The following is a 45029-nucleotide window of genomic DNA, read 5'->3' on the forward strand; positions in this document are numbered from 1 at the left end:
GCGAAGTCTGCCTCGACACCACCAACAGCCGCGCCAACAACACCAACGTCCGCCTCTGGACCTGCCTCAACCACCCCAACCAGAAGTGGGTCGTCCAGAACGGCCACATCAAGGTCGAGGACACCATCGGCACCGGACGCGAAGTCTGCCTCGACACCACCAACAGCCGCGCCAACAACACCAACGTCCGCCTCTGGACCTGCCTCAACCACCCCAACCAGAAGTGGGTCGTCCAAGGCGGCCAGATCAAGGTCGAGGACACCCTGACCTGACCCTGCGCCCCCGCCGACGGCGGGCGGCACGGAGGAGCAGCCGACCGGGCCCCGGCGCGGGTCCGGCGGCAAGGCTCCGACCCGGGTGCTTCGCCATGACGACGACCTGCGGCGGGCGACCGGCTCACCGGTCCGGGGAGGACCCGGTCAGCCCGCCGCGGCGGCGCACGCGGGCGCCCCGCTCACCGGTCCGGGGAGGACCCGGTCAGCCCGTCGCGGAAGGCGATGGCCGCCGCCTCCGTGCGGGCGGTCGCGCCCAGTTTCGCCAGGATGTGGGAGACGTGCACACCCGCCGTACTCGGCGAAATGTGCAGGCGGGCGGCGATCTGCCGGTTGCTCAGCCCCTCGGCGATCAGGGTGAGCACGTCGCGTTCGCGCTCGGTGAGCCCGTCCGGGGCCGGCCTGGGCCGTCCGAGCAGGGCGATCTCGCGGGCGAGCGGCGCGGCCCCCAGGTCCTCGGCCAGCCGCCCGGCCTCCCTGAGAAGGGCCGTTCCGCCGGGCCGGTCGCCCGCCGCCAGCGCGGCCCGCGCGCCGTGGAACAGGCTCAGCGCCAGCTCGTACGGCTGCCGCAGTTCCTGCCAGGCGGCCGCCGCGCCGTCCCAGCCGTCGTCCTCGACCAGCGCGCGCAACATCACCTGCCAGCCTCGGTCGAGCGGCCCCTCCACGCCGAGCCGATCATCGACGGCGACGAGTTCGGCCTGCCGGGCCGCGACCGCGCCAGCAGGGCGGACGCCTCGTCCCACCGCCCGGCCAGGATCAGGCCGTGCACGGCGTGGCGGGCGAGTTCGGCGCCGCGGCTGCGGCCCAGCCCGTACCGGCGGGCGTGGCGGATGCCGTCGCCGGCCGCCTCGACGGCGCGGTGCTGGTCGCCGGCCTTGGTGTGCAGCGTGGCCTCGTACATGGGGACGGTCATGAGCAGGTCGGGGCTGTCCAGCCGCTCGGCCAGCGTACGGGCCTCGGCCAGCACCCCGAGCAGCCGCCCCCGCTGGACGCCACCGGGTGCGGCGGCCAGCAGGTCCAGGGCGCGTTCCCAGTCGGAGACGCCGGTCGCGTTCAGCCGGTGCGACAGCCTGCCCCGAAGCTCCAGGAGGTGGGCGGCCCGCTCGGGTTCGCGCCGTTCGTCCACGGCGGCCAGCCCCGCGGTGGCGTGGTCGATGCCGCGGGCGTACTCGCCGCTGAGCATGGCGGCCTCGGCCGCGTCGGTCAGGACGCCGACCCGGTCGACGCCCAGCCGGGCCCGCGGGTCCCACAGTTCGAGGACCTGGTCGAGCATGCGGAGCTGTTCCTGGTAGGCGTAGGACCTGCGCGCCTGCCCCGCGGCCAGGTAGGCGGCGGACAGCGCCAGCCCGCGGTCACCGGCGGCGTAGGCGTGCGCGGCCAGCTCGGCGTGGGCGTTGCCGTCGCGCAGGGCCTCGGCGTAACGCGCGTGCAGGCGTGCCCGCTCGCCGGGCAGCAGATCCTCGTAGACGGCGTGCCGGATCAGCGCATGGCGGAAGTCGTAGCCGTCCCCTGCCGTGACGATCAGGCTGCGGTCCACGAGCTCGCGCAGCAGGGCGTCCAGCTCGGTCCCGTCCTGCCCGGCGACCTCCGCCAGCAGGCGGCCCACGTCCTGCCGGTCCAGGCGGTCCAGCCGCAACGCGGTGGCGCGCGGGCGGCGGGCGAGCTCGGACAGCAACGGCCCGTCGGCGGTCTCGTGCGGCCGGTAGGTGATCAGCAGGAGCACGCCGGGCCGGGTCAGGTTCCTGGCCAGGAAGCCGAGCAGCTCGCGGGTGGCGGCGTCGGCCCAGTGCAGGTCCTCGACCGCGAGGACGACCGGTCGGGACGGAGCTGCGCTTCGCCGTCCACGCCGAGCCCGGCGGCGAGGTCACCGGCTACGTCCTCTACCGCTCCAGGCAGGCGCTGGTGCAGGTCATCGAGGTCGCGGCTGACGGCACGCCGCTACTCGACCCCGCTGGACCTCGTCCTGGAGGTCCAGGACCCGTTCTGCCCGTGGAACGCCGGACGCCACCACCTGCGGGCCGACGGCGACTCCGTCACCTGCGAACGCACCGAGGCCCGGCCCGACCTGCGGCTGACCTCCGCCGAACTGGGCGCGGCCTACCTGGGCGGCACCACCCTGTCGTCCCTGGCCGCCGCCGACCGGGTCGAGGAACTGCGCCCCGGCGCGGTCACCGCCGCCTCGCTCGCCTTCCGCGGCGAGCGCGCGCCCTTCCACCCCTCGGGCTGGGCCTTCCCCGCCTTCTGAAGGGGCCGCCAGGTGGGTGCGGCGGCTTCCGAGGCCGCGCGGCGGTGAGGGGGAGCGGCCAGAATCGAGGCATGCCCGATGCCACGCTTCTCCCGGCCGTCGTCTCCGCACTCGGTGGCGTGATCGGCGCCCTCAGCGCCCTGGGCGGCGTCACCCTGACCAACCGCGCCGCCGCCCGCAAGGAGGAGCGGGAGGCCCGCCGCCGCCGCGAGGAGCAGCGGGAACAGCAGCGCGACGAAGCCTGCGCCAACCTGCTGGGCGGCGCCCGGAAGCTCAGGCTGCAGATCGAGGTCGCCGCCCACCGCCCCTGGGAGGACATGAACCAGCGGCTGGCCGCCATCGAGACCCAGGCGGCCCTGCTCGGCGACCTCGCCGCCCGCGTCGCCGTGCTCTCCCCCGGCCCGGCCGCCACCGCCGCCCGCAGGCTCGCCGACGCCACCTACGAACAGGCCAGCCGCGCCGCCCAGGCGACGAAGCTGACCTACGACGTCGAGGGCCAGTTCCTGAAGGGGGAGATGGTCGGGCCGCTGGCCTTCGAGGAGCTGGACGCGAGCTGGGAGGCCTTCAACCGGGCGACGTCGGACCGGGAACCAGCGGATCAGAAGGCGCTGGACCCGCCGCCCAGGAGCTGAAGCGCCGCCTGGTGCTGGTGGGGCGCCAGCGCCGGCGCGGTGGCGGCCAGCGAGAGCCGGGCGAGGTCGGCGGCGCCGGTGCGGTTGCCGCCCAGCTCGCGGACCCGGGCGGCGTACAGGAGGGCGGGCCCGTTGCCCGAGCCGGCGGACAGCGCGGCCTGCACGTCCTCCTCGGCCTCGCCGGGCCGCCCCATGGTGCTGAGTGCGAGCGCGCGGGCGGCGCGGCCCTCCGGGCGCAGATGGCGCCCGACCTGGTTCAGGTCGCGCAGCGCCGCCTCGGGCTGGCCGAGGTCGGCGAGCATCTCCCCGCGCGTGCGCAGGGCCTCGGGGGCCCGGGAGTCGGCGTTGAGGACGTCCGTGAGCACCGTCACCCCGGCGCGTGCCTGGCCGACCAGCCACAGGACGCGGCCCAGCTCGGTCTGCAGGGTGGAGTCGGCCGGCGTGCGGTCGACGGCCGACCGCATGGTCTCCACGGCCTCGGCGTCCTTGCCCTTGGCCAGCAGCGAACGCCCGATGGCCGCCAGCAGCCGGGCCACGGCCGAGTTCTCCTGCACGGCCTCGAACAGCGCGGCCGCCGTGCGGTAGTGGTCGACGGCCTGGGCGGGATGGCGGCGCAGGTGCGCGACGTCGCCGAGCCGCGACTCGGCCACGGCCCGGATCGACAGGTCGTCCTCCTCGGCGGTGGCCAGGGCGGCGTTGGCCAGGCGTTCGGCGGCGGTGAGATCGAGCCTGGACAGCGCGGACTCGGCCGACTCCAGATATCGCTCTGGGGTGATCTCGCCGGTCTGGAGCTCGGGCACGTCCACCCGCATCAGGGGGGCGGCCAGCAGCTCGTGCCGCAGCCGGTACGCCGTGCCGCCTTTGAGCACGTGTTCGTCCTCCAGGGCCCGGAGCACCGCGGCGGAGAGCTCCTCGCGCGTGATCCCGCCGGTGCGCCCGGGTGCGAAGGCGCGCTGCAACGCCGAGGTCAGCCGCAGGGCCGACACGTTGTGGTCCCTGGCGACCTCCCTGATCGCCCGCCCGCACAACAGCGTGAGCGACCGCTCGACGCCCGGCCGGGTGCGCACGTCCTGGACGGTGATGCCCGGCGTGTCGGCGGGCAACGACGCCCACAGGTCCGAACACGCCGCCTGGAGCAGCACCGGATCGACCCCGCCCGGCCCTCCCGTGCGGGACACGATCTCCTCGGCCGCGCCTTCGGCGAACCACCGCCCGCTGCCCCGGATCGGGCCCTCCACGGCCTCCAGCGCCTGCCGCTCCGTCAGCGGCCCCAGCCGGTACGGCTCCAGAGGCCCCAGCGCGCTCTCCAGATCACCGAGACGCTCCTCGCGGATGGACACCAGCATCCGCAGATCCGGCATCTCCTCGATGACCTCGCGCATCTGGGCGAGGAAGTCGTCGCGGTGGGCGCTCAGCTGCGGCGGCCCCTCGAACACCTGCTCGACCCGGTCGACGACCACGGACCGCACGGCGTTCCCGCGCAGGAACTCGTAGATCGACAGGCCCACGAGCCGATGCGGCGGCACGGCCGGGGACCACGTGGACAGCAGCGCCAGCGCGTACGGGTTGTGCTCGGGTACGGCGCCGAGCGGGAGCGGAGGTGCGCTCAGCGGGCTCCCGACGGGCACGGCGGCGGACACGATCCTCGCGTTGATCAGCGAGGTCTTCCCCACCCCCGACGCCCCGGCGAGGACGGTGACGCGATGCCGCGCCCAATGCCGGGAGAGCTCGGCCGCCACCTCGTCCCGCCCGAAGAATTGACTGGCCTCATCCGTACGAAAGGGACGACCGCCAACATATGGATGCCTATCGACATCATGGGACATCATGCTGATGGTCATCCCGATGGCCTCATTCGAATCCGGCGGGCGGCGCCCGGTTCGGCGTACGAGGCGATTTTAGGGTGGCCGAGAGAGTGGAAATGGCGCGACCCACCGCGCGGGACGCGGACGGTGTCCTGCATGGCGGTCGCCTCCCAAACGCAGTCGGCGAACAAAACGGGTCATATGGATTGATTGAACCCAGGGAGGAATCCACTCTGGGCGATCGCCCTCTTGACCGCCTCCGCGAAGACGGACGGGTCGTCGTCCGAGAGGGCCGCGATGTCTCGTAGTGACGCCTCAGAGAGGTCGAACGAGCCCTCGCCGCCTTCCTCTGGACTCTTGTGCACACCTTCCTCCTGTGTCCCCGCCGGGCGGACGGCCGCAAAGCTCACCCGCTACAGCATCGCCCATTGGGCGATCCTTGCCTAGATAGACGTAACCTTCCGGGCGAAAGATAAATATATCAGAAGGTTATACCGAGATGTCCTTTTTGCCGACACTGGTGTGGCGGTGCGCTCCACAAGCGGGTTATTGCTACGATCGGAAGCGTGACGGGTTCGCGGGCTGCGGCCATGCCCAAAATTTGGGGCGACAAGATACCACCGCGCAATAAGAATTTCACGGGCCGAGAAGCCCTTCTTGAACAACTTCACGCTGGAATCGCCTCAGATGTCACAGCGGTCGTGCCGCACGCCCTGCACGGCATGGGCGGCGTCGGCAAGACCCAGGTGGCGGTGGAGTACGCCTGGCGCTACGCGGCCGACTACGACATCGTCTGGTGGATCGCCGCCGACCAGGCCCTTCTGGTGCCCGCCGCCCTGGCCGCCCTCGCCCCGCGGCTGGATCTCCCGCCGGTCAAGGCCGTCGGCATCGAGGACACCGCGGCCGCCGTTCTCGACGCGTTGCGCCGGGGCGAGCCCTCCGACCGCTGGCTGCTCATCTTCGACAACGCCGACCAGCCCGAAGACATCAACAGGCTGATCCCGCGCGGTCCGGGCCATGTGCTGATCACCTCGCGCAACCAGGAATGGCGCAGCGTCGTGGACACCGTCCCGGTCGACGTCTTCACCAAGGGCGAGAGCGTCCAGTTCCTCCACAAGCGGGTGTCGAACAAGTTGCAGGAGGCCGACGCCCGGCGCCTCGCCGAGGAGCTGGGGCACCTGCCGCTCGCCCTTGAGCAGGCCGGCGCGCTGCAGGCCGAGGCGGGAATGTCGGTGGAGGAGTACCTCCAGCAGCTCGCCCGGCACATGCCCGACACCCTCCAGGACCCCAAGCCGCTCGACTACCCGCGCTCGATGACGGCCGCCTGGAGACTGTCGGTCTCCCAGCTGGAGCAGCAGATGGCCGAGGCGGTCGACCTCCTGCGCTGCTGCGCCTTCTTCGGCCCCGACCCCATTCCGGTCGACGTCTTCCGCTGGGGCGCCGAAGGAGCCGGCCCGGGTCTGCAGGATCTCCTCGACAAGCCGCTGATGCGCAGCAAGGCGATCCGGGTCATCGGCCGCTACGCCCTCGCCGGGCTCGACCCGGAGAACCGCACGCTCCAGGTGCACCGGCTGATCCAGGCGCTGCTGCGCGCCGACCTGAACGACGAGGAGCAGGACCGCTTCAGGAAGGTGGTCCACCGGCTGCTGGCCAGCGCCCGGCCCGGAGACCCGGAGAACGAGGCCAACTGGCCGCGTTACAGCGAACTGGTGCGCCACATCGTGCCCTCGGAGGTGGCCTTCACCCGCGACCCCGAAGTGCGTGACTTCGCCCTGAACATGGTCCGCTACCTCTACCGGTCCGGGCAGCACCAGCTGGGCCTGTCCTTCGCCGGCGACTTCCTGCGGCAGTGGACCATCGACTCCGGCCCCGACGACCGCCATGTGATCGCCGCCCAGGCCCAGATGGGAAGCGTGCAGCGCGAGCTCGGCGACTACCCGGGGGCCTACGAGACCGACAGCGCGGCGTGGGAACGCGCGAAGCAGGTCCTCGGCGACGAGCACGAGATGTCGTTGTTCATCGCCCAGGGCCTCGGGGCCGACCTGCGCGCCCGGGGCGACTTCGCCGACGCGACCCGGCACGAGGAACAGGTCCTCCAGGCGCACGTCTCCGCCCTGGGCCGCACCCACCTCGAAGTGCTCAACGCCACCAACAACCTGGCGCTCGACTACGCCCTGATCAGCAACTACACCCGGGCCCGCTCGATGCACGAGGACGTCTACAACGCCTCCAGCAAGCGCACCGACGTGAGCAAGGTCTCGCACCTGATCTTCTGGGGCAACCTCGTCCGGGTGGTCCGGCTCTGCGGCGACTACGAGGAGGCCTGCGACCTCGCCGAGGAGGCGCACGCCTTCGGCGTCAAGGAGCTCGACGTCGAGCACTGGGTGACGCTGCGCACGGCCAAGGACTGGTCGATCGCGCTGCGGCGCTCAGGCCGCTACGACGAGGCCAGCGCCCTGGCTCAGGACGTGCTCGAACGCAGCACCCGGCTGTTCGGCCCGAGCCATCCCGACACCCTGGCCGCCGCCATGAACAACGCCAACGCCATGCGCACCACCGGCCGGATCAACGCGGCGTTCGACCTGGCCGCGCAGACCATGGAGCGCTACCCGGGGGCCTATCGTCCCGAGCACCCCTACAACCACGGCTGCGCCGGCAACCTCGCCCTCATGCACCGCGTGCGCGGCGACGCCGCCAGCGCCCGCAAGCTCAACGAGCAGTGCCTGGAGGCGCTCGACGCCAGGCTCACCCGCGACCACCACTACTCCCTCACCGTCGCCATCAACCTGGCCAGCGACCTGACCGCGCTCGGCGAGCTGACCCTCGCACAGCGACTCGGCGACGACACCCACAAACGAACCAGGCAACTCCTCGGGGAGAGCCACCCGCTGACCCTGGGCTGCGCCGCCAACCTCTCCGTGATCCTGCGGCGGACCGGGTCCGAGGAGGAGGCCGACGCCCTCCTGTCCAGCACGCTCGTCCACTACGACCGCGTGCTCGGCCCCAACCACCCCGACGCGGTGGTGGCCAGGGAACAACGGCAGCTCGACTTCGACTTCGACCCGCCGCCGATCTAGACCCGCGGCTCGCCGTTCGCCAGCCGCCACCGGGTGAGGTGCCGCTCGGCCTGGTGGCGGGCGTTGGCCATGGCGGGTGCGGGCACGGGCTCGCCGAGCCAGGAGAGCAGCACCCGGCCCATGCCGGTGACGAAGCGCCGGCCTGCCGGGGTGAGCAGGCCGCTGTCCATCAGCGTGTCCACCGCCTTGCTGGTGCCGTCGCGCCAGCGCGCGAACTCGGCGTCGGCGTACAGGGCTATCTGCTGGTGCCGGCGTTGCCGCCGCCAGAACCCGCTGACGCCCAGGAACGCGTACGCGCCCTGGAGCAGCGCGGCCACGGGCCGTGGATCGTCGCGCCAGGGGGCGTAGAAGCGGCTGCGGTCGTCCGGCTCGGTCAGGCGGACGACCTCCTGCAGCGCGCCGAGCTTGGCGTGCTGGACCTCGTGGGCGAGCGCGGCGGCGAGCGTCAGCCCGTCCGGTGGGGCCGACACGCCGACGGCGCCGAAGGTCTCCGACGCCGTCCCGCTCACCTGCCCTCCTCGTTCGGGTTCGCGCAGCGGAGTGACCACACGGTAGGCGAGCCGGATCTCGTCCGCCGTGGCGGGATGGTGGGCGGTGAGGATCTGCCACGCCTCGCGCAGCGCGGCCCGCCACCAGGGGAGCTCCTCGTCCGGCAACCGGCCCGCCACGTCGGCGGCCATCCGGTGCGGGTCGAGGTCGTCGACCATCAGTTCGAGCGTGTGGCCGTTCGCGGAAGCGGTCAGCCGGCGCAGCCCCCGCCAGCCCGGGGCGTCGCCGGAGGGCATGATCACGACATCTCCGACCCGCGCCCCCTCGGGCGTGGAACGCACCGTCACCCGGTCCTCCGCCACGGACGCCACGCCCAGCGACGGGAGCACCAGGGAACCGTCATGGGTGCTCACCTCGACGGACAGCGGGGCCCGCGCCCTGACCGCCGCGGCCGCCGCCAGCGCCGCCAGGCCGTCCGGACGGGCCCGCGCCGGGTCCCGTTCCAGCTCCATCACGGTCGTCCGCAACCAGGCTCCCACGGACGGATAGCACAACACCGCCTCGACGGCCGCGGGCGCCTTGTCCTGGACGGCGGCCAGCAGCTCGTAGGCGTCCGCGGCGTCGCGTGCGCCCGGATGGCCGGCGGTCCGGGCGCCGAGCACGACTCCGCGCAGCAGCAACAGGTGTTTACTGCGTTCGATGGCGGCCAATTGGCGCATGGCCTCGGCCCCGCCTCCGCCGGACGCCATCAACGTGAACAGCTCGTCGGATATGCGATGCCTCCTGAAGCTCATCTGAACCTTTCCAGATCGGCTGCCACGGCTTTCCTGACGTGCCCGATGAGTTTCAACAAGTCAGGGCAGTAGACGGACGGATTCGCAAAACCCCGGCCCCGGTCGTAACGATGCGCGTAATAACCGCCGCCGCAAACGCTGCGCACCCGGCAGGAACGGCATTCCGGCGCCAGCGCCCGCTCCCCGATCTGCCGGGCGGCGGCGTCGGGCAGGAGCAGCGCCTCGTCGAAGGTGTTCCTGGAGACGTGCAGCCCGGTCGGGGGCGAGTCCGGGCGCAGGGATTTGACGGTGTCGGACAGCTCGATCGCGCCGTCGGTGTCTATCACCACGACGGTCACCGGCATCAGCCCGATGGACTCGTTGACCGACCGCCCGCCGAGCAGGAGCTGGATGATCTCGCTGAACAGGCGGATCTCGGTGTCCTTCCGGGGGGCGGCGTACCAGCGGTCGAAGACGGCGACGAGCCAGTCGGCGTACGGCGTGCGCGCGGATCCGCGGACCCGCCCCGGCGGCGGGGACGACCAGTCGCCCAGGGGCAGCAGGAAATCCATCTTCGGCGGCTCATGGCCGAGCAGCGCCTCGTAGGTGGTGACCGGGTCGTTCGCGAGGTCGACGGTGCACAGCAGGCCGCTGAACAGGTGCGGGAACGAGCCGCGCAGCAGGGCCAGCGACCGGGCGACGGCGTCGTGGCTGCCCTTGCCGTTGGCGTACCGGCGGTGACGGTCGTGGGCGGCCCGGTCGCCGTCCAGGCTGACCGCCACCTTGATGTCCAGCTCGTCGAACGCGCGAAGGGATCGGGCGTCTAGCCGGACGCCGTTCGTCTGCACGCGGGCGTTCACCCGGGCCGTCCCGCCGACGGCCTCGCGCACGCCGGCGACGACGGCGCACAGGCGGTCGGGGCCGGCCAGGAGCGGTTCGCCTCCGTGCAGGATCAGCTCGACCGAGCGCAGCCCGTGGGTCTCGGCGTGCTCGGCGATCCGGTGGGCCGTCCAGGCCGCCGTCGAGGTGGACATGCGCATCGGCTGGTCACGCCAGCTCTGGTCGGCCATCTCGTACACGTAGCAGTAGTCGCACGCCAGGTCGCACCTGCTGTTGACCTTGACCACGAACTCGCCGAACGGGGTGGGCGTCCATCCGCCGGCGACGAGCGCGGGCACGTCCAGCGTCGCGGGCCACTCGGGTCGGCCGTCGCGCGGCATCGATCCGGAGTCCACTGCCACGCCTCGATCAACTCCCGAAGTGAGCATCCGGCCGCCGTCGCGCATTTGACCGACGTGCATAACCACTATGAGCGGGTAAAGCTGCGCAGTCAAACGATGTCACGGTCCATCCGGCACCCCGGAATACGGTGGCGAATTTGGAAAAGGAGGCGCGGGAGCGCGATTTGGCGCAGCGAAAGTCGCCGCGAAAGGCCCGGCCCGGCGGCGGGCCCAAGGCGGCGCTCGGCACAGGAATCGATCTCACCTCGCTAGGTGACTTCAGCACATACTGTACCGACTTACTTACCGTACGTGTGCATCTCTTGCTATACCGGACACCGTGGGCCCGGATGACACCTTCGACAGCGTCCGCGCGATCGCCGACGCGATCCTGTACGAGGGGTACCTGCTGTACCCCTACCGCCGCTCCTCCGGCAAGAACCGGGTCCGGTGGCAGTTCGGCGTGCTGCTGCCGCCCGCCTGGGCGCGGGCCCGGGGGCTCACCGGCGCGGGCGTGGCGGGCTCGGCCGAGTCGTGGTGCCAGCAGACGGAATGCCTGCTCGAAGCGGCCGGTGAGGCCGCGGTCGAGCTGCGCGTCCGGTTCCTGCACCAGCAGCGGCGGCAGGTGCAGCGCCGGGACGCCGACGGCGTCTGGCGGCCGGTCGACTCCCTGGGGGACGGCCCCGGGCTGGAGCTGAGCTTCGACGAGGCCGTGCCGCGCGAGTTCGAGCTGCGTACCGGCACGGCGGAGCTGCTCGCGGGCGAGAGGCGGATCACCGTCGGCGTGCCGGCGGGCGAGGAGATCCGGCCGCTGGACGGCGGCCGGGTCCACGTCAGCCGGTCGGCGATCCGGGCGACGGTCGTCGTCTCGCTCACGCCGTGCGCGACGGCGTCCCCGCTCCTGCGCCTGCGCTGCCGCGTCGAGAACGACGACCCGGCCACCCCGGCCGACGCCTCCCGCGAGGACGCGCTGCGCGCCTCGCTCCTGGGCTGCCACACCCTGCTCGCCACGCGCGGCGGCTCGTTCGTCTCGCTGCTCGACCCGCCGGAGTGGGCCGCGGCGGCGGCCCGCGGCTGCGTCAACGCGGGCACGTTCCCCGTGCTGGCCGGTGAGCCGGGCGGGCGGGACGTGGTGCTGTCCTCCCCGATCATCCTGTACGACCACCCGCGCGTGGCCCCCGAGAGCCCCGGCGACCTGCACGACGCCACGGAGATCGACGAGATCCTGTCACTGCGCACCCTCACGCTGACCGACGCCGAGAAGAGGGAGGCCCGAGCCACCGACGCGCGGGCCGCGGAGATCATCGACCGGGTCGACTCCATGCCGCCCGCCGCGCTGTCGCGGCTGCACGGCGCGGTCCGCTCCCGCCGTCCCGCGGCGAGCGCCCACGGCGTGACGGTCGCCGGGGTGGAGGTCTCGAAGGGCAGCCGGGTCAGGCTCCGGCCGCGACGGTCGGGCACCGACCCCCAGGACATGTTCCTCGACGGCAGGACCGGCCTGGTCGAGGACGTCCTGCAGGACGTGGACGACAGCTGGCACCTGGCCGTCACCGTCGAGGACGACCCGGGCGCCGACCTGAACCGCTGGTACGGGCGCTACCGCTACTTCACCCTCGACGAGGTCGAACCTCTGGAGACGACATGAGCTCGAGGCGACATGAGCATCGAGGCGACATGAGCATGGAGGCGAGATGAGCGCCGACGGCTCCCGGAACGTGCTGGTGGCCGGCATCGGGAACGTGTTCCTGGGCGACGACGGCTTCGGCGTCGAGGTGGTCAGGCGTCTGGACCGGGCGGAGCTGCCCGTGACGGCCGACGTCGCCGACTACGGCATCCGCGGCGTGCACCTCGCCTACGAGCTGCTGGACGGCCGCTACGACACCCTGATCCTGGTCGACGCCGTCCCGCTCGACGGCCCGCCGGGGACGCTGGCCGTCATCGAGGCCGACGACCGGCCGGCCGGGGGCGACGTGGCGATCGACGGGCACGGGCTGCATCCGGACGCCGTGATCCGGCTGCTGAACCACCTCGGCGGCGGCGTCGAGCGGGTCCTGATCGTGGGCTGCCGGCCCGCGGTCCTGGACGAGGTGATGGGGCTGTCCGAACCGGTGGCCGCCGCCGTGGAGGAGGCCGTCCGCCTCGTCGCGGAGCTGGCCCGGCAGGAGGCGGCGGGGAAGATCGAGAAGGAGACCACCGATGCATGAACTGGGACTGTGCGACGCGATCGTGGAGGCCGCGCTGGGACGGGCCGGCGGACGCCGGGTGGACGCGGTGCGCGTCCGCGTCGGCGGGCACCCGGTGGACCCGCGGGTCATCGACACGGGCTTCCGCCTGGCCGCCGCGGGCACCCTCGTCCAGGACGCGACCGTCGAACTGGTCACCGCGCCGTACGTGGTGCGCTGCGCGGGATGCGAGGCCGAGCAGGAGGCGCGGACCGCCACGGACCTGCTCGCCTGCCGGAGCTGCGGCGGGATGGACGTGGAGAGCGTCACGGACGAGAGCGTCGTGGTGGAGTCGATCACGTTCGCACCGGCCCCCGGGACCGCCTGACGGGCCTGCCGGCACCGACCGGTGAACAGGCCGCCGACGTGAAGGAGAGAGGCGACATGGCCGACCAGACCAACGGATTCGACGAGATGCACATCTTGTGGATCTCCGAGGGCATGAGCTGCGACGGCGACACCGTCTCCGTGACGGCCGCGTCCCAGCCCGCCATCGAGGACGTCGTCACCGGACTCGTGCCGGGGCTGCCGAAGGTGCATCTGCACAACAAGGTCCTGTCGCCCACCGTGGGCGGGGAGGACTTCCTGGCCCCGTTCCGGGCCGCGGCGCGCGGCGAGCTGGAGCCGTTCATCTTCGTGCTGGAGGGATCCGTCCCCAACGAGAGGATCAACGGAGAGGGCTACTGGACGTCGTTCGGCAACGACCCGGACACGGGCGAGCCGATGACCCTCAACACCTGGATCGACCTGCTCGCGCCCAACGCCTGGGCGGTCGTCGCGATCGGGACCTGCGCCACCTACGGCGGCATCCATGCCATGGCGGGCAACCCGACCGGCGCCATGGGCCTGGCCGACTACCTGGGCTGGGACTTCCGGTCGGCCGGCGGGCTGCCCATCGTCAACGTGCCGGGCTGCCCGGTGCAGCCGGAGAACTTCATGGAGACCCTCATCTGGGTCCTGCAGCACGCGGCCGGTTCGGCGCCGCCGCCGCCGCTGGACGCGCTGCTGCGTCCCCAGTGGCTGTTCGGCAGGACCGTGCACGAGGGCTGCGACCGGGCCGCGTACTACGAGCAGGCCGACTTCGCCAAGGACTACAACTCGCCCAAGTGCCAGGTGAAGGTCGGCTGCTGGGGCCCGGTCGTCAACTGCAACGTGCCCAAGCGCGGCTGGATGAACGGCGTGGGCGGCTGCCCGAACGTCGGCGGGATCTGCATCGGCTGCACAATGCCGGGCTTCCCCGACAAGTTCATGCCGTTCATGGACATGCCGCCGGGCAGCAGCCTGTCGTCGATGCTGATCAAGCCCTACGGGGCCTTCATCCGCCGCATGCGCGGCATCACCAACAACACCGCGAACGCCGAGCCGCGCTGGCGGCACAACCGTGACGCGCTGACCAGCGGCTTCGATCCGCGGTGGCGCCCGTAAGGGCCCACGACGCCAGAGAGGACACATCAGCACATGGCCATCTCCGAGCAGGAAGCGCCCGACCGGCGACCACCGGGGGAGCTCGTCGAGATGTCGTGGGATCCCATCACACGCATCATCGGCAACCTGGGCATCTACACGAAGATCGACTTCGCCAACCGGCGGGTCGCCGAGTGCCACAGCACCTCGTCGCTGTTCCGCGGCTACTCGGTGTTCATGAAGGGCAAGGACCCCAGGGACGCGGGCTTCATCACCAGCCGGATCTGCGGCATCTGCGGTGACAACCACACCACCTGCTCGGTGTACGCCCAGAACATGGCGTACGGCATCAAGACGCCGCCGATGGCCGAATGGATCGTCAACCTCGGCGAGGCGGCCGAGTACATGTTCGACCACACGATCTTCCAGGACAACCTCGTCTTCGTGGACTTCTGCGAGGCGATGGTCAAGGAGACCAACCCGACGCTGCTGGCACGGGCCAGGACCACCGAGGCGCCCGGGGCGGCGATCCACGGCAAGCGCACGATCGCCGACATCATGGAGGCGTTCAACCCGTTCGAGGGCGACATCTACAAGGAGGCGCTGCGGGTCAGCCGCGTCACGCGGGAGATGTTCTGCCTGATGGAGGGGCGGCACGTGCACCCGTCGACGGTCTATCCGGGCGGGGTCGGCACGATGCCGGAGCCGACGTTGTTCACCGACTACCTCTCGCGGCTGCTCGGCGTGGTGGACTTCGTCAAGAAGGCCGTCGCTCTGAACAACGACGTGTTCGACTTCTTCTACGAGGCGCTGCCCGGCTACGAGGAGGTCGGCCGCCGCCGGATCCTGCTCGGCTGCTGGGGCGCCTTCCAGGACCCGGCCGTGGTCGACTACCGCTACGAGACCATGAACGACTGGGGCAAGGCCATGTTCGTCACCCCGGGCATCGTGGTGGACGGCGAGCTGGTCACCAACAACCTCGTCGACATCAACCTCGGCATCCGCATCCTGCTCGGCAGCTCGTACTACGAGGACTGGACCGGCGAGGAGCCGTTCGTCACCCACGACCCGCTCGGCAACCCGGTCGACATGCGGCACCCGTGGAACCAGACGACCCTGCCCGCGCCGCAGAAACGCGACTTCGACGGCAACTACAGCTGGGTCATGAGCCCCCGGTGGTTCGACCGGCGCACCGGCGACCACCTGGCGCTCGACACCGGCGGCGGCGCCTTCGCCCGGCTGTACGTCACCGCCCTGTCGGGCATCGTGGACACCCCGTACGTGAAGGCGACGGGCTCGTCGGTGCAGATCTCGCTGCCGAAGGGCCGCGACCTGCCGGAGACGACCCTGGAGTGGCGCATCCCGCCCTGGTCCAACGCCCTGGAGCGCAACCGGGCCCGGGTGTACTTCGTGGCCTACGCCGCGGCCATGGCGGTGTACTTCGTCGAGCAGGCCATGGAACGCATGCGCGCCGGGGACACCAAGGTGTTCACCGACTTCGCCGTGCCGGAGGAGGGCATCGGCGTCGGGTTCCACGAGGCGGTGCGCGGCGTGCTCTCCCACCACATGGTCATCCGGGACGGGAAGATCGCCAACTACCACCCGTACCCGCCCACGCCCTGGAACGGCAGCCCGCGCGACAGCTTCGGCACGCCCGGCCCGTACGAGGACGCCGTCCAGGACATGCCGATCTTCGAGGAGAACGGCCCGGACGACTTCAAGGGCGTCGACATCATGCGCGCGGTGCGCAGCTTCGACCCCTGCCTGCCCTGCGGCGTGCACATGTACGTCGGCAAGGGACGCACGGTGAAGAAGCTGCACTCGCCGATGTTCGGCGCGAGCCATGGCTGAGCCGGACCGCCTGGACGACCAGGCGGTGGCCCGCCTGCTGGAGCGGCTGGAGGAGACCCTGGGGCGGCTGGAGGGCACGCCCGGCCCGACGGCGGAGACGGCGCTCGACGCCGTCGCGATCCTCGCCGAGGTCTACGGCGAGGCCCTGGCCCGGGTCATGGACCGGGCCCCGGCCGGGTCCGCGGTCGCCGCCGCCCTGGCCGACGACGAGCTGCTCGGCCACCTGCTGGTCCTGCACGACATCCATCCCGAGCCGCTCCGGCGGCGGGTCGAGCGCGCGCTCGACGGCCTGGCCGGCGCCCTGCGCGCCCAGGGAGTGGAGGCGCGGCTCGCCGACGTGACGGACGACGTCGCGCGGGTGCGGCTGACGGGCGGCTGCTCGTCCGGGTCTGAGCCCGTACGGCGGGCCGTCGAGCAGGCGGTGCGCGCCGTCGCGCCGGAGGTGGGGACGGTCGAGGTGAGCCGCGCCGCGCCGGTCGCCTTCGTCCCGGCCGACGCGCTGCTGGTCCGGCCCGGCGGCGCCGCGTGAGCACGTCCGCGCACGGCCGGCTGCTCAGGCGGACCGCGCGCCGCCGGGACGCGGGCGCGCGCTGCGAGCTGTGCGAGGCGCCGGTCCAGGGCGGGCACGGGCACGTCGTGGACACGCGTTCGGCGGAGGTGCTGTGCGCGTGCCGGGCGTGCGCGCTGCTGTTCGAGCCGGACGGCGACGGCCACTTCCTGCGGGTGCCCGAACGGCGGCTGCGGCTGACCGGGGTGCGGCCGGCCGACCTCGGCATCCCGGTCAGCCTGGCGTTCTTCGTGACCGCGCCCGACGGCTCGGCCACCGCGCACTACCCGAGCCCGCTGGGCGGCACCCGCAATGACCTGGACGCCGCGGCCTGGCAGGCGGTCGCCGCCCGCGCCGCGGAGCTGGGCACCATGCGGCCGATGGTCGAGGCGCTGCTCGTCAACGGCGTACGGGGGGCCGGTGAGTGCTGGCTGGTCCCGATCGACGACTGCTACCGGCTGATGGCCCTGGTACGAGGTGAATGGACCGGTATGTCAGGCGGCGATCAGGTATGGGCAAAGATCGCGCAGTATTTCGCCCAGCTCGACGACGCAGGGCATCGCCGGGGGTAGGACCCGCACCATGGCACACATCAAGGTGGGCAAGCCCGACGTCGCACCCGACGCGACGGCGCACGTCAAGGGCGTCGAGCAGGGCAACCGGCCCGGCGCGTACGAGCAGCAGGCGGGACACCACCGGGACGGCACGGCCGACGCCCGGCGCTCGACGGGGATCAGCCCCAAGAAGCACGACCCGATCCTGCCCGTCATGCCCAACCTCCCGCCAGGCTGAGAAAGAGGAAACAGACATGCGGCGACCACGTACGACGCTGCTGGCCGGGCTGGCCGGGGCGGTGCTCCTGGGGATGTTCTGGAAGGAACTCCCGGCGCTGAGGCGCTACATCAAGATCAAGCAGATGTGATCCCGGAACGATGTGTCTTGGCATCCCCGGAGAGATCGTCGAGCTGCTGCCGGACCGGGCCGACCTGGCCACCGTCGAGGTCGCCGGCGTACGCCGCGCGATCAGCGTCGGCCTGCTGGACGGCCCGGTCCGGCCCGGTGACTGGGTCCTGGTGCACGTGGGCTTCGCGATGTCCAGGATCGACGAGAGCGAGGCCGCGGCGACGCTGGCGCTGCTGAACGGCCTCGGCCCCGCCTACGCCGACGAGCTCCAGGCGCTCGCCGAATCCGACATCACGTGAAAGGCGCCGGCATGCGCTTCGTCGACGAGTACCGCGACGCCCGGACGGCACGGGCCCTGGCCGCGCGGATCGCGGAGCTGTGCGAGCCCGGCCGCCGCTACACCTTCATGGAGGTGTGCGGCGGGCACACCCACACGATCTACAAGCACGGCGTCGAGGACCACCTGCCGCCGAACGTGAACCTCGTCCACGGGCCCGGCTGTCCCGTCTGCGTGATCCCCATGGGACGCGTCGACGACGCGATCGCCATCGCCCGCGAACCGGACGTGATCATGACCTCGTTCGGCGACATGATGCGGGTGCCCGGCGGCGAGGGCTCCTTCCTGGACGCCAAGGCCGCCGGCGCGGACATCCGCATGGTGTACTCCCCGCTCGACGCGCTGCGGATCGCCCGCCAGAACCCCGGCCGCCGGGTCGTCTTCATGGCGATCGGCTTCGAGACCACCGCGCCGTCCACGGCGATGACCGTGCTGCGGGCCGCGGCCGAAGGGCTCGCCAACTTCTCCGTCTTCTGCAACCACGTCATGATCATTCCGGCGATCAAGGCGATCCTGGACTCGCCGGACCTGCGGCTCGACGGCTTCATCGGGCCGGGCCACGTCTCCACCGTGATCGGCTGCCGGCCGTACGCGTTCATCGCCGAGGAGCACGGCAAGCCGCTCGTCTGCTGCGGGTTCGAGCCGCTGGACGTGCTGCAGTCGATCCACATGCTGCTGCGGCAGCTCGCCGAGGGGCGGGCCGAGGTGGAGAACCAGTACACGCGGGTGGTGCCCTGGGAGGGCAACGGCCGGGCGCTGGAGGCGATCGGGAAGGTGATGGAGCTGCGCCCGTACTTCGAGTGGCGCGGCCTCGGCTTCATCTCCCACTCCGCGCTGCGCCTGCGCGACGCCTACGCGGCCCACGACGCCGAACGCATCTTCCAGGTGCCGGGCGTACGGGTGGCCGACCCGAAGGCGTGCCAGTGCGGCGAGGTGCTCAAGGGCGTGCTCAAGCCGTGGGAGTGCAAGGTGTTCGGCACCGCGTGCACGCCGGAGACGCCGATCGGCACCTGCATGGTGTCCTCCGAGGGCGCCTGCGCCGCGTACTACAACTTCGGCCGGTTCACCCGCTCGCGGGCCAAGGAGGCGACGACGGCATGACGACCGAGCGCACCGCCGGATGGGCCGAACGAGCCGTCCGCGAGGCGGGCGGGCCCGCCGGCACGGCGACCCGCGAGGAAGAGGTGCTGCTGCGCATCGAGCGTGCCCGGGGACGCCGGGCCCGGGTCCGGGAGGAGCGCATCACGCTGGCCCACGGCGCCGGCGGGAGCGCCTCGCACACGCTGGTCGAGGCCGTGTTCGTGGACGCGTTCCGCAACCCGATCCTGGAACCGCTCGGCGACGGCGCCGTGCTGGAGGTCGGCGGCGGGCGGCTGGCCTTCAGCACCGACTCCTTCGTGGTCTTCCCGCTGTTCTTCCCCGGCGGCGACATCGGCGACCTGGCCGTCAACGGCACGGTCAACGACCTGGCCGTCTGCGGGGCGCGGCCGCTGTACCTGTCGGCCGGGTTCATCCTGGAGGAGGGCTTCCCGGTCGCCGACCTGCGGCGGATCGCCGGCTCGATGGCCGCCGCGGCGGCCCGGGCCGGCGTCCACGTGGTCACCGGGGACACCAAGGTCGTGGAACGCGGCAAGGCGGACGGCTGCTACGTCACCACCGCCGGCGTGGGCGTCCTGGAGCGGGAGACGGAGCTGACGCCGTCGGCGATCAGGCCGGGCGACGCCGTCATCGTGTCGGGGCCGATCGGCGAGCACGGCGTCACCATCATGATCTCCCGTGGGGAGCTGGACATCGAGGCCGACCTGGCCTCCGACACCGCGCCGCTCAACGGCGTCGTCGCCGCGCTGCTCGACGCCGTCCCCGGGGTGCGGGTGCTGCGGGACGCCACGCGCGGAGGGGTGGCGACGGTGCTCAACGAGCTCGCCCGCGCCGCGCGGCTCGGCATCGTGCTGGAGGAGTCGGCGGTGCCGGTCCGGTCGGTGGTGAACGGCGCCTGCGAGCTGCTCGGCATCGACCCCCTGTACGTCGCCTGCGAGGGGCGGTTCGTCGCCGTGGTCGACGGCGAGCAGGCCGGGAGGGCGCTGGAGGCGCTGCGCGGCCATCCTCTCGGCGCGGAGGCCGCCGTCGTCGGCCGGGTGCGGGCCGAGGCCCCTGGGCTCGTGCTGCTCGACACGGCGTTCGGCGGCACCCGGATCGTCGACATGCTCGTCGGCGACCCGCTGCCGCGCATCTGCTGAGGTCCCGATTGTTGCGATGCGGCCCGTCCGGTGCGGCGGGGCTCATCCGGCGGGGTCGAGGGCGGCGGCGACGGCGGCCTGGCCCAGGCTGAGGCCGCCGTCGTTGGGCGGCACCCGTGAGTGCAGCAGCACCCGCAGGCCCGCCTCCCGCAGGCCCGTCTCCATCCGCTCCAGCAGGACGACGTTCTGGAAGACGCCGCCGGACAGCGCCACGTCCCGCAGCCCCGTCCGCTCGCGCAGCGCCTGCACCGCCCGCAGCAGGGCCCGGGCCAGGCCGTTGTGGAAGCGCGCGGCCACCAGCGGCGTCGGCACGCCCGCCAGCAGGTCCTCGACCGCGCCGCGGACCAGGTCGGTCCCGGACACGACCAGCTCCGGCCCGGTGGACAGCGCCGCCGGGTAGGCGGCCCGCTCGCCCGGCTCGGCGAGCTGCTCCAGTTCGATCGCGGCCTGCCCCTCGAAGAGCACCCGGTCGCGCAGCCCGGCGATCGCCGCCACGGCGTCGAACAGCCGGCCCGCGCTCGACGTGACGGGCGCGTTCGTCCCGGTGCGGGCCAGCGCCGCCACCGCCGCCCACCGGTCCCGGTGCCGCCGGACGAAGGGCAGGTCCGGGGGCTCGTCGCCGTAGATCGCGTCGAGGTAGGACACGCCCATGCGCCACGGCTGCCGTACGGCCGCCGCCCCGCCGGGCATCGGCAGCGCCTCCAGGTGTCCCGCCCGCTCGAACCCCCGCAGGTCGGCGACCAGCAGCTCGCCGCCCCACAGGGTGCCGTCGGAGCCCAGGCCCAGGCCGTCCAGGGCGACGCCGATCACCGGGCCCTCCTCGCCGTTGTCGGCCAGGCAGGAGGCGATGTGGGCGTGATGGTGCTGCACGCCGACGAGTTCGACGTCGTCGAGGCCGAGCGCGTACTTGGTGGACAGGTACTCCGGGTGCAGGTCGTGGGCGACGAGCCGGGGCCGGACGCCGAACAGCCGGCTCAGCCGGTCGATCCCCTCCGCGTACGAGCGCAGCGTCTCGTAGCCCTCCAGGTCGCCGATGTGCTGCGACAGGACCGCGTGGCGGCCCTTGACCAGGCAGAAGGTGTTCTTCAGCTCGCCGCCGCAGGCCAGCACGTGCCGGGACGGCGGCCGTCGCAGCGGTACGGGGGCGGGCACGTACCCGCGCGAGCGGCGTACAGGCAGCTCCCGGCCGCGGAACAGGCGCACCACCGAGTCGTCGGCCCGGACGTGGATGCGCCGGTCGTGGACGAGGAAGCCGTCGGCGATTCCGGACAGCCGTTCCAGGGCGTCGTCGTCCCGGTGCGCGATCGGCTCGTCCGACCGGTTCCCGCTGGTCAGGACCATGGGACGGCCGAGCCGTACGGCCAGGAGGTGGTGCAGCGGCGTCGCGGGCAACATCACCCCCAGCTCGCGGTTGCCCGGCGCGACCGCCTCGGCGACCGGCGCCCCGTCCCGGCGCGGCAGCAGGACGACGGGCCGCCGCGGACCGCTCAGGACGCCCTCGGCGGCCGGGCCGAGCAGGACCAGCTCGCGCGCCGCGGCCAGGTCGGCGGCCAGCACCGCGAACGGCTTGCCCTCCCTGCGCTTGCGGGCCCGCAGCGTGCCGACCGCCTCCTCGTCCCCGGCCAGGGCCGCCAGGTGGTATCCGCCGACGCCCTTGACTGCCAGGATCCTGCCCTGCGCCAGCCAGAGCGCGGCCGTCCCGACCGGGTCGCCCGGTCGGGGCCGGCCGTCGGCGTCCAGCAGCCGCAGCGACGGCCCGCAGGCGGGGCAGCACACCGGCTGCGCGTGGAAGCGCCGGTCGCCGGGGTCGCGGTACTCCCGCGAGCAGTGGGCGCACATCGCGAACGGGGCCATCGTGGTGTTGGGCCGGTCGTAGGGCAGGTCGGTGACGATGGTGAACCGGGGTCCGCAGTCCGTGCAGTTGGTGAAGGCGTAGCCGTGGCGGCGCGCGGCCGGGTCGGCGATCTCCGCTGCGCAGGCGTCGCACGGGGCCGTGTCCGGCGGCACGCACACCTGGCGGGCGCCCTCGCCGCGGCTGGGCACGATCCGGAAGCCCGACTCCGCGACGGGCTCGGCGTCCGCCACGGTGACGCTCTCGACCAGCGCCGCGGGCGGCGCCCGCCGTTCCAGCTCGGCGACGAAGGCCCGCAGCGCCGACGGCTCGCCCTGGGCCTCGATGAACACGCCGCGCGGATCGTTGCCCACGAACCCGGCCAGCTCGTGCCGTCCGGCCAGACCGCTGACGAAGGGCCGGAAGCCGACGCCCTGGACCAGCCCCTCGACCCGGACCCGGATGCGGCCGGGCCCCTCAGCCGTCACCGGTCAGCGCCCGCTGCACCAGCTCCCACAGGACGTGGTAGAGGGTCACCTGGGCCTCCTGGATCCGGTGCACCGACGGCGACGGCACGACGAACAGGTGATCGACCAGGCCGTCCGCGGCCATCCGTCCGCCGTCGCCGCCGGCCAGGCCGACGGTCAGCGCGCCGCGGCGGCGCGCCTCGGCCAGGGCGTGCAGCACGTTCGCCGAGCCGCCGCTGGTCGACAGGCCCACCACGACGTCGCCGGGCCCGGCGAAGGCGGCGACCTGGCGGGCGAAGGCCAGGTCGTAGCCGACGTCGTTGGACAGGGCGGTGACGACGGCGGCGTCCACGGCCAGGCAGGTCGCCGCGAGCGCCCGGCCGCGCGGTGGGTGGGCGAAGAGCTGGGCGAGCGCCTGCGCGTCCGTGGCGCTGCCGCCGTTGCCGACGGCGAACAGCCTGCCGCCGGATTCGAAGGCCGCCGCCGTCCGCGCCGCGCAGCGCGCCAGCTCCTCGCCGTGCAGCCCGGCGACGGTCTCCCGCAGGGCGACGATCTCGTACGCCTTGTCCGCGCAGGAGCGGCGCACCTCCGACAGGAGGGCGTCCGGGTCGGTGGGCCGGACGTACAGGAAGGGGTAGAGGGCCTCGACGCCGGTGCCTTCTGTCGTGCTCATCCGCATTCTCCTCCCACCGCGATGGCCTCCCCGGCGTGCACCAGGACGACGTCGCCCGGCCCGGCCTCGACCAGGGCCACGCTGATCTCCTGGGGACCGCCGGCGTCCGCCCGCGCGATCGCCATCCCGTCGCCGAGCAGCTCGACGACGCGCATGGGCACGGCGAGGTCGGAACAGGTCAGACACACCGGCTCCGCCGGCTCCATCGGCTTCTCGGTCATCGGGCCTCCTCCGGCTGGTCGAGGAAGACGTGCACCAGCTCCCACAGCAGGTGGTAGACCGTCATGTGGATCTCCCGCACCACGCACGGGTCGCCGGACCGGGCGGCGAGCACGTGGTCCACGGCCGGGCTGCGGCCGATCGCGCCGCCGTCCCCGCCGCCGTCCCCGCCCACGAGTGCGACGGTCAGCAGTCCGAGCCCGCGAGCCGCCTCCAGCCCGCGCAGCACGTCCGCGCAGCCGCCGTCCCAGGAGAACCCGAGCGCCATGTCGTCCTCGGCGGCCAGCAGGCGCACCTGCTCGGCGTAGATCTCCTCGAACCCCCTGCGCGCGGCGACGGCGGTCAGCCGGGCGGCGTCGTGGCTCAGGGAGAGGGCGGGCAGGGCCCTCTTGCCGACGATGACCGGATGGACGAACTCCACGGCCACGTGCTGGGCGTCCGCCGAGGCGCCGCCGTCGCCGAAGACCAGCAGCCGGCCGCCCCGCGCGAACCGCAGGGCCATGGCCCGGCACGCCAGGGCGATCGGGGCGGCCTCCTCGGCGAGCGCCCGTCCTGGCGCGACCCGGCGCTCGAAGGCTGTCGACACAAGCGTCATCTCACCTCTCCTTGCCACGCCTCTCCCTGCCATGGGGCGGCGTCATGGGACGGCGGCCGGTGCCCCTCGTCCCACAGGGCCGCGCAGGCGCGGAGGACGTCCTCCAGGTCCCGCAGCCGGATCATGGCGGCCTTCAGCTCGCTCAGGCCCGAAGCGGTGATCTCGTACCTCCTGCGCGGCGGTCCCGTACGCGAGGCGGTCCACGAGGAGACCAGGCACCGGTCGCGTTCGAGGGCGCGCAGCAGCCGGTAGACGTGGCCGGGCTCCGCCCCCGCCACGCCCAGCTCCCCCAGCCGGTCGATCAGGTCGTAGCCGTGGCCGGGCCGCTGCCAGACCAGGAGAAGCAGGAGCGGGGACAACAATCCTCGCCTCTCGCCGCCTTCCATACGATCTCCCCCGCCGGCGGAACGCACACTCCAAGGGGTAGTAGAACGTGCACGGGGGGCGATTCCGTAGCTCCGCACGCCGTCCTTGCCAACTTCTGACAGAAGCCAAGCCAAGGGTTAGGTCTCCGGCGGTCGGCACCGCGCCGAGCCGGCGGTCTCGGCGCCGCTGTCAGGGAGACGTCGGCCGCGAAGTAACACGAGTAGTTCACGTAGTTCGTGCTGCGGAACGGATGATCACGGTAAGTCGGATTTGCCGTCCGACACCGTCGCCCGGGCCATTCCTTCAGTCGGAATGGATGACCCGACGCCCCGGACCACCCGTCCCACCAGGGCTTTCGTGACGTCCCGCCGCAGGACTGCGCCTGTTCGCCGTCCTCGCACTCGGGCCGGCGAATAAGTGATCGGCCGTGTTTCGTCGAATCCGTCAGAACGATGAGCGCCGCCGGAATGGGGGGCGCCCCACCCTCACGGCCTCCGTCGTCGTCCGGACGCGGGACGGCAGCTGTCAGGAGGGCGCAAGGCCGACTGTCAGCCGGATCGCCGCAGATCTGACCCTTATACCGAATCGGTCTCGACTCAATCCGTCAATAGGGACAGACACCCCTGTCGATCGGATGACCGAAACCCTGATTACGGGCATTCCATAGAGGGACAAGATCATCACGCAGAGTGGCAAAACCCCAGCATGCGCGGGGCGACGGAGATCATCCGCCCAGCGGGAGCGCCCTACCGGCCGCCGGCGGCCCCGCAGGTGACGGGTTTTTTCGATGCCCGAAACCAGGCTTCCATCGTTGGTTTAAATTTCATCCCTTGACTGACTTTCGGACAAAATAATAGGAATGGCGTGGCCTCAGCCGAGAGCCGCCCCTCGCCAGGCCGAACCCTGACGAGCGGCCCATACTTCCTGCTGCCCGCGTGACGACCTCGCCCGGAGCAGTGGACCTGCCGGGGGGGTGACTTCGCGTGGCGATGCCAGCTGAACACGTGCTGTCCGAGACACCGTTCGCCTCGCTGACGCGATACCCGCCCGGCGCCCGGACCCTCTTCTGCCTCCCCTACGCCGGTGGGGACGTCACCGCCTTCTGGGCGTGGCGGCAGGCGTTCGACGGCGTCCTCGACGTGCGGGTGGCGATGCTCCCCGGACGTGAGGGCCGGATCGCCGAACCCGGCGCCCTCTCCCCCGAGCTGATCGCCCGGTCCATCGCCGCCCATCAGCGCACGTCGTACTCGATCTACGGGCACAGCATGGGCGGCCGGGTCGCCTTCGAGGTGGTCCGCGAGCTGCGGCGGCTCGGCGTACGGGCGCCCGAATGCCTCTACGTCGGCGCCGCGCACCCGCCGGAGCGCCAGGAGACGCTGGGACGGTGGACGGGCCTGGGCGACGAGGACCTCCTCGACGAGGTGATCGCCCGGCTGGGCGCGCCCGCGGAGTTACGGACGCAGCCCGAGATCAAGGCCCTGCTCCTCCCCGCCCTGCGGACGGACATGGAGTGGCTGCGCCGCTACCGCTTCACCCGGCAGGAGCCCCTCGACGTCCCCATCGTCGCCTTCGCCGGCGCGCACGACCAAGAGGTCACCCACCCCACCATGCTCGGCTGGGCCCGCCACACCTCCTCGACCTTCCGCCTGCACACGCTCGACGCCGCCCACCTCTTCCTCGCCACGCACGGCGACCAGGTGGCGCGGACCATCGCGGCAGACCCCCGGCCGAGCGTGACCGCGGACGAGGTGCACGTGTGGCTGGCCAACCTGGACGAGCTGCCCGAGATGTGCGCGGCCGTGGACGAGCTGTCGCCGCGGGAGGCGGCACGGGCGGCCAGGTTCCGGCAGGAGGACCACCGGCGCGGGTTCGTCGGCGGGTCGGTGCTGCTGCGGCGGCTGCTCGCGGAGTACGGGGCCGAGCCGGGCGTCGCGCCCGCCCGGTCCGGCGGCGTGCCGTACGCCGGGACCGAGCTCGCCTACAGCCTCAGCCGATCGGGCGGCCTGGTGCTGGTCGCGCTGACGGCGGGCCGCCAGGTGGGCGCCGACCTGGAGCGCTTCCGGCCGCCGGCCGACGAGCAGGCGTTCTTCGAGCGGGTGCTGGACGAGCGGGAGCGCGACGAGTACGCCGCGCTGCCCGAGGAACTGCGGTTGCACAGCGCGCTGCGCACCTGGACGGCCAAGGAGGCGCTGCTGAAGGCGATCGGTGACGGGCCGCGGGTGGATCCGGCGCTGTTCGGGTTCGCCGGGCAGCGTCCGGGCGCGTCCTGGGTGCCCGAGGCTGCCCCAGAGGCCGCGCATACGGCGGAGTGGCAGGCGGAACGGCTGGCGGAGTGGCGGGTGACGCACCTGCCGCTGGGCCGGGCGCTCGCCGCGATCGCCGTCCGCGCGCCGCGCTTCCTGCTGCGTTTCGAGACGGTACGGCAAGGCCGGCTGGTACGGCCGGGTGTGGAGGCCGCAGGATGACACTCCTCAGCAGTCTGATCACGGCTCAGGCCGCGAGGACTCCGGACGCCCCGGCGGTCCGGCAGTGGGAGAACGTGCTCACCTACGCCGAGCTGGTCGAGCGGGCGTGGGCGCTGGCGGGACGGCTCCGCGAGCTCGGCGTCGGGCCGGAGGCGCGGGTGGGACTGTGCACCCGCCGTACACCGCTGATGCCGGTGGCGTTGCTGGCCATCCATCTGGCGGGCGGCGCGTACGTGCCGCTGGACCCCGGGCATCCGCGGCAACGGCTGGACGAGGTGCTGGAGGACGCCGGGATCGCTGTGGTCGTCGTGGACGAGCGCGGCCAGGAGCTCCTGGACGGCTGCGCCGCCACGCTCGTGCACGCCTTCCAGCAGGGGCCGGCGGAGCGGCGGGACGGCGACGCCGTGGCGGGCAACGCGGCGTGGGTGATCTACACCTCCGGTTCCACCGGACGGCCCAAGGGCGTGGTCGTGAGCCACGCCAACGCGGTCTTCTTCGTCACCTCGACCGTCGCGCACTTCGGCCTGGACGCGAGCTGCAGCTCGATGGCCTTCTCCGCGCTGGGCTTCGACGCCTCGATCATGGACATGGTGCTCCCGCTGACCATCGGCGGCTGCGTGCAGCTGGTGCCGGACGAGGACCGCGTCGACCCGGCCCGGTTGCAGCACTTCCTGGAGGAGCACGACGTCACCTGGGGGTACCTCCCGCCCGCGCTGCTCCCGCTGGTGGACCCGAGCCGCCTGCCGTACCTGAGGGACGTGGTGACGGCGGGCGAGCCGCCCCCGCCCGAGCAGGTGGCGCGGTGGTCGGCGCACACGCGTTTCCACAACCTGTACGGCCCGACCGAGCTGACCGTCGTCGTCGTGGGCGGCGAGTTCCACGGCGTGTGGGAGCGGCCGCTGCCGATCGGCCGGCCGCTGCGCGGCTGCCGGGCCTACATCGTCGACGAGGACATGAACCCGTGCCCGCCGGGCGTCCCCGGCGAGCTGCTCATCGGCGGCCCGCAGGTCAGCCGCGGGTACCTGGGCCGTCCCGGGCTGACGGCCGAGCGGTTCGTGCCCGACCCGTTCTCGGACGAGCCGGGAGAGCGGCTGTACCGGACCGGCGATCACGTGGCGTGGCAGGAGGACGGCCAGATCGCGTTCATGGGCCGCCTGGACCGCCAGGTGAAGGTCCAGGGGCAGCGCGTGGAGATCGGTGAGGTGGAGACGACGCTGCGCGCGCATCCGCGAGTGCGGCAGGCGGTGGTGGACTTCGCGGGCGAGCTGGTCGCCTACGTGACGCCCGAGGACGCGCCCGACCTGGCCGAGCTGCGCGAGGACCTGGCGGTGCGGCTGCCGCCGTACATGCTGCCGACCAAGCTGGTACGGCTGGCCCTCCTCCCGCTGAACGCCTCGGGCAAGGTCGACCTCGCCGTCCTGCGGGCGGGGTCCCGGCGGGAGCAGGGGACGGGGACCGGGCTGGCCGGGATCTGGGCGCGGGTGCTGGAGGCGCCCGTCCCGGACGACGAGGACGACTTCTTCCAGCGCGGCGGCCACTCACTGCGGGCGATGCGCCTGGTGGCCGCGGTACGCGCGGAGCTGGGCCGGGTCGTGTCGGTCCAGGACGTGTACGAGGGCAGGACCTACGGCGCGCTGCGCGCGCTCGTGGAGGGCGCCCGGCGGGCGACCACCGCCGCGCCGCCCACCGGGAGCCCGGCCGCCTTCTCCCCCGCCCAGCGCCGGATGTGGTTCGTCGAGCAACTGGCGCCCGAGTCGGCCGCGCACAACATCGCGATGGCCGAGCGGATTCGCGGCCCGCTGGACGTCGCCGCGCTCCGGCGCGCGCTGACCGCCGTCGTGGCGGCGCACGAGGCGTTGCGCTGGCGGGTGGGCTCGCGCGACGGCATCCCCGACGTGACGGTCGCGCCGCCGGAGGAGGTGCCGCTGCCGGTGGACGACCTCTCCCCCGCCGACCTGGCCGCGGCGCTGCAGAAGGAGGCGCGGGAACGGTTCGACCTGGCCGCCGGGCCGCTGTTCCGGGCGCGGCTGATCCGGCTGGCGCCCGACGAGCACGTGCTCTGCCTGACCGCGCACCACCTGGTGTTCGACGGCTGGTCGCAGGACGTGCTCTACCGGGGCCTGTCCGCCGCCTACCGCGGCGAGCCGGTCGAGGTGAGCGAGCACACGTTCGCCGACTACGTGCGCTGGCTGCGCGGCAACGGCGACGCCGAGGCGCTGGGCTGGTGGCGGGAGCGCCTGCGCGACGCGCCGCTGGTGCTGGACCTGCCCAGGGACGCGGCCAGGCCGCCCGCGCAGACCTTCAACGGCGCCGCCTGCCAGGGCGAGCTGGACGCGGCACTGGCCGGCCGGGTGGCCGAGCTGGCTGCGCGGCTGGGCACCACGCCGTACGCGGTGCTGCTGGGTGCCTTCGGACGCCTGCTGGCCGGGCTGGCGGGACGTGACGACCTGGTGGTGGGGTCGGCCTACGCGGACCGGCCGCACGTCGCGTTCGAGTCGATGGTGGGGATGTGCGTACAGGTCCTGCCGGTGCGGCTGCGCCCCCGGGGGGACTTCGCCGAGCAGGTGACGGCGTGCGCGGCCGAGCTGAACGCGGCGATCAGGCACCGGGACGTGCCGCTCGGGCAGCTCCTGGAGTCGCTGCGGCTGCCGCGCGACCTGAGCCGCAACCCGATCACTCAGGTCATGTTCAACATGTACAACTTCGCCCAGGCCCGGCTGGACCTGGCCGGTTGCGCGAGTGAGACGTTGCGCCCCGGGCTGCCGGGAGCGCTGTTCGACCTGACGATGTACGTGGGCGAGCAGCGCGGCGGCTACGCGCTGGAGCTGGTCTACAACCCCGACCTCTACACCGCCGAACGCATGGCGGCGCTGGTCGACGGCTATGTCGAGCTGCTCGACGAGCTGCTGACCGGACGGGCCGAACCCGACGCGCCCGACGAGGAGCTCCCGGCCTGGGACGGGCCGGGACTGCTGGAGCTCGTCGGCGACGCGTACGCGGGGGCATGGCGGCGGACCGAGGCGGCGCTCCGGCGGGCGGGTGTCGGGCCGGGGTCCGTGGTGGCCGTCGTCGCCTCCCGGGTGCCCGAGCTGCCGGGGACCCTGCTCGGCGTGCTGGCGGCGGGCGCGCGGTGGGCGGTGATCGACTCGACGTATCCGCCTGCCGTGCAGGAGAGGCAGATCGCCGCCGCGGGAGCCCGGGCGGTGCTCCGGGACGGCGAGGTCGAGCTGCGCGAGGGCGGCGTCGAGGTGCCGGGGACCGGCTATCTGTCGATGACCTCGGGCACCACGGGCGATCCCAAGGCGGTCGTCACCGCCGACAGGCCGCTGGCCCACTTCGTCTCCTGGTACGTCCGCACCTTCGCCGTCGAGCCGCACGACCGGTTCGCGCTGCTGTCCGGGCCGGCCCACGATCCGGCGCTGCGCGACATGTTCGTCCCGGCCGCGGCGGGCGCCGAGTTGTTCGTGCCCGAGCAGGAGCTGGTGCGCGACCCGGGCAAGCTCGTCACCTGGCTGCGCGAGCACGCCATCACCGTCCTCCATCTGACGCCGCAGCTCGCGACGATGCTCGCGGACACCGGCGCCACGCTGCCCGACGTGCGGCTGGCCGGCGTGGGCGGCGACCTGTTCACCGGCGCCCAGGCGGCCCGGCTGCGCGCGCTCGTGCCCGGCGCCCGGCTCGTCGCCTTCTACGGCACGACCGAGACGCCACAGGCGCACGCCTGGCACGAGCTGACCGAGCCGTACCCGGAGATCGTGCCGATCGGGCGGCCCGTCGAGGGCAGCGAGATCATCGTGCTGGCACCGGACGGCGGGCGGGCCGGGGTCGGCGAGCTCGGCGAGGTGGTCGTCCGCAGCCGCCACCTGGCCTCCGGCTACCTGGACCCGGCGCTGACCGGCCGGCGCTTCGCCGGTGACCGCTTCCACACCGGGGACCTCGGCCGGCGCAACCCCGACGGCACGGTCACCCCGGCGGGGCGCGGCGACGACCAGGTGAAGGTGCGCGGATTCCGGGTCGAGCTGGGCGAGGTGGAGGCCGCGCTGGCCGCCTGCCGGGACGTGCGCGCCGCCGCGGCCAGGGTCGAGGGCGGCACCCTCGTCGGCTACGTGGTGCCCGCCGGGCCTGGGACGGCGGCGCACCGGATCTTGGAGGACCTGCGCCGCGCGCTGCCCGAGCACGCCGTCCCCACCGAGGTGGTGACGCTGCCCGCGCTGCCGCTGACGCCCAACGGCAAGGTGGACCGCGCCGCGCTGCGCGGGCGGCCGGTGGAGCAGCCGAAGGCCGTCGGCGGCCTCGACGGCCCCACGCAGAAGACGGTCGCCCAGGTGTGGCGCGCCGTGCTGGGCGTGCCACGGCTGGGCCCCGACGACAACTTCTTCGAGATCGGCGGCCATTCGCTGGCCGTGGCGGCCGTGCAGGCACGGCTGAAGGCGGCGACCGGCCGCGAGATCCCGATCACGGAGCTGTTCAGGCATCCCACCATCCGGACGCTCGCCGCCCACCTCGACGGCGCGGGCGGCAGTCCGGGACTGGACCGGGCGGCACGCCGCCTGGCTTCACGACGAGACAGGTTGAGGAACCGTAACGAGAAGGGGATTGCCCCATGACGGACGAGCCCACGGCCGAGCCGATCGCGATCATCGGCCTGTCGTGCCGGGTTCCGGGAGCGGGTGACGCGCAGCAGTTCTGGCGCAACCTCGCCGACGGCGTCGAGTCGCTGACCACGTACACCCTGGAGGAGCAACGGGCGCTGGGCACGGCGGAGAGCCTGCTGGCCGACCCGAACTTCGTGCCGGCCGCCATGGCGCTGGACGACTACGAGGGTTTCGACGCGGCGTTCTTCGGCATGTCGATCAGGGAGGCCGAGGTCCGCGATCCGCAACATCGGCTGTTCCTGGAGCTGTCGCACACGGCGTTGGAGGACGCGGGCTACGACCCGTTCCGCTACCCGGGCGAGATCGGGGTCTACGCCGGCACCGGGACGGACACGTACCAGTGGCGGAACATCCGCAGCAACTCCCAGGCCCACAAGAACGCCGGCTGGCTGGCGGTCATGGTGGGCAACCACGTCGACTACTGCGCGACGCTCACCTCCTACAAGCTCGACCTGCGCGGCCCCAGCTACACCGTGCACACGGCGTGCTCGACCGCGCTGGTGGCCTTCCACATCGCGTGCGAGGCGCTGCGCAACGGCGAATGTGACATGGCGCTGGCCGGCGCGGCCATGCTGGACCTCCCGCAGGGCGAGGGGTACATCTACGACCAGGACGGCATCGTCTCCCCCGACGGGCACACCCGCTCCTTCGACGCCGACGCCGGCGGCACGACCTGGGGCAGCGGCGGCGGCGTCCTCGTGCTGAAGCGGCTGTCCGAGGCGATCGAGGACCGCGACAACATCCGCGCGGTGGTCCTGGGCAACGCGATCAACAACGACGGCGCGGGCAAGGTCGGCTTCTCCGCGCCCAGCCTGGACGGCCAGGCCGCGGTCATCGCGCAGGCGCTGGGCGTCGGCGGCGTGGACCCGCGGACGGTGACCTACGTCGAGGCGCACGGCACCGGCACGGCGCTCGGCGACCCGATCGAGGTGGCCGCGCTGTCCAGCGTGTTCGCCCAGCACACGAGCGACACCCAGTGGTGCGGCATCGGCTCGGTCAAGAGCAACATCGGCCACCTCGGCCAGTCGGCCGGCGTGCCCAGCCTGATCAAGGCGGTGCTGTCGCTGGAGAACAAGCTGATCCCACCGACGTTGCACTTCAAGAGCCCCAACCCGAAGATCGACTTCCCGGCGAGCCCGTTCTACGTCGTCTCCTCGCCGACGAAGTGGGAGCGCGAGGACTTCCCGCGGCGCGCGGGGGTCAGCTCGTTCGGCATCGGCGGCACGAACGCGCACGCCGTGCTGGAGGAGGCGCCGCCGCGTCCGCCGCTGCCCCGCGAGCGGCCCGCCCACCTGCTGAAGCTCTCGGCCAGGACGGAGTCGGCGCTGGCCGCCGCGCGGGAACGGCTGGCCGCGCACCTGGCCGCGCACCCCGAGACGGACCTGGCCGACGCGGCCTTCACCCTGCGCGTGGGCCGCCGGGAGCTCAAGCACCGGGCCACGGTCGTCGCCACCTCACCGGGCGACGCGGTGGCCGCGCTGTCCGACCCCAAGCGGATCGTCACCGGCGCCAAGCCGAAGCGCCCCGCGCAGGTGGCCTTCCTCTTCTCCGGTCAGGGCTCCCAGTACGGCGGCATGGCCGCCGAGCTGTACCGGAACGAGCCGATCTTCCGCGAGGCGGTCGACGAGTGCGCGGCCGTCCTGGACGTGCGCGAGCAGATCTTCGCCACCGGCGAGGAGGCCGACGAGGCGCTGCGGCAGACCTCGCTCACCCAGCCCGCCCTGTTCACCGTCGAGTACGCGCTGGCCAGGCTCTGGCTGTCGCTGGGCGTCGAGCCCGCCGCGATGATCGGCCACAGCATCGGCGAGTACGCGGCGGCCACCATCGCCGGCGTCTTCACGCTGCCCGACGCGTTGCGGCTGGTCGCGGCGCGCGGCCGGCTGATCCAGGCCCTGCCGCCCGGCTCCATGCTGGCCGTGCAGCTCATGCCCGACGAGATCGCGCCGATGCTGCCCGACGACGTCTCCGTGGCCACCGTCAACGGCCCCGGCACCTGCGTCGTGTCCGGCCCGTCGGAGTCGATCAGGGAACTGGCCGAGATGCTGGAGGAGGAGGGCATCGGCTGCACGCCGCTGCGCACCTCGCACGCCTTCCACTCGGCGATGATGGAGCCGATGCTGCGCGAGTTCCGCGAACTGGTCGCGGCAGCCGGGCCGGCCGCGCCGAGCCTGCCGTTCCTGTCCAACGTGACCGGCACCTGGATCACCGCCGCCGAGGCCACCGACCCGTCCTACTGGGCCAGGCACGTGCGCGAGCCCGTCCGTTTCGGCGACTGCGTCTCGACGCTCCTGGCCGACGGCGAATGGATCATGATCGAGTGCGGGCCGGGACGGCAGTTGTCCGGCCTGGCGAGCACCCAGCTGGCCACCGGTGCGATCGCCCCGCTGCCGTCGCTGCCCGGCCCGCGCGACCGGGCCGGTGACGTCGCGGTCTTCTCGCAGGCCGTGGGCGCGCTCTGGGTCCACGGCAGCGAGCTGAACGACTTCGGCTCCCCCGGCTTCCGCGTCTCGCTGCCGGGTTACCCGTGGGAGCGGCAGCGCGCCTGGATCGACCCCGATCCGCAGGGTGCCTTCACCGGTGGCGTGGCCGCCCCGCGGCAGGCCGACGGCCCGCTGCCGCCCGAGCGGTGGTACGGCGTCCCCGTCTGGCACCAGGCGCCCGTGCGTCCGGCGGCGGCGTCGCCGATCACCCGCTGCCTGGCCTTCGTGGACGAGGACTCTGCCGCGCTGGCCGACGCGCTGCGTGCCTCGGGGGCCGAGGTGCTGGAGGTGCGGCCGGGCAGCGCGTTCGGCGCCTCCGACGGAGGTTTCACGGTGCGGCCGGCCGTCCGGGAGGACTACGACGCGCTGCTCGAAGCGATCGGCGACATCCCCGAGCGGATCGTGCACGCCTGGGCCCTCACGGGCGGCGACGAGACCTGGGCGGCACAGGACCGCGGCTTCTTCGGCGTCCTGGGGCTCGTGCAGGCGCTGTCGGCGGCCCAGCCTCCGGGCGGGGTGCAGCTCGACCTGGTGACCGCGGGCACGATGGACGTCGTCGGCGGCGACCTGACCAGGCCGGAGCACGCGACGCTGGCCGCCTTCGCCCGGGTCGTCCCGCTGGAGACGCCGTGGCTGCGCGTCCGCCACATCGACGCGGCCGACGGGGACGCCGTGCGTGGCGCCGCGACCGAGCTGGGCCGCGCGGCGGAGCCCGGCGAGGCCGGGCTGCTGGCCCCGGTCGCCCTGCGCGGCGGGAAGCGGTGGCTGCTCGGGTACGAGCAGGTGGAGGTGGCGAGCGAGCCGGGCGAGCCGCGCGACGGCCAGGTGTACGTGATCACCGGCGGTCTGGGCGGCATCGGCGTCTCGCTGGCCGAGGACCTGGCGGCGCGGGCCCGCGTCAACCTCGTCCTGCTGTCCAGGACCGGGCTGCCCGCCGGCCCGCCGCGGTCGGCCCGCGAGGCGCGCGCCGCCGAGGCGATCCGCCGGATGGAGGCCGCCGGGGCACGGGTGCTGACCCTGGCCGCCGACGTGACCGATCCGGCGGACATGCGCCGGGTCAGGGACGAGACGCTCGCCGCCTTCGGCCGGGTGGACGTGCTGGTGCACGCGGCCGGCCTGCCCGGCGGCGGCATGGCCCAGGTCAAGGAGAGGGAGGCGGCCGAGGCCGTGCTCCGTCCCAAGGTGCTCGGCACGCTGGCGCTCCAGGAGGCGTTCGGCGACCTGGAGCTGGAGGCCGTGGTGCTCTGCTCGTCGATCACCGCGGTGGCCGGCGGGTTCGGGCAGATCGACTACTGCGCGGCCAACAACTTCCTCGACGCGCACGCCCGCGCCGGACGAGGCTGGAACGCCGCCCAGATCGTCAGCGTGAACTGGGGCAGGTGGCTGGAAGTCGGCATGGCGGCGGAGACCGCGGCGCCCGCCGGATTCGTCGCGTTGCAGCGCGGCGACCGGATCAAGGCGATGGACCACCCGGTCCTCGACGCGCGGCACGCCGCGGACGCGGTCAACGGCCTCGACTGGTGCAGCGGCACGCTCTCGCCCGGCACGCACTGGGTGCTGGACGAGCACCGCATCGCCGACGTGCCCGTGCTGCCCGGCACCGGCCACGTCGAGCTGGCCAGGACGGCCACCGAGGCGGTGCTGCCCGGCAGCGGGCTCGTCGAGCTGCGGGACGTGGTGTTCGTCGAACCGTTGTCGGTCGCCGACGGCGCGACCGCCGAAGTACGGGTGATCTTCACCCCGGAGGCGGACGGCGCCGAGTTCCAGGTGCAGAGCATCATCGGCGGATCGCACCGCACCCATGCCAGAGGCACGGCGGCCAAGGTGAGCCCGCCGCCCGCCGACCGCGTGGACCTGCGCGCGATCATGGACCGCTGCGTGTCCTCGGCGGACGAGCAGGGCGGCGTCCCGCTGTCGGGCCTGCTCACGCTGGGCGGGCACTGGCACCGGACGCTGACCGCCACGCATGTCGGTCAGCAGGAGGCGCTCGGCCTGTTCGAGGCCAACGACGTGCTGATGGTCGACCTCGACCGCTGGGGGCTGCACCCGGCGCTGCTCGACGCCGCCACCACCTTCAGCTGGGTCGCGGTCGAGGGCCACTACCTGCCGCTCGGCTACGGCCGCATCACCGTGTTCGGGAGCCTGCCCGAGGCGTTCTGGAGCCATCTGCGCATCACCAGCACCGACACCGACGAGGTGCTGGTCGTGGACGTCACGCTGATCGCGCCCGACGGCACGGTGCTGGTGCAGATCTCCGACTACGTCCTGCGCAGGATCGACACCGAGGCCGTGGTGTCCGGGGTCGTCACCAGCGCCGACTCCCAGCGCGCCGCCCCGGCGGCGGCCGCGGCCGACGACGAGGTCGGCATCAGGCCGGCCGACGGGGCCCTCTCCCTGCGCAGGCTGCTCGCCGCGCCGCTCGGCTCCCAGGTCGTGGTGGCGGCCAGCACGGTGGCCGAGCTCGTCGCCGGGGTCGGCTCGCTGACCCAGGAGACCGTCGAGACCGAGCTCGACCCGGCGGCGGTCGCCGACCGGCAGGACAAGGCGCCCGCCGAGGGCTACGTCGCCCCGCGCAACGACGCCGAGGCCACGATCGCCCGCCTGTGGGGCGAGGTGCTCGGCGGCGACCACATCGGCGTCGACGACGACTTCTTCGAGCTGGGCGGCAACTCGCTCATCGCGGTCCAGCTCATCGCCCTCATCCGCAAGGAGCTGGGGGTGCGGCTGCCGATGCGCAACCTCTTCGAGGAGCCGACCGTGGCCGGGGTCGCAGCCCTGCTGGACGCCGCCACCGCCGCCACCCCCGAGCCCGCCGCCGCCGGGCCCGCCACCCAGACCATCCCCCGTCTCCCCCGGAGTTCCGCATGAGCGCAGACACCAAGGTCGTACTCAACGACGAGGAGCAGTACTCCATCTGGCCCGCCGACCGGGACAATCCCTCCGGCTGGCACGACGCCGGCTTCTCCGGCACCAAGGACGCCTGTCTGGACCACATCGAGCAGGTGTGGACCGACATGCGGCCGAAGAGCCTGCGAGAGGCCATGGACAGTGAGTGATGCCTTCCCCGCATCCTCCGGCCAGGAGCGGATGTGGTTCCTTTCGCGCTTCGAGCCCGATCTGGCCGTCTACAACATCGGCATGATCATGCCGATGGCGGCCAGGCAGCCGGTGGACCCCCGCCGGCTGGAGCGGGCGATCGATCTGGTCGTGCGGCGCCATGAGGCGCTGCGCACCACGTTCGAGTTCCGGGACGGGCAGGTGGTGCAGATCATCAGCCCCGGTGCGCCGCCCACGGCGCTGACGGAGACGGACCTGTCCCACCTCCCGCGAGCCGCCGCCGAGGCGGAGCTGGCCCGCCTGGCCAGGGCGGACGCGGTGCTGCCGTTCGACATGGAACGGGCGCCGCTGTACCGGGGCCGGCACGTCAAGCTGGCCGAGGACGATCTGCGGCTGGCCGTCGTCTTCGACCACACGATCTTCGACGGCGTCTCGTCCATGGTCTTCATGGACGAGGTGGAGGAGTGCTACGACGCGCTCGGCGAGGACCGGCCGCCGAAGCTGCCCGACCTGCCGATCCAGTTCGCCGACTTCGCCGTGTGGCAGCGCGGCCGGTTGTCCGGCGAGTTCCTGGAGACCGAGCTCGTGCACTGGCGCGAGCGGCTGGCCGGGGTGCCCGCCGACCTCGCCCTGCCGGGTGACCGGCCGCGACCGGCCCGCCGTACCTACCGGGGCGGGATCCGGCTCGGCGCCTACTCCCCCGAGTTGTCGGCGAGCGTCGAGCGGCTGGCCAAGGACCTCAACGCCACGCTGTTCACGGTGATGCTCACCGCGTACGCCGCCGTGCTGTCGCGCTGGTCCGGCATCGACGACATCGTGGTGGGCACGCCGGTCGCCGGCCGGCTGCTGCCCGAGACCGAGCCGGTCATCGGCATGTTCGTCAACGCGGTGCCGCTGCGCGTGGACCTGTCGGGCGCGCCCAGCTTCCGCGAGGCCGCCGGCCGCGTGCGGGCGACGGTCGCCGAGGCGCTGGACCATCAGGAGCTGCCGTTCGAGCGGCTCGTGGAGGACCTGCAACCGGCCCGGGACCTGAGCGTGCCGCCCATCTACCAGGTGATGTTCAACCTGGCCATCCGCACCAACGAAGGGCAGATCGCCAACGGCACCGCGAAGGTGGACCTCCAGCTCGACGTCAACATGCGCGACGGGCTGCTGCACACCCGGCTGGAGTACGCCACCGACCTGTTCGATCCGGAGACGATCGAACGCTTCGAGGCGAACCTGCGGACGCTGGTCGAGTCGGCCATCGCCGACCCCGACCGGCCGGTCGACCGGCTCCCCGTGCTCACGGCGGACGAGCGCGGACGCGTGCTGGCCCTCGGGACCGGCGCGCCCCAGGCCGCTCCCGGAACCCTGCACGCGCTGGTCGAGGAGCGGGCCGCGGCGACCCCTGAGGCCCCCGCGGTGCTCTTCGGCGACGTCACGCTCACCTACGCCGAGCTCAACGGCCGTGCCAACCGGCTCGCCCGGCGGTTGCGGCACCTCGGCGTGGGACGCGGCGAGCCCGTCGCGGTCTGCGCGGAACGATCGCCCGAGCTGGTCGTCGCGCTGCTCGCCGTCCTCAAGGCGGGCGGGGCGTACGTGCCGCTGGATCCGGAGTACCCGCGGGACCGGCTGGAGTTCATGCTCGCCGACTGCGGCGCGCGGGTGCTGCTCACCCAGCGCCACGTGCCGTCCCCCGGGACGATCGAGACGGTGCTGCTGGAGGACGACCACGACCTCGACTCCGGCGATCTCGACCCGGTGACCGGACCGGACGACGCCGCCTACCTCATCTACACCTCGGGCTCGACCGGCCGGCCGAAGGCCGTGGTCAACACCCACCGCGGCATCGTCAACCGGCTCGCCTGGATGCAGGACGCGTTCGGCCTGACGGCCGGCGACGTGGTGATGCAGAAGACGCCGACCAGCTTCGACGTGTCGGTGTGGGAGTTCTTCTGGCCGCTGCTGCAGGGCGCCTGCCTCGTCCCGGTACGGCCGGGCGGCCACCGCGACCCCGCTCACCAGCGTGACCTGATCAAGCGGCACGCGGTGACCACGATGCACTTCGTGCCGTCGATGCTCGCCCTCTTCCTGGAGGAGGCGAACATCGAGTCGTGCACATCACTGCGTCGCGTGGTGTGCAGCGGCGAGGAGCTGCCCCCCAGGATGGCGGCCCGCTTCTTCGAGCGGCTGCCCGGCGTGGAGCTGCACAACCTCTACGGCCCCACCGAGGCGGCCGTGGACGTCTCCTGGCACGCCTGCCGGCCGGGCGAGACGGTGATCCCCATCGGCCGTCCGATGCCCGGCTGCCGCCTGCACGTCCTCGACGAGCAGCTTGAGCCGATGCCCGTCGGGGTGCCCGGTCAGCTGCACATCGGCGGCGTCCAGGTGGCCCGCGGCTACGCGGGACGGCCGGGGCTGACGGCCGAGCGCTTCGTCCCCGACCCGTACGGCGCGCCGGGCGCGCGCCTGTACGCCACCGGCGACCTGGCCAGGCTGCGCGCCGACGGAGAGCTGGAGTTCCTCGGCCGCATCGACGACCAGGTGAAGGTGCACGGCTGGCGGGTCGAGCTGGGCGAGGTCGAGACGGCGCTGGCCGCCGACCCCCGGGTGCGCCGGGTCGTGGTCGCGCTGCGTGACGACGCGCCGGGCGGCCGCGGGCTGGTGGCCTACGTGGACTGGACGGGCGAGCCGAGCCGGCTGTCGCACGAGATGCGCACCGGACCGGCGCGCACGTTGCCGGCGGCGCTGGTGCCGCAGGCGTTCGTGCAGGTCACCGAGTTCCCCTCGGGGCCGAGCGGGAAGCTCGACCGCGCCGCGCTGCCGCCGCCCACCGGGCCCGGCCGCAGCGACCTCGGCACCACCTACGTCGCGCCGGAGACGCCGCTGGAGGAGGAGCTGTGCGCGCTCTGGGGCGAACTGCTGGGCCGTGACCGGGTGGGCGTCGAGGACGACTTCTTCGCCCTCGGCGGGCACTCGCTGCTGGCCGTCCTGCTGATCACCCGGTACCGGGAGGCGTACGGGATCGAGATGGACCTGCGGGTCTGCTTCGAGGTCACCACCGTGGCCGAGCACGCGCTGGCCGTACTGGAGCTCCAGCTCGGCGACGTCGAGCTGGACGATCTCCTGGCGGAGGACGCGGACGGATGAGCGAGGTGAGAGGGCGGCTGGCCCGCCTCAGCCCGGAACAGCGTGCGGCACTGGAGCGCAGGCTCCAGCGGCAGCCGAAGGCCCGGCCCGCCGGCATCCCCGCGCGCAGCGACCCGGACGCGCCGGCGCCGCTCTCCTACGGGCAGGAGCGGCTGTGGTTCCTGCAGCGGCTCGACCCCGCCGACGCCTCCTACAACATGTACATGGTGCAGCGGCTGCGCGGCGCGTTGTCCGTCCCGGACCTGGCCGGGGCGCTGAACGCCGTCGCGGCCCGGCACCCGATGCTGCGGGCCCGCTTCCCCGCCGTGGAAGGCAGCCCGGTCCAGGTCGTCGAGCCGGCGCTGAAGCTCGATCCGGTGCTGGTGGACCTCGCGGACCTGCCCGCGGCCGAACGGGAGGCGCGCGCCACGGCGATCGTGGCCGAGCTGACCAACACGCCGTTCGACCTGGCCACGGGCCCGCTGGTGCGGGTGCACCTGATCACGCTGTCGCCGACCGATCACGTGCTCTGCCTGGTCCTGCATCACCTGGTGGCCGACGGCTGGTCGCTCAAGCTCGTCTTCTCCGAGCTGGTCGCCTGCTACACCGGGAACGCGGCCGGGCTGGGCGCCCCCGCGGTCGACTACCGCGACTTCGCGGCCTGGCAGCGTGGCCGCGAGCCGTCGCAGGAGTCCCTGGACTACTGGCGCACCCGGCTCGACGGCGTGCAGCCGCTCGACCTGCCCACGGATCGGCCGCGGCCGGCCGTCCGGGTGCCCAGCGGCGACTACTGCGCGCGCCGCATCGGCCCCGAGCTGACGGCCCGCCTGGAGCAGCTGGCCAGGGACGAGCGCGGCACGCTCTTCATGGTCCTGCTGGCCGCCTACCAGCTCCTGCTGGGCGCGCACTGCGGCACCGACGACCTCACGGTTGGCTCGGTCATCGCCGGGCGCGACCGTCCGGAGCTCCAGGACGTCGTCGGCTTCTTCCCCGAGACGCTCGTGCTGCGCGGCGACCTGTCCGGCGACCCGTCCTTCCGCACGCTGCTCGCGCGGACCAGGGCGACGGTCCTGGACGCGTTCGCGCACCAGGACATCCCCTTCGAACGCCTGCTCAACGACCTCGGCATCCGCCGCGACCTGAGCACGACGCCGCTGTTCCAGGCGATGTTCGTGATCCAGGACAAGGAGGCCGCCGCCCTGCCGCTGCCCGGCATCGAGGCGGAGATGTTCGACCCCGGGGCGACGCAGGCGAAGTTCGACCTGATGCTGGACGTCACCCAGTTCGACGGCTCCCTCTGGGCGATGTTGTCCTACGCCCGCGACCTGTTCGAGGAGGAGACCGCGACGCGGTTGCTGCGGCGGTGGGAGCGGGTGCTGGAGACGGTCGCGGGCGACCCGGACGCGCCGCTGTCCGCGCTGCGCGCGGCCATGCTGCTGCCCGAGGACCGGCAGCCCGTCCTCGACACCGCGCAGCCGCCCGCGCGCGACGTGCTCGACCTCTTCCAGGAGCGCGTACGGCTGGCGCCCGGCGCGCCGGCGGTGAGCCACGGCGCCCGCCGGGTCACCTACGCCGAACTGGACGCCCTGGTCGCCGCGCTGGCCGGACGCCTGTCCGCGGCCGGGGTCGGCCCGGACACGGTCGTGGGCCTGCGGGCCGCGCGCTCGGTGGAGCTGATCGCCGGGATGCTCGCCGTCGGCCGGGCGGGCGGCGCCTACCTGCCGCTCGACCCGGCCTACCCACCGGAGCGGCTGCGCCGGATGGCGGCGGACGCGGGCGCGGCCCTGGTGCTGGACGAGGACGATCTCCGCGAGCCGGGGCAGGCACCCGCGCTCGACGTCGCGGTGCCGGGCTCGCTGGCCTACGTGATCTACACCTCGGGCTCGACCGGGCGTCCCAAGGGCGTGGAGGTGCCGCGCGAGGCGCTCGCGTCGCGGGTGAGCTGGATGCGGGACCACTACGAGCTCGGCCCGGGGGACCGTGTCCTGCAGTTCGCCTCGCCGAGCTTCGACACGCACGCCGAGGAGGTCTACCCGGCGCTGACCGCCGGCGCCGAGCTGGTCCTGTGCCCGGACGAGCCGCTGCCCGACTTCCTGAAGACCCCGGAGGGCTCCGCGCTCACCGTGCTGGACCTGCCGACGTCGTACTGGCAGGAACTGGTGGCCATGGGCGTCGAATGGCCGGCCGGTCTCCGGCTGCTCATCCTGGGCGCCGACCCGCTGCCCGGCCCGGTCCTGGCCACCTGGTACGAGTCGGGCCCCCCGGGCGTCCGCCTGGTCAACAGCTACGGCCCCACCGAGGCCACGATCATCGCCGCCACCGCCGACATGGACCCCGCCGAGGCGCTGCGCCGCCCGACCGTGGGCGTCGCCCTGCCCGGCACCACGCTCCAGGTGCTCGCGCCCGACGGGCTGCCCGTCCCGCCCGGTGTCGCGGGCGAGCTCCACATCGGCGGCGTCGGCCTGGCCCGCGGCTACCGGGGCGCGCCGGCCCTCACGGCCGAACGCTTCGTGCCCGGCCCTGACGGCTCACGCCTCTACCGCAGCGGCGACCGGGCCCGCTTCCGCCTGGACGGCAGGCTGGAGATCCTCGGCCGCCTGGACCGGCAGGTGAAGGTGCGCGGATACCGCGTGGAGCCGGGCGAGGTGGAGTCCGTGCTGCTCGCCCATCCGTCCGTGCGGCAGGCGACCGTGGTGGTCCGCGACGACCGGCTGGTCGCCTACGCCGTCCACGACGCCGGGGACGCCTTACGCGATCATCTGGCCGCCGAGCTTCCCCCGCACATGATGCCCAGCGCGATCGTCCCGCTCGACCGCATCCCGCTGACGCCCGGCGGCAAGGTCGACCGGGACGCCCTGCCCGACCCGGGCCGGCCGCGGGGCGCGGCGTACGAGCCGCCGGCCAGTGCGGCCGAGGAGCTCGTCTGCATGGTCTGGGCCGAGGTCCTGGGGCTGGAGCGGGTGGGCGCGCTGGACGACTTCTTCCAGCTCGGCGGCCACTCGCTGCTGGCCACCAGGACCACGGCCCGCCTCGCCGCGGCCACCGAGCTGGAGGTACCGCTCAAGCTGGCCTTCACCCGTCCGACGCCGCGCCTGCTGGCCGCGGCCCTGGAGCACCTGGCCGAGGAGGCCGACGAACGTGGATGAGCGGCAGGCCCGCGTGCAGGCCCGCTTCCGCAAGGCGATCGCGGGCCTGGGCGCCACGGAGCAGATCCCGCGACGGGCCGAGGGCAGCGATCCGCCGCTGTCGTTCGCGCAGGAGCGGCTGTGGTTCATGGAGCAGTTCGCCCCGGGGACGAGCGCCTACGTGCTGCCCGCGTCGGCCAGGCTCCGGGGCCCGCTCGACGCCGAACGGCTGCGGCGCTCGCTCGACGCCGTGGTGGCCCGGCACGAGAGCCTGCGCATGACCTTCCCGGCCGGTCCCGACGGGCGGCCGGAGGTGCGGGTGGCGGACCGGGTACGCGTCCCGCTGCGCGTCGTGGAGGTGACGACGGAGGCGGCGGCCAGGCAGGTGCTCAGCGCCGACGCCGCGCAGCCCTTCGACCTGGCGGACGGTCCGCTGCTGCGCGCCACCCTGGTACGGCTGGCGCCCGACGACCACGCGCTGCTGATCGCCGTCCATCACATCGTCGCCGACGGCTGGTCGGCCGACCTCGTCCTGCGCGAACTCCTGACGCCGCCGCAGAGCGGACCGCCGCTCGGTTTCGGCGACTACGCGCTGTGGCAGCGGGAGCGGCTGAGCGGCGACCGGCTGGCCGGCGACCTGGCGTTCTGGCGCGCCGAGCTGGACGGGTTGCAGGTGCTCGAACTGCCCCTGGACCGGCCGCGTCCGCCCCGGCAGGGCTTCCGGGGCGGCTGGCACGACCTGGAGCTGGACGTCGCGGAGTTCGGCGAGCTGTGCCGGGCCGAGGGCGCGACGCTCTACATGGGGCTGCTCGCCGCCTTCCAGGTGCTGCTGGCCCGCTGGTCCGGCATGACCGGCTTCGCGGTGGGGTCGCCGGTGGCCGGGCGGACCAGGCCGGAGTTCGAGGAGATGGTCGGGCTGTTCGTCAACCTGCTCCCGCTGCGGGCGCGGCTGACGGGCGATCCCGGGTTCGCCGAGCTGCTGCGCCGTACGCGGGACGGCGCGATCGACGTCTACGGCCACCAGGAGCTGCCCTTCGAGAAGCTGGTCGCCGAGCTGGACCCCGAACGCGACGTCAGCCGCCCGCCGCTGGTGCAGGTGCTGTTCGCGCTGCAGAGCTACCGCGACGGCGGCGAGGGCTTCGAGCCGGACAGCACGACCACCCGCTTCGACCTGGAGCTCTACGCCGCCGAGCGCGGCGAGCGGGTGGAGGGACGGTTCGTCTACAACGCCGAGCTGTTCCGGCCGGAGACGATCGAGCGGCTGGCCCGGCGGTTCGCCGCCCTCCTGCGTGCGGTGGTGGCGGCGCCCGACGTGCCGGTGGGACGCCTGGACATCCTGCCGGCCGAAGAGCGGGAGCAGCTCTCGCGGTGGAACGCCACTGCCCGCGAGCATCCCGGCGGGCTTCTGCACGAGCTGGTCTTCGAGCAGGCCGAGCGCACCCCGGACGCGACGGCGCTGGTCTTCGAGGGCGACCGGCTGACCTACCGCGAGCTGGCCGAGCGGGCCCGCGGAGTGGCGGCCGCGCTGGGTCCCCGGGTGGACCAGCCGGTCGGCGTCCGCATGGAACGCGGGCTCGACCTTCCCGTCGTGCTCCTCGGCGTGCTGGCGGCCGGTGGCGCCTACCTGCCGCTCGACCCGGGCCATCCGGCGGAGCGGACCCGCGGCATGCTGGCCGACGCGGGCGCCGACCTGGTGCTGACGGCGGCGGACGTGCGTACGGGCCCGGCGCCCGTCGTACGGGTGCGCGAGGACAACCTGGCCTACGTCATCTTCACCTCGGGCTCCACCGGACGACCCAAGGGCGTCGGCGTCTCCCACCGCGCGATCGTCAACCGGCTGCGCTGGATGCAGGACACCTTCCGGCTCACCCCCCACGACCGCGTCCTGCACAAGACGCCCACCACCTTCGACGTCTCCGTCTGGGAACTGTTCTGGCCCCTCATCACCGGCGCCACCATGGTCATCGCCCG

The 45029-nt window shown here is 73.2% G+C and carries 33 protein-coding genes; 22 read left to right on the plus strand and 11 right to left on the minus strand.

Annotated features, from left to right (window positions below; translation table 11 throughout):
* A partial coding sequence (locus tag AB0J97_RS45340) for a ricin-type beta-trefoil lectin domain protein (RefSeq protein ID WP_364101773.1) occupies positions 1–272 on the plus strand: 272 nt, incomplete at its 5' end.
* A 182-nt stretch (positions 273–454) separates the two neighbouring features.
* On the opposite strand, the gene AB0J97_RS45345 is transcribed toward AB0J97_RS45340, so the two are convergent.
* Together AB0J97_RS45345 and AB0J97_RS45350 are read right to left on the minus strand one after the other, a co-directional pair.
* Positions 455–904, minus strand: coding sequence for a response regulator transcription factor (locus tag AB0J97_RS45345; protein ID WP_364101776.1), 450 nt, complete (start codon positions 902–904; stop codon positions 455–457).
* Positions 904–1995, minus strand: a complete 1092-nt coding sequence (locus tag AB0J97_RS45350; protein WP_364101779.1) for a hypothetical protein — start codon at positions 1993–1995, stop codon at positions 904–906. The genes AB0J97_RS45345 and AB0J97_RS45350 overlap by 1 nt, the downstream gene beginning before the upstream one ends.
* A gap of 63 nt (positions 1996–2058) precedes the next feature.
* On the opposite strand from AB0J97_RS45350, the gene AB0J97_RS45355 reads away from it, so the two are divergent.
* Positions 2059–2517 (plus strand): sterol carrier protein domain-containing protein, encoded by a 459-nt coding sequence (locus tag AB0J97_RS45355; RefSeq protein WP_364101782.1) that lies wholly within the window; start codon positions 2059–2061, stop codon positions 2515–2517.
* Positions 2518–2588: 71 nt separating this feature from the next.
* Positions 2589–3149: a hypothetical protein gene (locus AB0J97_RS45360; RefSeq protein ID WP_364101785.1), complete on the plus strand. Its 561-nt coding sequence runs from the start codon at positions 2589–2591 to the stop codon at positions 3147–3149.
* On the opposite strand, the gene AB0J97_RS45365 is transcribed toward AB0J97_RS45360, so the two are convergent.
* A complete protein-coding gene (locus AB0J97_RS45365) occupies positions 3116–4990 on the minus strand; it encodes a hypothetical protein (RefSeq protein ID WP_364101788.1) in 1875 nt (624 codons plus the stop codon). The genes AB0J97_RS45360 and AB0J97_RS45365 overlap by 34 nt on opposite strands.
* A 161-nt stretch (positions 4991–5151) precedes the next feature.
* Complete coding sequence (locus AB0J97_RS45370; RefSeq protein WP_357707661.1) at positions 5152–5364, minus strand: hypothetical protein; 213 nt, start codon at positions 5362–5364, stop codon at positions 5152–5154.
* A gap of 180 nt (positions 5365–5544) precedes the next feature.
* Between AB0J97_RS45370 and fxsT the strand changes: the two genes are divergently transcribed.
* The gene (gene fxsT, locus AB0J97_RS45375) at positions 5545–8031 is read left to right on the plus strand and encodes an FxSxx-COOH system tetratricopeptide repeat protein (protein ID WP_364101841.1); all 2487 of its coding nucleotides are present in this window, start codon (positions 5545–5547) and stop codon (positions 8029–8031) included.
* On the opposite strand, the gene AB0J97_RS45380 is transcribed toward fxsT, so the two are convergent.
* Together AB0J97_RS45380 and AB0J97_RS45385 are read right to left on the minus strand one after the other, a co-directional pair.
* Positions 8028–9314 carry an HEXXH motif domain-containing protein gene (locus tag AB0J97_RS45380; protein ID WP_364101791.1) on the minus strand — a complete coding sequence of 429 codons (1287 nt, stop codon included), beginning with the start codon at positions 9312–9314 and terminating at the stop codon, positions 8028–8030. The genes fxsT and AB0J97_RS45380 overlap by 4 nt on opposite strands.
* Positions 9311–10528 carry an FxsB family cyclophane-forming radical SAM/SPASM peptide maturase gene (locus AB0J97_RS45385; protein ID WP_364101794.1) on the minus strand — a complete coding sequence of 406 codons (1218 nt, stop codon included), beginning with the start codon at positions 10526–10528 and terminating at the stop codon, positions 9311–9313. Before AB0J97_RS45385 ends, AB0J97_RS45380 begins: the two co-directional genes overlap by 4 nt.
* Positions 10529–10853: 325 nt before the next feature.
* Here AB0J97_RS45385 and AB0J97_RS45390 point away from each other — a divergent pair, with 325 nt between their 5' ends.
* From AB0J97_RS45390 to hypE, 11 genes are all read left to right on the plus strand, one after another.
* Positions 10854–12158, plus strand: a complete 1305-nt coding sequence (locus AB0J97_RS45390) for a hypothetical protein (protein ID WP_364101797.1) — start codon at positions 10854–10856, stop codon at positions 12156–12158.
* Between the two features lie 46 nt (positions 12159–12204).
* Positions 12205–12717 carry a hydrogenase maturation protease gene (locus AB0J97_RS45395; RefSeq protein WP_357707657.1) on the plus strand — a complete coding sequence of 171 codons (513 nt, stop codon included), beginning with the start codon at positions 12205–12207 and terminating at the stop codon, positions 12715–12717.
* Complete coding sequence (locus AB0J97_RS45400; protein WP_357707656.1) at positions 12710–13063, plus strand: hydrogenase maturation nickel metallochaperone HypA; 354 nt, start codon at positions 12710–12712, stop codon at positions 13061–13063. The genes AB0J97_RS45395 and AB0J97_RS45400 overlap by 8 nt, the downstream gene beginning before the upstream one ends.
* 56 nt (positions 13064–13119) lie before the next feature.
* The gene (locus AB0J97_RS45405; protein WP_364101801.1) at positions 13120–14160 is read left to right on the plus strand and encodes a hydrogenase expression protein HypE; all 1041 of its coding nucleotides are present in this window, start codon (positions 13120–13122) and stop codon (positions 14158–14160) included.
* Between the two features lie 33 nt (positions 14161–14193).
* Positions 14194–15990, plus strand: coding sequence for a nickel-dependent hydrogenase large subunit (locus AB0J97_RS45410; protein WP_357707654.1), 1797 nt, complete (start codon positions 14194–14196; stop codon positions 15988–15990).
* Positions 15983–16519: a NifU family protein gene (locus AB0J97_RS45415; protein WP_357707653.1), complete on the plus strand. Its 537-nt coding sequence runs from the start codon at positions 15983–15985 to the stop codon at positions 16517–16519. The genes AB0J97_RS45410 and AB0J97_RS45415 overlap by 8 nt, the downstream gene beginning before the upstream one ends.
* On the plus strand, positions 16516–17109 hold the full coding sequence (locus tag AB0J97_RS45420; RefSeq protein WP_357707652.1) for a DUF5947 family protein: 594 nt from the start codon (positions 16516–16518) through the stop codon (positions 17107–17109). The genes AB0J97_RS45415 and AB0J97_RS45420 overlap by 4 nt, the downstream gene beginning before the upstream one ends.
* Before the next feature lie 10 nt (positions 17110–17119).
* Positions 17120–17329, plus strand: coding sequence for a hypothetical protein (locus tag AB0J97_RS45425; protein ID WP_357707651.1), 210 nt, complete (start codon positions 17120–17122; stop codon positions 17327–17329).
* A 140-nt stretch (positions 17330–17469) separates the two neighbouring features.
* Entirely contained in the window at positions 17470–17739 is a 270-nt protein-coding gene (locus tag AB0J97_RS45430; protein ID WP_364101806.1) for a HypC/HybG/HupF family hydrogenase formation chaperone, read from the plus strand.
* Positions 17740–17750: 11 nt separating this feature from the next.
* Positions 17751–18878, plus strand: a complete 1128-nt coding sequence (gene hypD, locus AB0J97_RS45435) for a hydrogenase formation protein HypD (protein WP_357707647.1) — start codon at positions 17751–17753, stop codon at positions 18876–18878.
* A complete protein-coding gene (gene hypE, locus AB0J97_RS45440; protein ID WP_364101810.1) occupies positions 18875–20014 on the plus strand; it encodes a hydrogenase expression/formation protein HypE in 1140 nt (379 codons plus the stop codon). Before hypD ends, hypE begins: the two co-directional genes overlap by 4 nt.
* A 42-nt stretch (positions 20015–20056) precedes the next feature.
* Here hypE and hypF read toward each other — a convergent pair whose 3' ends face one another.
* The 5 genes from hypF to AB0J97_RS45465 are packed head-to-tail and all read right to left on the minus strand — an operon-like array spanning position 20057 to position 24185.
* The gene (gene hypF, locus AB0J97_RS45445; RefSeq protein ID WP_364101813.1) at positions 20057–22333 is read right to left on the minus strand and encodes a carbamoyltransferase HypF; all 2277 of its coding nucleotides are present in this window, start codon (positions 22331–22333) and stop codon (positions 20057–20059) included.
* Complete coding sequence (locus tag AB0J97_RS45450; protein ID WP_364101816.1) at positions 22323–22985, minus strand: SIS domain-containing protein; 663 nt, start codon at positions 22983–22985, stop codon at positions 22323–22325. The genes hypF and AB0J97_RS45450 overlap by 11 nt, the downstream gene beginning before the upstream one ends.
* Complete coding sequence (locus AB0J97_RS45455; protein ID WP_357707643.1) at positions 22982–23206, minus strand: HypC/HybG/HupF family hydrogenase formation chaperone; 225 nt, start codon at positions 23204–23206, stop codon at positions 22982–22984. Before AB0J97_RS45455 ends, AB0J97_RS45450 begins: the two co-directional genes overlap by 4 nt.
* The gene (locus AB0J97_RS45460; protein ID WP_364101819.1) at positions 23203–23799 is read right to left on the minus strand and encodes an SIS domain-containing protein; all 597 of its coding nucleotides are present in this window, start codon (positions 23797–23799) and stop codon (positions 23203–23205) included. Before AB0J97_RS45460 ends, AB0J97_RS45455 begins: the two co-directional genes overlap by 4 nt.
* Entirely contained in the window at positions 23796–24185 is a 390-nt protein-coding gene (locus AB0J97_RS45465; RefSeq protein WP_364101822.1) for a helix-turn-helix transcriptional regulator, read from the minus strand. The genes AB0J97_RS45460 and AB0J97_RS45465 overlap by 4 nt, the downstream gene beginning before the upstream one ends.
* A gap of 969 nt (positions 24186–25154) precedes the next feature.
* Between AB0J97_RS45465 and AB0J97_RS45470 the strand changes: the two genes are divergently transcribed.
* The 7 genes from AB0J97_RS45470 to AB0J97_RS45500 form a co-directional block, all read left to right on the plus strand.
* On the plus strand, positions 25155–26630 hold the full coding sequence (locus AB0J97_RS45470) for a thioesterase domain-containing protein (protein WP_364101844.1): 1476 nt from the start codon (positions 25155–25157) through the stop codon (positions 26628–26630).
* Complete coding sequence (locus AB0J97_RS45475; RefSeq protein ID WP_364101825.1) at positions 26627–31237, plus strand: amino acid adenylation domain-containing protein; 4611 nt, start codon at positions 26627–26629, stop codon at positions 31235–31237. Before AB0J97_RS45470 ends, AB0J97_RS45475 begins: the two co-directional genes overlap by 4 nt.
* Positions 31234–36633: an SDR family NAD(P)-dependent oxidoreductase gene (locus AB0J97_RS45480; RefSeq protein ID WP_364101828.1), complete on the plus strand. Its 5400-nt coding sequence runs from the start codon at positions 31234–31236 to the stop codon at positions 36631–36633. The genes AB0J97_RS45475 and AB0J97_RS45480 overlap by 4 nt, the downstream gene beginning before the upstream one ends.
* Positions 36630–36821 (plus strand): MbtH family NRPS accessory protein, encoded by a 192-nt coding sequence (locus AB0J97_RS45485; RefSeq protein WP_357707636.1) that lies wholly within the window; start codon positions 36630–36632, stop codon positions 36819–36821. The genes AB0J97_RS45480 and AB0J97_RS45485 overlap by 4 nt, the downstream gene beginning before the upstream one ends.
* The gene (locus tag AB0J97_RS45490; protein WP_364101832.1) at positions 36814–39954 is read left to right on the plus strand and encodes an amino acid adenylation domain-containing protein; all 3141 of its coding nucleotides are present in this window, start codon (positions 36814–36816) and stop codon (positions 39952–39954) included. The genes AB0J97_RS45485 and AB0J97_RS45490 overlap by 8 nt, the downstream gene beginning before the upstream one ends.
* Positions 39951–43079: an amino acid adenylation domain-containing protein gene (locus AB0J97_RS45495; RefSeq protein WP_364101835.1), complete on the plus strand. Its 3129-nt coding sequence runs from the start codon at positions 39951–39953 to the stop codon at positions 43077–43079. Before AB0J97_RS45490 ends, AB0J97_RS45495 begins: the two co-directional genes overlap by 4 nt.
* Positions 43072–45029: condensation domain-containing protein (locus AB0J97_RS45500; protein ID WP_364101838.1), on the plus strand; the 1958-nt coding region annotated here is incomplete at its 3' end. The genes AB0J97_RS45495 and AB0J97_RS45500, both read left to right, overlap by 8 nt.

Origin of the sequence: Nonomuraea sp. NPDC049607 (genome assembly GCF_040675375.1) — a bacterium.
In the GTDB taxonomy this organism is placed as follows: domain Bacteria; phylum Actinomycetota; class Actinomycetes; order Streptosporangiales; family Streptosporangiaceae; genus Nonomuraea.

Excerpts from the sequence above, each read along its gene's own strand:
- AB0J97_RS45425 (WP_357707651.1), top strand. The coding sequence starts at position 17,120 with ATGGCACACATCAAGGTGGGCAAGCCCGACGTCGCACCCGACGCGACG.
- fxsT (WP_364101841.1), top strand. The coding sequence starts at position 5,545 with ATGCCCAAAATTTGGGGCGACAAGATACCACCGCGCAATAAGAATTTC.
- AB0J97_RS45380 (WP_364101791.1), bottom strand. The coding sequence starts at position 9,314 with ATGAGCTTCAGGAGGCATCGCATATCCGACGAGCTGTTCACGTTGATG.
- AB0J97_RS45460 (WP_364101819.1), bottom strand. The coding sequence starts at position 23,799 with ATGACGCTTGTGTCGACAGCCTTCGAGCGCCGGGTCGCGCCAGGACGG.
- AB0J97_RS45455 (WP_357707643.1), bottom strand. The coding sequence starts at position 23,206 with ATGACCGAGAAGCCGATGGAGCCGGCGGAGCCGGTGTGTCTGACCTGT.
- AB0J97_RS45465 (WP_364101822.1), bottom strand. The coding sequence starts at position 24,185 with ATGGAAGGCGGCGAGAGGCGAGGATTGTTGTCCCCGCTCCTGCTTCTC.
- AB0J97_RS45365 (WP_364101788.1), bottom strand. The coding sequence starts at position 4,990 with ATGACCATCAGCATGATGTCCCATGATGTCGATAGGCATCCATATGTT.
- AB0J97_RS45410 (WP_357707654.1), top strand. The coding sequence starts at position 14,194 with ATGGCCATCTCCGAGCAGGAAGCGCCCGACCGGCGACCACCGGGGGAG.
- hypE (WP_364101810.1), top strand. The coding sequence starts at position 18,875 with ATGACGACCGAGCGCACCGCCGGATGGGCCGAACGAGCCGTCCGCGAG.
- AB0J97_RS45395 (WP_357707657.1), top strand. The coding sequence starts at position 12,205 with ATGAGCGCCGACGGCTCCCGGAACGTGCTGGTGGCCGGCATCGGGAAC.
- AB0J97_RS45480 (WP_364101828.1), top strand. The coding sequence starts at position 31,234 with ATGACGGACGAGCCCACGGCCGAGCCGATCGCGATCATCGGCCTGTCG.
- AB0J97_RS45450 (WP_364101816.1), bottom strand. The coding sequence starts at position 22,985 with ATGAGCACGACAGAAGGCACCGGCGTCGAGGCCCTCTACCCCTTCCTG.
- AB0J97_RS45415 (WP_357707653.1), top strand. The coding sequence starts at position 15,983 with ATGGCTGAGCCGGACCGCCTGGACGACCAGGCGGTGGCCCGCCTGCTG.
- AB0J97_RS45400 (WP_357707656.1), top strand. The coding sequence starts at position 12,710 with ATGCATGAACTGGGACTGTGCGACGCGATCGTGGAGGCCGCGCTGGGA.
- AB0J97_RS45405 (WP_364101801.1), top strand. The coding sequence starts at position 13,120 with ATGGCCGACCAGACCAACGGATTCGACGAGATGCACATCTTGTGGATC.
- AB0J97_RS45360 (WP_364101785.1), top strand. The coding sequence starts at position 2,589 with ATGCCCGATGCCACGCTTCTCCCGGCCGTCGTCTCCGCACTCGGTGGC.
- AB0J97_RS45470 (WP_364101844.1), top strand. The coding sequence starts at position 25,155 with ATGCCAGCTGAACACGTGCTGTCCGAGACACCGTTCGCCTCGCTGACG.
- AB0J97_RS45485 (WP_357707636.1), top strand. The coding sequence starts at position 36,630 with ATGAGCGCAGACACCAAGGTCGTACTCAACGACGAGGAGCAGTACTCC.
- AB0J97_RS45475 (WP_364101825.1), top strand. The coding sequence starts at position 26,627 with ATGACACTCCTCAGCAGTCTGATCACGGCTCAGGCCGCGAGGACTCCG.
- AB0J97_RS45495 (WP_364101835.1), top strand. The coding sequence starts at position 39,951 with ATGAGCGAGGTGAGAGGGCGGCTGGCCCGCCTCAGCCCGGAACAGCGT.
- hypD (WP_357707647.1), top strand. The coding sequence starts at position 17,751 with ATGCGCTTCGTCGACGAGTACCGCGACGCCCGGACGGCACGGGCCCTG.
- AB0J97_RS45430 (WP_364101806.1), top strand. The coding sequence starts at position 17,470 with ATGTGTCTTGGCATCCCCGGAGAGATCGTCGAGCTGCTGCCGGACCGG.
- AB0J97_RS45345 (WP_364101776.1), bottom strand. The coding sequence starts at position 904 with ATGTTGCGCGCGCTGGTCGAGGACGACGGCTGGGACGGCGCGGCGGCC.